The 45,009-nt window shown below is 71.9% G+C and carries 40 protein-coding genes and 2 pseudogenes; 21 read left to right on the top strand and 21 right to left on the bottom strand.

What is annotated here, in order from left to right; all coding sequences use genetic code 11:
* Nucleotides 1–91: 91 nt before the first annotated feature.
* Nucleotides 92–1,183: a mechanosensitive ion channel family protein gene (locus ACIRR9_RS51875; RefSeq protein ID WP_365344946.1), complete on the bottom strand. Its 1,092-nt coding sequence runs from the start codon at nucleotides 1,181–1,183 to the stop codon at nucleotides 92–94.
* Nucleotides 1,184–1,375: 192 nt separating this feature from the next.
* On the opposite strand from ACIRR9_RS51875, the gene ACIRR9_RS51870 reads away from it, so the two are divergent.
* On the top strand, nucleotides 1,376–2,506 hold the full coding sequence (locus ACIRR9_RS51870) for a cation:proton antiporter (RefSeq protein WP_403767774.1): 1,131 nt from the start codon (nucleotides 1,376–1,378) through the stop codon (nucleotides 2,504–2,506).
* 140 nt (nucleotides 2,507–2,646) lie between these two features.
* Nucleotides 2,647–3,525: pseudogene (locus ACIRR9_RS51865) on the top strand (NAD(P)/FAD-dependent oxidoreductase); the annotation flags it as partial.
* 1 nt (nucleotide 3,526) lies between these two features.
* On the opposite strand, the gene ACIRR9_RS51860 reads toward ACIRR9_RS51865, so the two are convergent.
* Nucleotides 3,527–4,291 carry a crotonase/enoyl-CoA hydratase family protein gene (locus ACIRR9_RS51860; RefSeq protein WP_403767771.1) on the bottom strand — a complete coding sequence of 255 codons (765 nt, stop codon included), beginning with the start codon at nucleotides 4,289–4,291 and terminating at the stop codon, nucleotides 3,527–3,529.
* Between the two features lie 31 nt (nucleotides 4,292–4,322).
* On the bottom strand, nucleotides 4,323–5,306 hold the full coding sequence (locus ACIRR9_RS51855) for a YbhN family protein (protein ID WP_403767769.1): 984 nt from the start codon (nucleotides 5,304–5,306) through the stop codon (nucleotides 4,323–4,325).
* A gap of 213 nt (nucleotides 5,307–5,519) precedes the next feature.
* Between ACIRR9_RS51855 and ACIRR9_RS51850 the strand changes: the two genes are divergently transcribed.
* The 4 genes from ACIRR9_RS51850 to ACIRR9_RS51835 all read left to right on the top strand — a co-directional run bounded on the left by ACIRR9_RS51850 (nucleotide 5,520) and on the right by ACIRR9_RS51835 (nucleotide 12,395).
* Nucleotides 5,520–7,385: an ABC transporter ATP-binding protein gene (locus tag ACIRR9_RS51850; RefSeq protein WP_403767778.1), complete on the top strand. Its 1,866-nt coding sequence runs from the start codon at nucleotides 5,520–5,522 to the stop codon at nucleotides 7,383–7,385.
* A gap of 196 nt (nucleotides 7,386–7,581) precedes the next feature.
* Nucleotides 7,582–8,943: a lectin gene (locus ACIRR9_RS51845; protein WP_403767766.1), complete on the top strand. Its 1,362-nt coding sequence runs from the start codon at nucleotides 7,582–7,584 to the stop codon at nucleotides 8,941–8,943.
* A 49-nt stretch (nucleotides 8,944–8,992) separates the two neighbouring features.
* Nucleotides 8,993–11,179 carry an RICIN domain-containing protein gene (locus tag ACIRR9_RS51840; protein ID WP_403767763.1) on the top strand — a complete coding sequence of 729 codons (2,187 nt, stop codon included), beginning with the start codon at nucleotides 8,993–8,995 and terminating at the stop codon, nucleotides 11,177–11,179.
* Between the two features lie 220 nt (nucleotides 11,180–11,399).
* On the top strand, nucleotides 11,400–12,395 hold the full coding sequence (locus ACIRR9_RS51835) for an FAD binding domain-containing protein (protein ID WP_403767760.1): 996 nt from the start codon (nucleotides 11,400–11,402) through the stop codon (nucleotides 12,393–12,395).
* Nucleotides 12,396–12,485: 90 nt separating this feature from the next.
* Here the strand turns inward: ACIRR9_RS51835 and ACIRR9_RS51830 are convergent, their stop codons facing one another.
* The 3 genes from ACIRR9_RS51830 to ACIRR9_RS51820 all read right to left on the bottom strand — a co-directional run bounded on the left by ACIRR9_RS51830 (nucleotide 12,486) and on the right by ACIRR9_RS51820 (nucleotide 16,254).
* On the bottom strand, nucleotides 12,486–14,123 hold the full coding sequence (locus ACIRR9_RS51830; RefSeq protein WP_403254718.1) for an MFS transporter: 1,638 nt from the start codon (nucleotides 14,121–14,123) through the stop codon (nucleotides 12,486–12,488).
* 116 nt (nucleotides 14,124–14,239) lie between these two features.
* Nucleotides 14,240–14,704 carry a MarR family winged helix-turn-helix transcriptional regulator gene (locus tag ACIRR9_RS51825; protein WP_403767757.1) on the bottom strand — a complete coding sequence of 155 codons (465 nt, stop codon included), beginning with the start codon at nucleotides 14,702–14,704 and terminating at the stop codon, nucleotides 14,240–14,242.
* A gap of 464 nt (nucleotides 14,705–15,168) precedes the next feature.
* The gene (locus ACIRR9_RS51820; RefSeq protein WP_403767754.1) at nucleotides 15,169–16,254 is read right to left on the bottom strand and encodes a WD40/YVTN/BNR-like repeat-containing protein; all 1,086 of its coding nucleotides are present in this window, start codon (nucleotides 16,252–16,254) and stop codon (nucleotides 15,169–15,171) included.
* A 272-nt stretch (nucleotides 16,255–16,526) separates the two neighbouring features.
* Here ACIRR9_RS51820 and ACIRR9_RS51815 point away from each other — a divergent pair, with 272 nt between their 5' ends.
* Complete coding sequence (locus ACIRR9_RS51815; protein ID WP_403767751.1) at nucleotides 16,527–17,120, top strand: hypothetical protein; 594 nt, start codon at nucleotides 16,527–16,529, stop codon at nucleotides 17,118–17,120.
* A gap of 35 nt (nucleotides 17,121–17,155) precedes the next feature.
* Here the strand turns inward: ACIRR9_RS51815 and ACIRR9_RS51810 are convergent, their stop codons facing one another.
* Both ACIRR9_RS51810 and ACIRR9_RS51805 read right to left on the bottom strand, forming a co-directional pair.
* Nucleotides 17,156–19,135, bottom strand: a complete 1,980-nt coding sequence (locus tag ACIRR9_RS51810) for a HEAT repeat domain-containing protein (RefSeq protein WP_403767748.1) — start codon at nucleotides 19,133–19,135, stop codon at nucleotides 17,156–17,158.
* A 127-nt stretch (nucleotides 19,136–19,262) separates the two neighbouring features.
* A complete protein-coding gene (locus ACIRR9_RS51805) occupies nucleotides 19,263–20,924 on the bottom strand; it encodes an acyl-CoA dehydrogenase family protein (RefSeq protein WP_403767745.1) in 1,662 nt (553 codons plus the stop codon).
* Between the two features lie 72 nt (nucleotides 20,925–20,996).
* On the opposite strand from ACIRR9_RS51805, the gene ACIRR9_RS51800 reads away from it, so the two are divergent.
* Nucleotides 20,997–21,743: a PaaX family transcriptional regulator C-terminal domain-containing protein gene (locus tag ACIRR9_RS51800; RefSeq protein WP_403767743.1), complete on the top strand. Its 747-nt coding sequence runs from the start codon at nucleotides 20,997–20,999 to the stop codon at nucleotides 21,741–21,743.
* Between the two features lie 52 nt (nucleotides 21,744–21,795).
* On the opposite strand, the gene ACIRR9_RS51795 is transcribed toward ACIRR9_RS51800, so the two are convergent.
* Together ACIRR9_RS51795 and ACIRR9_RS51790 are read right to left on the bottom strand one after the other, a co-directional pair.
* Nucleotides 21,796–22,332 (bottom strand): hypothetical protein, encoded by a 537-nt coding sequence (locus ACIRR9_RS51795; protein ID WP_403767740.1) that lies wholly within the window; start codon nucleotides 22,330–22,332, stop codon nucleotides 21,796–21,798.
* A 180-nt stretch (nucleotides 22,333–22,512) separates the two neighbouring features.
* A complete protein-coding gene (locus tag ACIRR9_RS51790) occupies nucleotides 22,513–23,334 on the bottom strand; it encodes a pectate lyase (RefSeq protein WP_403767737.1) in 822 nt (273 codons plus the stop codon).
* 288 nt (nucleotides 23,335–23,622) lie between these two features.
* Between ACIRR9_RS51790 and ACIRR9_RS51785 the strand changes: the two genes are divergently transcribed.
* The gene (locus ACIRR9_RS51785; protein WP_403767734.1) at nucleotides 23,623–24,945 is read left to right on the top strand and encodes an SGNH/GDSL hydrolase family protein; all 1,323 of its coding nucleotides are present in this window, start codon (nucleotides 23,623–23,625) and stop codon (nucleotides 24,943–24,945) included.
* Between the two features lie 39 nt (nucleotides 24,946–24,984).
* Here ACIRR9_RS51785 and ACIRR9_RS51780 read toward each other — a convergent pair whose 3' ends face one another.
* From ACIRR9_RS51780 to ACIRR9_RS51750, 7 genes are all read right to left on the bottom strand, one after another.
* Complete coding sequence (locus tag ACIRR9_RS51780; protein WP_384567612.1) at nucleotides 24,985–26,337, bottom strand: nucleobase:cation symporter-2 family protein; 1,353 nt, start codon at nucleotides 26,335–26,337, stop codon at nucleotides 24,985–24,987.
* Nucleotides 26,338–26,477: 140 nt separating this feature from the next.
* Nucleotides 26,478–27,824, bottom strand: coding sequence for an FAD-dependent oxidoreductase (locus ACIRR9_RS51775; RefSeq protein ID WP_403767731.1), 1,347 nt, complete (start codon nucleotides 27,822–27,824; stop codon nucleotides 26,478–26,480).
* Nucleotides 27,825–28,017: 193 nt separating this feature from the next.
* Nucleotides 28,018–28,686, bottom strand: a complete 669-nt coding sequence (locus tag ACIRR9_RS51770) for a TetR/AcrR family transcriptional regulator (RefSeq protein ID WP_403767729.1) — start codon at nucleotides 28,684–28,686, stop codon at nucleotides 28,018–28,020.
* Between the two features lie 136 nt (nucleotides 28,687–28,822).
* The gene (locus ACIRR9_RS51765) at nucleotides 28,823–29,545 is read right to left on the bottom strand and encodes an HAD family hydrolase (protein ID WP_403767726.1); all 723 of its coding nucleotides are present in this window, start codon (nucleotides 29,543–29,545) and stop codon (nucleotides 28,823–28,825) included.
* Between the two features lie 36 nt (nucleotides 29,546–29,581).
* Nucleotides 29,582–30,253 carry a phosphatase PAP2 family protein gene (locus tag ACIRR9_RS51760; protein ID WP_403767723.1) on the bottom strand — a complete coding sequence of 224 codons (672 nt, stop codon included), beginning with the start codon at nucleotides 30,251–30,253 and terminating at the stop codon, nucleotides 29,582–29,584.
* A 57-nt stretch (nucleotides 30,254–30,310) separates the two neighbouring features.
* Nucleotides 30,311–31,246 carry a M56 family metallopeptidase gene (locus ACIRR9_RS51755; RefSeq protein ID WP_384567598.1) on the bottom strand — a complete coding sequence of 312 codons (936 nt, stop codon included), beginning with the start codon at nucleotides 31,244–31,246 and terminating at the stop codon, nucleotides 30,311–30,313.
* 95 nt (nucleotides 31,247–31,341) lie between these two features.
* Entirely contained in the window at nucleotides 31,342–31,887 is a 546-nt protein-coding gene (locus tag ACIRR9_RS51750; RefSeq protein ID WP_384567595.1) for a DUF5134 domain-containing protein, read from the bottom strand.
* A 164-nt stretch (nucleotides 31,888–32,051) separates the two neighbouring features.
* On the opposite strand from ACIRR9_RS51750, the gene ACIRR9_RS51745 reads away from it, so the two are divergent.
* Both ACIRR9_RS51745 and ACIRR9_RS51740 read left to right on the top strand, forming a co-directional pair.
* Nucleotides 32,052–33,710, top strand: coding sequence for an FUSC family protein (locus ACIRR9_RS51745; protein ID WP_403767719.1), 1,659 nt, complete (start codon nucleotides 32,052–32,054; stop codon nucleotides 33,708–33,710).
* Nucleotides 33,707–34,279 carry a MarR family winged helix-turn-helix transcriptional regulator gene (locus tag ACIRR9_RS51740; protein ID WP_403767717.1) on the top strand — a complete coding sequence of 191 codons (573 nt, stop codon included), beginning with the start codon at nucleotides 33,707–33,709 and terminating at the stop codon, nucleotides 34,277–34,279. Before ACIRR9_RS51745 ends, ACIRR9_RS51740 begins: the two co-directional genes overlap by 4 nt.
* Nucleotides 34,280–34,474: 195 nt before the next feature.
* Here ACIRR9_RS51740 and ACIRR9_RS51735 read toward each other — a convergent pair whose 3' ends face one another.
* Nucleotides 34,475–34,867, bottom strand: coding sequence for a VOC family protein (locus ACIRR9_RS51735; protein ID WP_316766660.1), 393 nt, complete (start codon nucleotides 34,865–34,867; stop codon nucleotides 34,475–34,477).
* Nucleotides 34,868–34,984: 117 nt separating this feature from the next.
* Here ACIRR9_RS51735 and ACIRR9_RS51730 point away from each other — a divergent pair, with 117 nt between their 5' ends.
* Nucleotides 34,985–35,524, top strand: a complete 540-nt coding sequence (locus ACIRR9_RS51730) for a GNAT family N-acetyltransferase (RefSeq protein ID WP_403767713.1) — start codon at nucleotides 34,985–34,987, stop codon at nucleotides 35,522–35,524.
* Between the two features lie 15 nt (nucleotides 35,525–35,539).
* Here ACIRR9_RS51730 and ACIRR9_RS51725 read toward each other — a convergent pair whose 3' ends face one another.
* A complete protein-coding gene (locus ACIRR9_RS51725) occupies nucleotides 35,540–36,223 on the bottom strand; it encodes a glycerophosphodiester phosphodiesterase (protein ID WP_403767710.1) in 684 nt (227 codons plus the stop codon).
* Nucleotides 36,224–36,637: 414 nt separating this feature from the next.
* On the opposite strand from ACIRR9_RS51725, the gene ACIRR9_RS51720 reads away from it, so the two are divergent.
* From ACIRR9_RS51720 to ACIRR9_RS51700, 5 genes are all read left to right on the top strand, one after another.
* A complete protein-coding gene (locus ACIRR9_RS51720) occupies nucleotides 36,638–38,035 on the top strand; it encodes a DUF6421 family protein (protein ID WP_403767707.1) in 1,398 nt (465 codons plus the stop codon).
* A 41-nt stretch (nucleotides 38,036–38,076) separates the two neighbouring features.
* Entirely contained in the window at nucleotides 38,077–38,823 is a 747-nt protein-coding gene (locus ACIRR9_RS51715; protein ID WP_365345038.1) for an SDR family NAD(P)-dependent oxidoreductase, read from the top strand.
* Complete coding sequence (locus tag ACIRR9_RS51710) at nucleotides 38,820–39,890, top strand: threonine aldolase family protein (RefSeq protein WP_403767704.1); 1,071 nt, start codon at nucleotides 38,820–38,822, stop codon at nucleotides 39,888–39,890. The genes ACIRR9_RS51715 and ACIRR9_RS51710 overlap by 4 nt, the downstream gene beginning before the upstream one ends.
* A 78-nt stretch (nucleotides 39,891–39,968) precedes the next feature.
* Complete coding sequence (locus ACIRR9_RS51705) at nucleotides 39,969–40,562, top strand: transglutaminase domain-containing protein (RefSeq protein ID WP_403767702.1); 594 nt, start codon at nucleotides 39,969–39,971, stop codon at nucleotides 40,560–40,562.
* Nucleotides 40,563–40,571: 9 nt separating this feature from the next.
* Entirely contained in the window at nucleotides 40,572–41,273 is a 702-nt protein-coding gene (locus ACIRR9_RS51700; protein WP_403767700.1) for a B3/4 domain-containing protein, read from the top strand.
* A 15-nt stretch (nucleotides 41,274–41,288) separates the two neighbouring features.
* On the opposite strand, the gene ACIRR9_RS51695 is transcribed toward ACIRR9_RS51700, so the two are convergent.
* Together ACIRR9_RS51695 and ACIRR9_RS51690 are read right to left on the bottom strand one after the other, a co-directional pair.
* A complete protein-coding gene (locus ACIRR9_RS51695; RefSeq protein WP_403767698.1) occupies nucleotides 41,289–42,017 on the bottom strand; it encodes a lysophospholipid acyltransferase family protein in 729 nt (242 codons plus the stop codon).
* Nucleotides 42,018–42,204: 187 nt separating this feature from the next.
* Nucleotides 42,205–42,621 carry a DUF4395 domain-containing protein gene (locus ACIRR9_RS51690; RefSeq protein WP_403767696.1) on the bottom strand — a complete coding sequence of 139 codons (417 nt, stop codon included), beginning with the start codon at nucleotides 42,619–42,621 and terminating at the stop codon, nucleotides 42,205–42,207.
* A 106-nt stretch (nucleotides 42,622–42,727) separates the two neighbouring features.
* Between ACIRR9_RS51690 and ACIRR9_RS51685 the strand changes: the two genes are divergently transcribed.
* The 4 genes and pseudogenes from ACIRR9_RS51685 to ACIRR9_RS51670 form a co-directional block, all read left to right on the top strand.
* Nucleotides 42,728–43,141 carry a TlpA family protein disulfide reductase gene (locus tag ACIRR9_RS51685; RefSeq protein ID WP_403767694.1) on the top strand — a complete coding sequence of 138 codons (414 nt, stop codon included), beginning with the start codon at nucleotides 42,728–42,730 and terminating at the stop codon, nucleotides 43,139–43,141.
* A 208-nt stretch (nucleotides 43,142–43,349) separates the two neighbouring features.
* Nucleotides 43,350–43,859, top strand: coding sequence for a flavin reductase family protein (locus tag ACIRR9_RS51680; protein WP_403767692.1), 510 nt, complete (start codon nucleotides 43,350–43,352; stop codon nucleotides 43,857–43,859).
* A gap of 218 nt (nucleotides 43,860–44,077) precedes the next feature.
* Nucleotides 44,078–44,866, top strand: coding sequence for an electron transfer flavoprotein subunit beta/FixA family protein (locus ACIRR9_RS51675; protein WP_365345024.1), 789 nt, complete (start codon nucleotides 44,078–44,080; stop codon nucleotides 44,864–44,866).
* Nucleotides 44,867–44,918: 52 nt separating this feature from the next.
* A pseudogene (locus ACIRR9_RS51670) lies at nucleotides 44,919–45,009 on the top strand (electron transfer flavoprotein subunit alpha/FixB family protein); the annotation flags it as partial.

The raw sequence follows: 45,009 nt of genomic DNA, 5'->3' as shown, positions 1-45,009 counted from the left end.
CAACTTCGCCCGAGCACGGTTCACTTCATGTGCGTCCACGCCTCCAGCATGCCCCCGAACAGTGCCGCGAGACAGACCTAACGGAGTCCTACTAGTCGGTGCGCGGCAGGCCGGACGGCACGTCGTCCGGCACACGCTGCTGCGGGATCACCACGGCCCCCTGCTGGAGCGCCACCGTACGGGCCGGCGCCGGGATGCGGATGCCCTCGTCGCGGTAGCGGCGGTGCAGGCGCTTGATGAACTCGTGCTTGATCCGGAACTGGTCGCTGAACTCGCCGACGCCCAGGATCACCGTGAAGCCGATCCGGGAGTCGCCGAAGGTGTGGAAGCGGATGGCCGGATCGTGGTCCGGGACCGCGCCGGTGATCTCCTTCATCGTCTCGGCGATGACCTCGGTCGTGACCCGCTCGACGTGGTCCAGGTCGCTGTCGTAACTGACACCCACCTGCACCAGGACCGTCAACCGCTGCTCCGGACGCGTGTAGTTGGTCATGTTGGTCTTCGCGAGCTGGCCGTTGGGGATGACCACCAGGTTGTTGGAGAGCTGGCGGACCGTCGTCTGCCGCCAGTTGATGTCCACGACATAGCCCTCCTCGCCGCTGCTCAGCTGGATGTAGTCACCCGGCTGGACGGTCTTGGACGCGAGGATGTGGATGCCCGCGAAGAGGTTCGCCAGGGTGTCCTGGAGGGCGAGCGCGACCGCCAGACCGCCCACGCCCAGGGCGGTGAGCATGGGCGCTATGGAGATGCCCAGCGTCTGCAGCACCACCAGGAAACCGATCGCCATGACCAGTACCCGGGTGATGTTCACGAAGATCGTGGCCGAGCCGGCGACCCCGGAGCGGGACTGGGTGACCGACTGCACCAGGCCGGCGATCACCCGCGCCGCCGACACCGTCACCGCGAAGATCAGCACCACCTGGAGGCACTGGTTGGTGTGGTGCTGGACCGTCTTGGTCAGCGGCAGCACAGCCGCGGCCGCGGCCGCGCCGGCCGTGATCGCCGCCCACGGGACCACCGTGCGCAGCGCGTCCACGATGACGTCGTCACCGCTCCAACGGGTCCGCTTCGCGTGCTTGGCCAGCCAGCGCAGCATCCCGCGCGACAGAAAGGCCAGCAACAGACCCGCCGCCAGCGCGATTCCGGCCAGTACCAGGTCATCGACGGTGAGACCTCGGTTCACCGTTACCTCCATTCGATTGTGCAACCGCTCATCCTGCCGTATCCGCACGGAGGTTCGTACCGGGCGCCGGACCGCCCGCACTGTGCTGAATCTGTCAACTTGCTGCGCCAGGGCCTGTGCCGCGCTACTTCGCCGCCGCGCCCGGCGGTTCGTCCCCGTCCGTCGTCGGCAGCCGGTGAGGAGAACACCCCCATGACACCCGTGGAGCCCGCTCCTCGCTTCTTCGCCGCTGTCGTCGTGATCCTGCTGGTCTGCCGTCTGGTCGTGGTGATCGCAGGCCGTTTCGGCCAGCCTCCCGTCGTGGGCGAGATGATCGCAGGCGTCCTGCTCGGACCGTCCCTGTTCGGGCTGGTCGCCCCGGGCGCGTCCGACGCGGTCTTCCCGGCCGAGCTGAAACCGGTGCTGTACGTGGCCGGGCAGATCGGCCTGGTGGCCCTGATGTTCCACGCCGGATACGAGTTCCGGGCGCACGCGGGCCGCGGCCCGGCCGGCACGGCGGTGGCCGTCTCGGGGGCCGGGATCGCGATCCCCCTGGCCCTCGGCGTGAGTCTGGCGCTGGTCGCCCACGGACACGTGGACATCTTCGTCGACGGCGTCCCGGTCTGGATCACGGCGTCCTTCGTCGGTGTCGCCCTGGCGATCACCGCCTTCCCGATGCTGGCCCGCATCATCACCGAACGCGGACTGGCCGGCTCCCGCTTCGGCACTCTCTCGCTGGCCTCGGGCGCCACCGACGACGCCGTCGCCTGGATCATGCTGGCCGCGGTCCTGAGCGCGGCCTCGGGCGACCCGGGCCGGGTACTTACCACCGTCGGCGGTGCGCTGCTGTTCGGGGCGGTGCTGTACTTCGCGGGGCGCCCCCTGCTGGCCTCGATCGTGAACCGGCCCGGACCGCGCGACGACACCCGGCTCCTCGGCACCGTCGCGGTGCTGTTCTGCGCCGCCTGGTTCACCGACGTCATCGACCTGTACGCGGTGTTCGGGGCGTTCTGCGTGGGCATGGCCATGCCTCGGGGTGAGGCGGCCGAACGCCTGGTGCGCACGACCCAGTCGGTGACCCAGGTGGTCTTCGTCCCGATGTTCTTCACCTACTCCGGCCTCAACACCCGCTTCGACGTGTTCGCCGACCCCGCCGTGCTGGCGTTCGGCATGGCGGCCGTGGTCCTGGCCGTGGCCGGCAAGTTCGGCGGCTGCTGGGCGGCGGCCCGCCTGAAGGGCGAACCGCCGTCGGTGGCGGTCCGCGTCGGCGCGCTGATGAACGCCCGCGGGCTCATGCAGCTCATCGCCCTGAACGTCGGCCTGGCCGCCGGGACCGGGGGATGACGGCCGAAGGCCGGGACCACGCGTCGAGCGCCGACCGCAGTCGGGATCGCACGCCGAGCGCCGAAGGCGCGGATCACGCGCCGAGCGCCGACCGCCGGGAGCACACGGCTACCGCCGAACGCCGCGTCGACGTCCTCGTCGTGGGTGCCGGGCCCGCCGGGCTCGCGGCTGCCGCCCGGCTCGCCGTCGCCGGAGCCGGCCGGGTGGAGGTGCTGGAGCGCGAACAGCAGGCCGGGGGAGTGCCACGGCACTGCGTCCACCGCGGATTCGGCACCTCCACCCGGCCGTTGACCGGACCCGCGTACGCCCGGCTGCTCGTGGAGGCGGCCGGGCGCGCGGGAGCGGTGGTCCGTACCGGGGTCACCGTCGTGGACTGGGCCGGCCCGCTCTCCCTCGCCACCGTCGGCGAGCGGGGCCCGGAGACCCTCACCGCGCGGGCGGTGGTGCTCGCCACCGGCGCCCGCGAACGCCCCCGCGCCGCACGGCTGATCCCGGGCACCCGGCCCGCCGGGGTCCGCACCGGCGGAGAGCTGCAGCAGGCGGTGCACCGCTACCGGCAGCCGATCGGCACCCGGGCGGTGGTGGTCGGCGCCGAGGACGTCTCGTACGCGGCCGCCGCGACCGCGCGGGCCGGGGGCGCCGAGGTCGTCGCGATGGTCACCGACCGGCCGCGCGCCACCTCGGCCGCAACAGCTCTGGACGCCCGGCTCCGTTCCCGTATCCCGCTGCTCACCCGTACGACGGTCACCGAGATCCTCGGCCACGGCCGGCTGTCCGGTGTCCGGATCCGGCACGAGGACGGGCGTACGGGGGTGCTCGCCTGCGACACGGTCGTCTTCACCGGGGACTTCGTCGCCGAGGACGAACTCGCCCGCCGGGCCCGGATCGCGTGCACCCAGGGGTCGTACACCGACCGCCCGGGTGTCTTCGCCGCCGGCGGTCTGCGGCAGCCCGGTCAGGACGCCCGGACGGCGACCCGGGAGGGCGCCCGGGCCGGGCGGGCGGTGCTGGAGTGGCTGATCAGCCGCCCGTGAAGGAGCCGTGCCGCCCCGCGCCCGCGGCGAATCGCGCCGCGCCTTCCAGGCCTTGCGCCAGCACGCCCATGCCATGACGGATCTCGGCGCCCATCGCCGCCGGCTCGTCGAGCCCCTCCTGGTCCAGCACCGACGCCCGGTCACTGCGCAGACAGGCCTGCGGGAAACCCGCGACGGACTCGGCCAGTTCCTCCGCCGCCTCGCGGGAACGGCCGGTCGGGACGACCCGGTTGGCCAGGCCCATCTCGTACGCCTCGGCGGCCGGGACCGGGCGGCCGGTGAGGATCATGTCCATGGCCCGGCTGGTGCCGATCAGCCGGGGGAGCCGTACCGTGCCCCCGTCGATCAGCGGTACGCCCCAGCGGCGGCAGAAGACGCCGAAGACCGCGTCCTCCTCGGCGACCCGCAGATCGCACCACAGGGCCAGCTCCAGGCCCCCCGCCACGGCGTGCCCGGCGACCGCGGCGATCACCGGTTTGGACAGCCGCAGCCGGGTCGGACCCATCGGGCCGTCACCGTCCTCGGCCACCCGGTTGCGGTGCTCGCCGCCCATCGCCTTGAGGTCCGCGCCCGCGCAGAACGTGCCGCCCTCGCCCCACAGCACCGCCACCCGGGCCTCGTCGTCCGCCTCGAACTCCCGGAAGGCGGCGACCAGTCCGGCCGCCGTCGGCCCGTCCACCGCGTTGCGCACCTCGGGCCGGGAGAGGACGACGGTCGTGACATGACCCTTGCGTTCCAGACGGACCGGCATGGGCTTCCTTCCGTAGGAAGGCCACCCCGCGTCAGATGACCTTCAGCCGCACCAACGCCCCCAGTGTCAGCGCTCCCGGCAGCAACGGCACCCACACGGTGATGATCCGGTACGCGAGGACGACGGCCGTGGCCACCGCCACCGGGGCGCCCGCGGCCACCAGCGCCACGATCAGCGCCGCCTCCACGGAACCCAGACCGCCCGGCGTGGGGATCAGGGCGACGGCGACCGTGGCCGCCAGGTACGCCAGCGCCATGTGCGTGGGCGGCACCGACAGGCCCAGCGCCTGCCCCACCGCCACCAGACCGAGGGCCTGGAGCGCGGGGAAGGCCAGCGAGCCGCCCCACAGCGCCAGCGCCCGGGACGGACGGGTGTGCACCGAGCGGGCCTCGCTCAGGGCGGTGCGCACGAACCGGAACACGGGCTCGCGCACCCGTCGTACGAGAAACAGCACGGCCACCGCCACGGCCGCCAGCGCGCCCACGACGGCCAGGAGCGGTCCCACGTCCCCCTGGGGCAGCAGGCCGTCGAGCCGCAGCGCGTCGGGGAAGGCGAAGAACAGCACGGCCATCAGGCTCACCCGGGCCACCGACTCGGCCAGCAGGTACAGGGCGAGCGCGGCCGAGGAGGTGGCGAGCGGCACCCCGCACACGGTCATGAACCGCAGGTTGACCGCGCCCGAGCCCAGCCCCGTCGGCAGCAGGTGGTTGGCCGAGCCCGCCGCGAGCTGGGTCGCCAGCAGCCGCCAGCGGGGCAGCTGCTGGACCACCGCGCCCTGCCGGGTGAAGGCCGCGGCCACCCAGGTCAGACAGGTGGCGCCGCCCGCCGCCAGCAGCCAGGGCCAGGAGGCGGCGCGCAGATGCCCGAAGCCCTCGACGAGAACCTGCCGGTGCTGCACCGCGATGACCGCGACCAGCACGAGTGGGATCAGGGTGAGCAGGTGCCGCACGGGGACACGGCGGGCGAGCCGGGGGAGTCGGCTCTCACGGAAGTCGGGGATTCTTACCGCTGTCACATCGGGAGAGGTTTTCCGCGCAGACCCAACGGCGGGTGGCGGAAGAGGAGACACGGGATGACGGCCTGGAAGCGGCTGAGGGGGGAGCCCCAGCTGGGCTTTCACGGGGCTTGGCGGGGCCTTCGGACGGTTCATCGGGTCCTTCGTACGGGCGGCCGGCGCGCGGACATTGACCTCAACGAACCTTGAGGTTCTAGGTTCTCCCTCATGAGTATGGAGACCACCGCCTGGATGCAGCTGCACAGCGTGATGACCGCCCAGCAGGAGCGGCGCCCCTTCGACCGGGCCACGCTGCGCCGCATCGCCGCCTTCGCCCGCCCGCACCGCGCGGGCATAATCCGTTTCGTCCTGCTCGGGGTGGCCACCGCCCTGCTCGCCGTCGCCACCCCCGTCCTCGCCGGCCATGTCGTCGACGCGATCGTGTCGGGGCACGACACCGGCACGGTCGTACGGCTTTCGCTGCTGATCGCGCTCGTCGCGGTCGCGGAGGCGGCGCTCGGGGTGCTCGGGCGGCGGCTCTCGGCGACGCTCGGGGAGGGACTCATCCTCGACCTGCGAACGGCTGTGTTCGATCATGTGCAGCGCATGCCCGTCGCGTTCTTCACACGCACTCGTACGGGAGCGCTGGTCAGTCGTCTCAACAACGACGTCATCGGCGCCCAGCGCGCCTTCGCGGGCACCCTGTCCGGCGTGGTGAGCAACCTGGTCACGCTGGTGCTCACCCTCGCGGTGATGCTCACCCTGTCCTGGCAGATCACCCTCCTCGCGCTGGTGCTGCTGCCGGTGTTCGTGGTGCCCGCCCGCCGGATGGGCGGCCGGATGGCTCGCATGCAACGCGAGGCCGCCGCGCTCAACGCCGACATGGGCACCCGCATGACCGAGCGGTTCTCCGCCCCCGGCGCCACCCTGATCAAGCTCTTCGGCCGCCCCGAGGAGGAGTCGGCGGAGTTCACGGCACGCGCCGCCCGGGTCCGGGACATCGGTGTGCGCACCGCCACCGCGCAGTCGGTGTTCATGACCGCGCTGACCCTGGTCTCCTCGCTGGCCCTCGCCCTGGTCTACGGCCTCGGCGGCTGGTTCGCCCTGCGCGGCACCCTGGCGGCGGGCGCCGTCGTCTCCCTCGCCCTGCTGCTGACCCGCCTGTACGCCCCGCTCACCGCGCTCGCCGGGGCCCGCGTCGAGGTGATGAGCGCTCTGGTCAGCTTCGAGCGGGTCTTCGAAGTGCTCGACCTGAAACCGCTGATCGAGGAGAAGCCGGACGCCCGCGAGGTCCCCGAAGGTCCGGTGGCCGTCGAGTTCGAGGACGTCCGCTTCGCCTACCCGGCCGCCGACCAGGTCTCCCTCGCCTCCCTGGAGGAAGTCGCGGTCCTCGACTCGCGCGGCGGCGCCGAGGTCCTGCACGGCATCTCCTTCCGCGCCGAACCCGGCCAGACCGTCGCCCTGGTGGGCTCCTCCGGCGCCGGCAAGTCCACCATCGCGCAACTGCTGCCGCGGCTGTACGACGTGGACGAGGGCGCCGTCCGTATCGGTGGCGTCGACGTCCGTGACCTGACCGCAGGCTCGCTGCGCGCCACCCTCGGCATGGTGACCCAGGACGGCCACCTCTTCCACGACACCGTCCGCGCCAACCTGCTCCTCGCCCGGCCGGCCGCCACGGACGAGGAGCTGTGGGAGGCCCTCGGCCGCGCCCGCCTCGGCGAGGTCGTACGGTCGCTGCCCGACGGACTGGACACGGTCGTCGGCGAGCGCGGCTACCGGCTGTCCGGCGGCGAGCGCCAGCGGATGACCATCGCCCGGCTGCTGCTGGCCCGCCAGCGGGTGGTCATCCTCGACGAGGCCACCGCCCATCTCGACAACACCTCGGAGGCGGCCGTCCAGGAAGCCCTGGCCGAGGCGCTGGAGGGGCGTACGGCGGTGGTCATCGCCCACCGGCTCTCCACCGTCCGGGCCGCCGACCAGATCCTGGTGGTCGAGGCCGGACAGATCGTGGAACACGGCACCCACGAGGAACTCCTCGCGGCGGACGGCCGGTACGCCGAACTGCACCGCACCCAGTTCACGACGGTGGCGACACCCTGACCGGGGAGTTCATGCAGGCGTCACATTTTTCTGTGATTCCGCACGGGGAACGCTCCCCCACTTGACGGCAGTGGTCCGGACCTTTAGCTTCACGCCTTAAACAAAGCCTCACGGATGCGCTCAACGCCCGGTGACAACACGGGCGTTGAGTACATACCGAGTGGCATCCCCCCGCGTGAAAGGCCACCCCCCCGCAATGGCCAGACCTCTCCCCACGGCTGTAGCCATAGCCGCCCTGACCGTATCGGCCGGTCTGCTCACCGCCGTTCCCGCGCAGGCCGACACCGGCACCATCACCGGTCTCGCCGGCAAGTGCCTCGACGTCGCAGGCGCCAACTCCGCCGACGGCACCGCCGTCCAGCTCTACGACTGCAACGGCACCTCGGCCCAGCAGTGGACCGTCGGCAGCGACGGCACCATCCGTGCCCTCGGCAAGTGCCTCGACGTGACCGGCAATTCGACCGCCGACGGCGCCAAGCTGCAGCTGTGGAGCTGTAGCGGCGGCGCCAACCAGCAGTGGACGGTCACCTCCGCGCACGACATCGTCAACCCCCAGGCGAACAAGTGCATGGACGTCACGGACAACAACTCCGCGAACGCCACTCGGATTCAGATCTGGAGCTGCAGCGGCGGCGCCAACCAGAAGTGGACCGCGCCCGCGGCCGGCGGCGGGACCACCCCGTCCTCGCCGATGGCCGTGGCGCCGTACCTGTACAACGGCTGGGGCGACCCGCCGAGCCCGACCACCATCACCAACGCGACCGGCGTGAAGTACTACACGCTCGCGTTCGTCCTCAGCAACGGCTACTGCAACCCGCAGTGGGACGGCAGCCGGGCGCTGACCGGCGGCGTCGACCAGAGCACCATCAACACCGTGCGTGCCAACGGCGGTGATGTCATCCCGTCGTTCGGCGGCTACAGCGGCAACAAGCTGGAGAGCTCCTGCTCCAGCGCGGGCGAGCTGGCGGCGGCCTACCAGAAGGTCATCAACGCCTATGGCGGGCTCAGAGCCATAGACATCGACCTGGAGGCCGACGCCTACAGCAGCGCCACCGTGCAGCAGCGGGTCGTGGACGCGCTGAAGACCGTGAAGGCCAACAACTCCGGCCTGAAGGTGTACATCACCATCGGCACCGGCCAGAGCGGCCCCGACAGCAGCCTGATCAACCGGGCCGCGTCCTCCGGACTGAGCGTCGACGCCTGGGCCATCATGCCGTTCGACTTCGGCGGCGCGGGCCAGAACATGGGCAACCTCACCACCCAGGCGGCCGAGGGGCTCAAGAACGCGCTGAAGAACGCGTACGGCTACAGCGACGACACGGCCTACCGGGACATGGGCATCTCGTCCATGAACGGCATCACCGACAACAACGAGACCGTCACGGTCGCCGACTTCCGGACCATCCTCGCCTACGCCCAGCAGCACCACCTGGCCCGCCTCACCTTCTGGTCCGCCAACCGCGACCGGCCCTGCACCGGCGGTTCCGCCGACAGCTGCTCCGGCGTGAGCCAGTCCAACTGGGACTACACGCGCGTCTTCGCCGGGTACACGGGCTGACCCCGCACCCCGCTCGCACTCCTCGTACTTCTCGTCCTTAGGAGAACCAGTGCTTCGCCTTCCCCGGCGGCGCAGACCAACGGCCGCCGCTGCGGTGGCCGTTGTCGCCGCCTCCCTGCTGACCGCGGCGGGCGCCTCCTCGCCCGCGTCCGCCGCCACGCTGCCCACCGGCAACGTCACGCTGCTCAACGCGGCGAGCGGCAAGTGCGTGGACGCCAAGGCGGCCGCCACCGCCGACGGCACCGTCGTCCAGCAGTACACCTGCAACAACACCACCGCCCAGCAGTGGAGTTTCACCTCCACCAGCGACGGCTACGTCCGGATCAACAACGGCAACAACGCGAACGAGGTCCTGGACGTCACCGGCGTCTCCACGGCCGACAGCGCGACCGTGCAGCTGTGGACCTACGGCGGCGGCAACAACCAGCAGTGGCTGCCGGTCGACGACGGTGGCGGCGCCTACCACTTCGTCAACCGCAACAGCGGCAAGTGCCTCGACGACCCGAGCGCCTCGACCGCCGACAGCGTGCAGTTCGTGCAGTACACCTGCAACGGCACCAACGCCCAGCGTTTCCAGGTCGTCCCGGTCACCCAGTCCGGCAACCCGGACCTCGGCTCCAATGTGGTCGTCTTCGACCCGTCGATGTCGGCCTCGACGATCCAGAGCAAGCTGGACTCGATCTTCTCGCAGCAGGAGACGAACCAGTTCGGCTCCCAGCGCTACGCCGTGATGTTCAAGCCCGGCGCCTACAGCGCCGACGTCAACGTCGGCTTCTACACCCAGGTGCTGGGCCTCGGTCTCTCGCCCGACGCGGTCTCCATCAACGGCGCGGTGCACGCGGAGGCCGACTGGTTCCAGGGCAACGCCACCCAGAACTTCTGGCGCGGCGCGGAGAACCTCTCCGTCAACCCCACCGGCGGCAGCGACCGTTGGGCGGTCTCGCAGGCATCGGCCTACCGCCGGATGCATCTGCGGGGCGGCCTCGCCCTGGACGACGGCGGCTGGTCCAGCGGCGGTCTGATCGCCGACAGCCAGATCAACGGGCAGGTCAACTCCGGCACCCAGCAGCAGTGGCTGACCCGCAACTCACAGCTCGGCAGCTGGACCGGCTCCAACTGGAACATGGTCTTCGTCGGCAGCACGGGCGTCCCGTCCACCAGCTTCCCCAGCCCGCCGTACACCACGGTGGCGCAGAGTCCGGTGACCCGTGAGAAGCCGTTCCTGTACGTCGACGGCTCCGGCAACTACCAGGTGTTCGTACCGTCGGCGCGCTCCAACTCCACCGGCACCAGCTGGAGTTCGGGTTCCGCCGCCGGCACCTCGCTCTCCCTGGACAGCTTCTACGTCGTGAAGCCGGGCGCCACCGCCTCCCAGATCAACGCGGCCCTCACGGCGGGCAGGAACCTCCTGGTCACCCCCGGTGTCTACCACCTCGACCAGACCCTGCAGATCAACCGCGCCGACACCGTGGTCCTCGGCCTCGGCCTCGCCACCTTCGTCCCGGACAACGGCATCACCGCCATGAAGGTCGCCGACGTCGACGGCGTCCAGATCGCGGGCCTGCTCTTCGACGCCGGCACCACCAACTCCTCGACCCTGGTGGAGGTCGGCCCCAGCGGCTCCTCGGCCTCGCACGCGGCCGACCCGACCTCGCTGCACGACGTGTACTTCCGCGTCGGCGGCGCGGGCGTCGGCAAGGCCACCACCAGCCTGGTCGTCAACAGCGACAACGTCATCGGCGACCACATGTGGATCTGGCGCGCCGACCACGGCAGCGGAGTCGGCTGGACCAGCAACACCGCCGACACCGGCCTGGTCGTCAACGGCGACAACGTCACCATGTACGGCCTGTTCGTGGAGCACTTCCAGAAGTACCAGACGATCTGGAACGGCAACGGCGGCCGCACGTACTTCTACCAGAACGAGATGCCGTACGACCCGCCCAACCAGGCGGCCTGGATGAACGGCTCGACCCAGGGCTACGCGGCCTACAAGGTCGCCGACTCGGTCACCAGCCACCAGGCGTACGGCCTCGGCAGCTACTGCTACTTCAACGTCAACCCGAGCGTGGTCGCCGCGCACGCCATCGAGGCACCGAACAACTCGAACGTGCGCTTCACCGACATGGTGACGGTCTCCCTCGGCGGCACCGGCACCATCACCCACGTCATCAACAACTCCGGAGGCCCCTCGAACTCGTCGACCAACGTGGCGGACCTGACGTCCTACCCGTGACCGGACGCGGGTGGCCCGGCGGACACGCCGGGTCACCCACGGCCGCTCGCGGTGACCACAGGTGTGGGACGGCGTGACCCGGGTATCCGGAGAGACATCGGTACGGGCCCTCCGGAAGTCAGGCACGTCATGGGCAGCGACATCCAGCGCCCCGGAACCACCCTCCGGGCCGACGGCGAACCCCCCGCCGCATCATCGAGGCGGCGGGGGACGTGATCCCGTGAGCCCCTTCGACCACGTCCGTGCCCGCACCGTCGAGGAGGCCGTCCAGGCCTTCACCGCCCGCCCCGGCGCCCGCTACCTGGCCGGCGGCACCGACCTCGTCGACCTGATGAGGCTCGGCGTCGAACGGCCCACCGCGCTGATCGACATCAGCCGCCTCCCGCTGGACCGGCTGCAGCAGCTGCCCGACGGCTCGCTGCGCATCGGCGCCACCGTCCGCAACAGCGACCTCGCCGCCCACCCCCTCGTCCGCCGCCGCTACCCCGTGCTGTCCCAGGCCCTCCGCGCCGGCGCCTCCGGCCGGCCCGGCGACGCCGCGACGACCGGCGGCAACCTCCTCCAGCGCACCCGCTGCACCTACTTCCACGATCCGGGCAAGCCCTGCAACAAGCGCGAGCCGGGCAGCGGCTGCGGTGCCCTCGACGGCGTCCACCGCGACCACGCCGTCCTCGGCCACTCCCCGCACTGCATCGCCACCCACCCCTCCGACATGGCCGTGGCCCTCGCCGCCCTGGACGCCCGCGTCGAGCTGTACGGCCCCGAAGGCGCCCGGACCGTGGACCTCACCGACTTCCACCGGCTGCCCGAGGACCATCCGGAGCGGGACACCGACCTCCGGGCCGGCGAGCTGGTCACCGGGGTGGTGCTGCCCGCCGCCACGGCCGGAGCGCCCTCGGCCTACCGCAAGGTCCGCGACCGGGCGTCGTACGCCTTCGCGCTCGCCTCCGTCGCCGTGGTCCTGCGGGTCGGCGACGGGCTGGTCACCCAGGTCGGCCTGGCCTTCGGCGCGCTCGCGCACCGCCCCTGGCGGGCCCGGGTGGCGGAGGCGGCCCTGCTCGGCGAGGCGGCCACCCCGGCGGTCTTCGCCAGCGCCGTCGACCTGGAACTCGCCGCCGCCCGCCCGCTGCCCGACACCGCCTACAAGGTGCCGCTCGCCCGCGACCTCGCCCTGGACGTCCTGACCCGGCTCGCCCCGGCGCCCGCCCCGCTCTGAGCCGCGGGACCCCCGCCGCCCTCGGCGACGCCGTCCAGCACGCGACCGGCGTCCGCCTCCGCATACGGCCGCGGGCCCCGGACCGGGTCCTCACCGCTTCGAACGCACGGTGACCTTCGCGGCGGGGGAGCGGTGTTCGTCGACGGCACGGTGACCGCCGCGCAGCGCGGAGGCCACGGCGGAGACCAGGGCCATGCCCGCGGCCACGCCGAAGACGATGCCCAGGCCGTGGTGGAAGGGACCGGAGACCAGCTGGGGGAAGAAGGTGTGGCCGGTCAGGACGGACCGCTGGGCGCCGCTCACCCGGCCGAGGACGCCCTCGGAGGCGAGCAGGTGCTCGACGGGGTTGTTGCCGAGGAACGTCGCGAACAGCGTGCTGACCGGCGGCAGCGACGCGGCGTGCGCGGCGGACTGGGCCGGCACGCCGTGCGCCACGAGCCCGTTCTTCAGGGTCTCCGGGAGGGAGGACGCGAGCCCGGAGACCATCAGCGAGAAGAACACCCCGATGGACAGGGCCGTACCGGAGTTCTGGAAGGTCGAGCGCATGCCCGAGGCGACGCCCCGGTACTCGGCCGGCACGCTGCCCATGATGGAGGACGTGTTCGGCGCGGAGAACATGCCCTGGCCCAGGCCGTTGAGCAGCAGCAGCGCCGCGAACAGCCCGTAGTCGAAGTCGACGGGCAGCGCCAGCAGCCCCAGGAAGGACGCCATGACCACGACCAGCCCCGCCGTGGAGAAGAACCGGGCGCCGAACCGGTCCGACAGATAGCCGGAGACCGGACCCGCGACGAGGAAACCGAGGGTGAGCGGCAGCATGAAGATGCCGGCCCACAGCGGGGTGTCCGCGAAGTCGTAGCCGTGCAGCGGGAGCCAGATGCCCTGCAGCCAGATGATGAGCATGAACTGCAGCCCGCCGCGCGCGATCGCGGTCAGCAGGGCGGCCACATTGCCGGCCGCGAACGCCCGGTTCCTGAAGAGGGCCAGGTCGAACATGGGCTCGGCGACCCGGGTCTCGATGACACAGAAGGCCAGCAGCAGGACGACACCGCCGATCAGGCCGGCGAGCACCCACGGGTTGCCCCAGCCGGTGGCGCTGCCGCCGTAGGGCTGGATGCCGTAGGTGATGCCGGCCAGCAGGATCCCGGCGCCCGCCGCGAAGGTGAGGTTGCCCAGCCAGTCGATCCGGCCGGGCCGGCCCGTCGAGGTCTCCCGCAGGCTCAGGTACGACCACACGGTCCCGGTGATGCTGACCGGGACGCTCACCCAGAACACCGCCCGCCAGTCGACGGCGGCGAGCAGACCGCCCGCGAGCAGACCGAGGAACTGGCCGGCCAGCGCCGTGATCTGGTTGATGCCCAGCGCCATGCCGCGCTGCCGGGCCGGGAACGCGTCGGTGAGGATCGCAGCCGAGTTGGCGGTGAGCATGGACCCGCCGAAGGCCTGCACGATCCGCCAGAGGATCAGCCACAGGGCACCCGCCCCCGCCCGGAACGGATCGAGCGACAGCGCGACCGAGGCACACGCGAAGATCAGGAAGCCCAGGTTGTAGATCTTCACCCGCCCGAACATGTCGCCGAGCCGCCCGAGGACGACGACCAGCACGGCGGAGACCAGCAGGTACCCCAGGATCATCCAGAGCAGATAGCCGATGTTGCCGGGCGCGAGCGGATCGAGGCCGATGCCGCGGAAGATCGCCGGCAGCGAGATGATCACGATCGACGCGTCCATCGTGGCGATCAGCACGCCGAGGGTGGTGTTCGACAGCGCGACCCACTTGTAGCCCGGCCCCACCGGGGCGTCCTGGCGGCGGGCCGAGAGCGGGGAGCCGGGCCGCTGGCGCGCGCTCACAGCCGTTCCGCCAACCGGTCGAGGAGCGGAAGGGCCGCCGCGAGCGTCGCGCGCTCCTCGGCGGAGAACTCGTCGAGGGCGGCCGCGAGCCGCTGGACCGATTCGGTGCGCCGCTCGGCGAGCATGGCCCGCCCGTCCTCGGTGACGGCCACGATGCTCCGCCGCCCGTCCCTGGCATCGCGGGTGCGCCGGACCAGCCCGCGCTGTCCGAGCCCGGCGAGGGTGCTCGCCATGGCCTGCGGCCGTACCCGCTCCATCTCGGCGAGGGATGTCGGGGAGTCGGGCCCGTCGGCGGCGAGCCGCGCGAGCACGGACACCGCCGAGAGCGACACGTCCCCCACGGCGTGTGCCTGCCGCAGCCGCCGCGTCATACGGCCCACCGCGAGCCGGAGATCGGACGCGAGCCGGGTGACGCCGCTCAGACCACTGGTGCCGCCGTCGGCGGCTATGTCTGTCCTCACATCTACTAACACTAGATTTATCAGTCTGAACTGCTCAACCGATCATTAGTAAATACTTCAGATCTGGGGCGCGCCACAGGGCCGAGGACACGCCGGACGGCTCCTCCGTCCCCTGGCCCCGGCTGCCCCAGGATCGCCGCACCATGGTCAACATCTGCGTCCTCGGCCCCCTGAAGGTCGAGGTGGAAGGGCAGGCGGCGAACCTCGGGAGCCGGCTGGCGCGTGCGACTCTCGCCCAACTGCTGATCGCACGCCCTGCGGCCCGTGGCGCAGTCCCTCGGGGAACTCGCCGCGCTCCTCGGCCGCGGGAACGAGGCCCGGGAGCACTTCCAACGGGCCGAGCGCGTGGCCGGCCTGTGGAACTCCCGGCACTGGGCCGACACCGCCCGAGCCTCCCTGGCCGCCCTCCGGGACGCACCCGTGGGCGCCGGCGACGGAAACCCCCTCCCTCCGGGACCCGGACCTCAGGCGACGACCGCCGCGCGGACGCACAGCACGTCTGGCAGATGGGAGGCCAGCTGACGCCAGCTGTCGCCGTCGTCCGCCGAGGCGAACACCTCGCCGTTGCGATTGCCGAAGTACACCCCGGCCGGGTCCGCGTCGTCCGTGCAGAGCGCGTCGCGCAGCACCGTGCCGTAGTGGTCCTCCGGCGGCAGCCCCGCCGACAGCGGATCCCAGGTACGGCCCGCGTCGGCCGTGCGGAACACCCGGCACCGGCGCTGGGCGGGCACCCGGTCCGCGTCCGCGTTGATCGGGAAGACGTACGCCGTCCCCGCGCGGTGCGGATGGGCGGCCGCCGCGAAACCGAACGTGGACGGCAGGCCGGCGCCGATGTCGGTCCAGTGCGCGCCCGCGTCGTCGCTCCGGTACACCCCCCAGTGGTTCTGCAGATACAGCCGGTCCGGACTGCCCGCGTCCTGGGCGATCTTGTGCACGCACTGGCCGAACTCCGGGTTCGGGTCCGGCAGGAAGACCGCGGAGACACCGCGATTGGACGGTGCCCAGCTCGCGCCGCCGTCGGTGGTGCGGAACACGCCGGCCGTCGACACGGCCACCGTCACCGCCCTGGGGTCGCGCCGGTCGGTGACGACGGTGTGCAGCCCCTCACCGCCGCCGCCCGGCACCCACTTGTCGCGCGTGGGGTGCTCCCACAGCGGCCGGACCAGGCCGAAGCTCTCCCCGCGGTCCTCGGAGCGGTACAGCGCGGCCGGTTCCGTGCCCGCGTACACGACGTCCGGTTCGGCGGCGGCCGGGTGCAGCTGCCAGACCCGCTCCAGCGAGGCACGGGTGTCCTTGGGGAACTTGACGGCGGGCCGGGCCGGTTCGGTCCAGGTGCGGCCCAGGTCGTCGGAGTGGAACACCGACGGCCCCCAGTGCGCGCTGTCGCCGCCCGCCAACAACCGGGGCCGCTCGCCCCGGGTGTCGACGGCCACCGAGTAGATCGCCTGCGCGTTGAAGCAGGGACTCTCGTCGAACTCCCAGGCGCCACCTCGCCGCCGCCCCAGGAACAGACCTTTTCGGGTCCCCACGGCGAGCAGTACCTCGGTCATGCCGATCACCTCCATGACGTCTTCGTCACAGCCGTCGCTCCGATGTCGGCCAGTCTGCACCCCGCCACTGACAGCCACCCCCGTGATCGCGTCGGCGCAGGTCGCAGCCGCCGTGTCGGCCGGTCGAACGAGGGGGCGGAACGCGTTCCGGAAGACGCCTGCGCGAGCGGGGTCAGTCGTGCGACCGTCGACTCGGAGGTTCGCCGTGAGCAACGGGGCGGCCTCTCCCGTATGGGAGGGCGGTCCGGGCTGTCCGTGCGCGCGTGAGGAGGATGCCTTTGAAGGCGTTCCGTGGTCCGAAGGTCTGGTTGTGGCGCTGGCGGAGCAACCCGCTGAAGCGCCGAGCCGACACGGTGGAGGCCTGGGTGCTGCTCGGCGCCTGGCTGTTCACCTTCCTGGCCGGGGTGCTCGCCGGGCTCGCGGCGGCCCGGTCGGTCGAGGACGGACTGGCCCGCGAGCGCGTCGAATGGCACCCCGTCGTGGCCCATGTCGTGGACAAGGCACCGGGGGTGTCCGGGGCGCACTCCCAATCCCCCGGTGGTGAGCGGGTCTGGGCGAGGGTGGGCTGGACCGTCGCCGACGGCTCCGCGCACAGCGGCCAGGCCCGGGTCGCGGCCGGCAGCAAGGCCGGTACCCCGGTCACCGTCTGGACGGACCCGCAGGGCCACCTCGTCACCCGGCCGGCCACCGCCTCCGAGGCCCACCTCAGGTCCGCGCTCATCGGCGGCCTGGTCGGGCTGAGCGCGGCCGCCGTCCCGCTCGTCGCCGGGCTCGTCGTGCGCGGCCGGCTGGAGCGGCGGCGGATGGACCGCTGGGACGCGGAGTGGGCACGGCTCGGTCCGCAGTGGGGCCGGATGACCGGCTGACGACCGGGCGAGGGCGGCGCCGCCCGGATCGACGGTCACCGACTCGCCAGCGCCGTCCGGCAGTCGGCGAGCAGCTGCTCGTCCTGGGCGATGTCGTGGCTGCCGTACCCGCCCGGCCGCGCCGTGTGCCGTCGGGTGCCGGCGAGTTCGGCCGTCACCAGGTCGTGCAGCGCAGCGCCCGCCGGGCCCAGCGCGGCCAGGCAGCCGGCGATCGTGCCGCGCGTGTACGGGTTCTGCGACCAGGCGGACCGGAACACCGGCAGCACGGGCTCCGGATCGCCGTCGATCCGCCACAACGCCTGTGCCGCCGCGACCCGTTCCCACACCCTGCCCGATCCGGCCAGCCCGTGCAGCGCGGGCAGCGCGTCCCGCGCGGCGGCTCCCAGCCGCCCCAGCTGCTCGGCCGCCGTCCGGGCACTGCGGCTGCGGCCGAGGGTCAACTCCCGTATCAGCACCGGCAGTACGACGTCCACATCGCCCCCCGCCGACCACAGGGCCCCCGCCGCCACGGCCGCGTGCCGGGTGTCCAGGAGCCGGCGCAGGACCGGCGCCGCCGCCCGGGCGGCCGTCCCCAGCGCGTCGAGCGTGCGCACCGCCTGCCCGACGAGGGCGTCCCGGGCGCCCAGCCCGTCCGGTGCGCCGCGCAGCAGCCGCAGCACCTCGGGCACCGCCGCGGTGTCCTGGAGGGCGGTGAGCGCCGCCAGCAGCGGAGCGGCGAGTTCGGCGGCCTCCGGCGAGTCCAGCGGGACCCGGCCGAGCCGATGCCGCAGCGCGGGGGCGAGCGGGGCGGCCGCCCGGCCCAGCCTGACCACCTCGAAGCCCAGGCCGCCGGGCATCACCGACCCCGCCAGCAACTGGGCCAGGACCGGCACCGCGCGCCGGTCACCGCTTCTGGCCAGCGCCTTGAGCGGGCCGCCCAGCGAGGGTCTGCCGCGCTCCCAGGCGTGCACCCACAGATCGGGCCGGGCGATCACCAGCGCGTGCAACTCGTCGGCGGCGGGCGCGGCCACCCCGAACAGCTCCGCGAGCACCGAGACCGCCGCGTCGCGCAACCGGTCCTCTTCGCAGCACAGTTGAGCGCCGATCAGGGCGACGGGCGCGCTGAAGTCCGCCCGCCACCCACGGAACAGCCCCGCCGACATCCACACCGCGTTGCAGCGGTCCATCGCGTCCGGGCTGTTCAACTGGCCCACGAGCAGGGCGATCCGGTCGGTCACCCGGTCGTCCAGCGCTCGGTGCAGGGTGCGCAGCAGATACGCCCCTTCCTCGTCCGACGGCCGCAGCCGCCGTATCCGGCCGACGAGGGTGTCCGCGCCGGTCCGGTCCGGACCCGCGGCGCGCCGCCCGGACCGGTCCCTGAGCAGCCGGACCGCCGTCGGCACCAGATCGGCGGGCAGCCGCTCCGGCGCACAGAGGGCCAGCTGACCGAGCGCGGCGAGCCGGATCCCCGGGGCGTACGGCGGCTCGCTCTGCGCGGCCAGCAGGTCCACCGCCCCCGCCGCCTGAGCCGGACGGTCCCTTACGAAAAGGCCGAGGGCCGCGGTCAGGGCGGGCAGCACCCGATCGTCACGCTCGACCGCGATGCGCCGGCGCAACACCTCCAGCACGCGGGCCGGTTCGTCGAGGAACCGGACCAGCGCCCCGGCCGCCGCCCGCCGCACCCCGGGGCACGCGTCGTCGGCCAGCGGCACGAACGCCTCGGCACCCGCGCGAACGGCGGCCCGCGCCAGGGGACCCGCGCTCTCCGCGCCGATGCTGACCAGCAGTTCGACCACGGCGGCCCGGTCCTCCACCTCGGTACGGGACGCCAGCGCGAACAGGAACGGGACGCAGGCCAGTGTCGAGTCGTACACATTCCCCTGGTGGTGCACCGAGCCGTACAACCCGTCGAGCGCGACCTCCCGTTCGGCCGCGTCCGCCGAAGCGAGTCCCCGCAGCAGACCGGGCACGTCCGCCGCGCTGCCGTGAGCGTGCCGCAGCGAGGCCCAGTCGACCTCGTCGATCCCCGTGAACACGTTGTCCTCCCCAGGCGAGTACCACCTGTTCGGGAGTCTTCACCACGGCACTGACAACAATGCGGAATCGGACGGCGACCGTGTGCGATCCGCCGGCGGTCACCGGCGGGCGCGGCCCCGGGAGGGATCAATTCCCGCCAGGCAGCGCCCGCTCCAGGATCGCGTCGAGCCCGGTACCGGCGGGCAGCGTGCCGAACGCGTGCCCCCAGTCGCCGCCGAGCCGGGTCGCGCAGAAGGCGTCGGCGACGGCGGCCGGGGCGTACCGGACCAGCAGCGAGGCCTGGAGCGCCAGCGCCATCCGCTCGACCAGCCGCCGGGCGCTCACCTGGTCGGTCTCGGCCAGCTCGCTCCTGAGCCCGGTCACGGTGGCGTCCAGCCGGGCGTCCGCCCCGCGCGCGAGCGCGAGTTCGCCGAACAGGGCGTCGGCGGCGCCGGGTTCCCGGGCGAGCGCACGCAGCACATCGAGGGCGTTGACGTTCCCGGAGCCCTCCCAGATCGACAGCAGCGGCGCCTCACGGTAGTGGCGGGGCATACCGGAGTCCTCGACGTACCCGTTGCCGCCCAGGCACTCCAGGGCCTCCGCGGTGAAGGCGGGCCCGCGCTTGGTGACCCAGTACTTGCCCACCGCGGTCGCGATCCGCCTGAAGGCCCGCTCCTGCTCGTCCCCGCGTACCGCGCGGTCGGCCGCCCCGGCCAGCCGCAGTGTGAGCGTGGTCGCGGCCTCCGACTCCAGCGCGAGATCGGCCAGGACGTTGCGCATCAGCGGCTGGTCGACCAGCCGGGCGCCGAACGCGCTGCGATGGCGCACATGATGACCGGCCTCGACCAGCGTCTTGCGCATCAGGGTCGCCGAGTTCATCACACAGTCCAGCCGGGTGCAGTTGACCATCTCGATGATGGTCTTCACACCCCGCCCCTCCGGGCCGACCAGCCAGGCCACGGTCCCGTCGAACTCGGGCTCGGAGGACGCGTTCGACCGGTTGCCGAGCTTGTCCTTCAGCCGCTGGATGCGGAACGCGTTACGGCTGCCGTCCGGCAGCACACGCGGGACGAGGAAGCACGACAGCCCGCCCGGAGCCTGCGCGAGCACCAGGAAGACATCGCACATCGGCGCCGAGGTGAACCACTTGTGCCCGCGCAGGGTGTAGACGCCGGGCTCGGCGGTGGGCGTGGCGGCCGTCGTGTTCGTCCGCACGTCCGAACCGCCCTGCTTCTCGGTCATGCCCATCCCGGCGAGCAGCCCGGGCTTGTCGGCCGGAACCCGCAACCCGGGCTCGTAGACCCTGCTGGTCAGCAGCGGTTCGTACACCTTGGCGAGCTCCGGCTGGGCGCGCAGCGCGGGGACGGCCGCGTACGTCATCGACGTGGGGCAGCCATGGCCGGATTCGGTGTGTCCCCACACCAGCCCGCCCGCCGTCCGCGCGACATGGGCACCGGGCCTGCCGTCCGCCCAGGGCGCCCCCGCCAGCCCCTCGGCGACCGCCACCCGCATCAGATGGTGCCAGCTGGGGTGGAAGTCGACCTCGTCGACCCGGTTGCCGTACCGGTCGTGCGTCCGCAGCTCGGGCTCGTGCCGGTTGGCCAGCTCGCCCCACTCCTGCGCCTCCGCGCTCCCGGCCCGCGCCCCGAGCCGCCGGATGCCCTCCTCGGCCCACTCGGCCCCCTCCCGGCGCAGCCCTTCGAGCAGGGCCGGGTCGTCGGAGGCGTCGTAGGGGGTGAGCGGCGGCGCCTGATTGGTGACCTCGTGGGTGGCGTACTGCGGCTGCGGAAGCGCGACGGTGGAGTCCATGGCTCCCATGTTGCACTCTTCGTGCGGCCGCAGCAATACTGCAATACCGACCCGCACGTACAGTACGTGACCATGCGCATGAACGTGTCCGCCGAGCCCGCCGACGTCGACCTGCGGCCACTGTCCGCCCGGTCGGTCGTGCTGAGCCTGCTGCTGGGCACGCATCCGCCGCAGCTCCCGGTGAAGGACCTGATCCGGCTCGTCGAGCCCTTCGGGGTCGGCGGCTCCACGCTCCGGGCCGCGCTCAGCCGTATGACGGCGTCCGGCGACCTCCGCCGCACCGACGACGCCGTCTACGGCCTCAGCGACCGGCTGCTGGCCCGCCAGCGCCGCCAGGACGAGGCGGTACGACCGCGTACCCGCACATGGCACGGCGACTGGGAGATGCTGGTCATCACGGCGACGGGCCGCGGCCCCGCCGAACGGGCCGACCTGCGCGCCCGGTTGACCGCCCTCCGCCTCGCCGAACTCCGCGAAGGCGTCTGGCTCCGCCCGGCGAACCTGACCCGGCCCCTCCCCGCCGGCCTGGCGGACCTCGCCCAGTCCTACACGGCCCGCCCGGACCGCCCCGCACCCGAACTGGCCGCCACCCTCTGGCCGTTGACCGCCTGGTCCGCCACCGCCCGCGCCCTGCTGACCCGGGCGGCCGGATCCCGCCTCCCGGCCGACCGCCTCACCGTCTTCGCGGCCGCCGTACGCCATCTGCTGGCCGACCCCGTCCTGCCCCCGGAACTCCTGCCGCCGCATTGGCCGGGCGACGAACTGCGCACCGCGTACGCGGGTTACCGGGCGCAACTGGGTGCGGCCGGAGAGGGATGAGCGCCTGTCTCCCGGGAACAAGGGCGCCGGACCTCGTCGGAGCCTTGCGGCGTCACATGTCCTTGCAGGCCTTGGCCTTGAACTCAGCCATGGGGAGGGTCACTTCGGCGTCGCCGTTGTCGGTGACCCTGTCGTAGCGGACCTTCCCCGGGGTGAGCCGGTCCCGGTCGCTCAAGGTGAAGGAGACCTCGACCGACGACCACGAGTCGTCCTTGGTCCAGCCGTACAGGGTGTACGTGGTCCCGGCCTTGAGCGGAGTGAGGGACTCGGTCGTGCTCCAGCCGGACGTGGGGGAGTCGAGGGTCCAGGTCGCGAGACCGGTCTTGAGCGAGTGGTCGGCGGTCCATGAACCGACGTCCGCCGTCTTGTCCGGGTTGTCGTTGTAGACGTAAAGGGTCGCGCCGTCGATCCGGTGTCCGCAGACCAGCATGACCCCGAGCAGATGGCCGTCGGCGGTCACGGAGATGCCGGCGACGGCATCGATCGGAACCGTGCACCCAGAGGTCGTGCCCAGGGCCACGACGGCCGCGGCGGCGCCGGCGAGGCGCCGGAACGACGGCCGTGAAGTGAGTGAAGCGATCGACCACATGCTCAGCCCCCGTCCGGGCACGCATGTGCCCCCACCCCGGATGCTAGGGACGGAGGGCGCGGGGCGGCGGCTCCGCCGCCCACCCGTTGTGGGCTCGTTGCCGCCTCGTAGCGGGTTGGCCGAGCGGGACGGTGGCGGGGCCGCCACCCCGCAGGAGGCGACGGTCCCGCCGTTCCCGGCTCACTTGTAAGTGATGTCCGAGCTGGAGTACTTGCAGTAAGTCCCGTCCGCGCCGGAGCCGTTCGTCGTGGGCTCCGCCCCCGTGTTGTTGCCGATGTACTTCTGGCACGGCACGATCTTCTTGCTGCTGTCCCCGACGATCGTGATGTTCCTCAGCGTCGCGCTGTCGCCGTAGTTGGTGTTGATGCCGACCAGCGCGCTGCCCTTGTAGGTCGCCTCGATGGTGTTGAGGTTGATCGTGCGCTTGTACTGCGTCTTGCAGTTGCCGCACGAGCGGACCAGCTTGCCGAAGGTCTGCACCGCGAAGTCGGACACGTTGAGCGTGCCGGCGCCGTTGAACTGGAAGACCTTGTCGCTGGCCTCCTTCGCGCCGCCGCCGGAGACGGTGTACACGTTGGACGACGAGGAGCCCTTGAACGTCGCCGCGTCCTCGCCGACGTCCTCCCACCACACGTTCTGCAGGGTGCAGCTGCCCTCGCAGTGGATACCGTCCGCGGCGGGGGCGCCGATGATGACGTTCTTCAGGACCGTGCCGGCCGCCAGGTCGAGGATCGGGTCCTGGTTCTCGCTCTGGCCGCTGGTGCCCAGGTCGCCGCTGCCGTACAGGCGCAGCATCCCGTAGTCCTTGGTGCCCGACAGTTTGATGGTCGCGGTGACGGCCCGGCTGCCGCTGGCGGTCGGCCAGGTGGCCGCGTCCGCCGGAGCTCCATTGGTCATGATCATGCCAATCGAAAGCCCCAGGGCGGCCAGTCCGCCCATCAGTGCTCGTGAAGTCATGTCCCGTATGCCTTCTTTCGAGTGGGGGGTCGTTCCGGCGTCCATTGGCTGGTCGAGTACGTGAAGAAGAGGCAGCCATATGAACGCCTGGTGCGAGCACCTGCCTGAATGGGCCCACCTTCGAGCCCGTCGGTCACGGTGCTGAACGGAACGTAGGGTGAAAGCGCTTTCTAGTCAATGTCCCGCACGGGATCCGTTCCGGCCGCCGACTGGGGCTCCACGGGGCTGTCGAAGCGCTGTGGGAGCGCTTCCATGCAAGCCATGTCCATGCCACGATGAACCCCGGCCGGCGCCCGACCACGACTCCGCCGCCGCCCCTTGTCAGGAGGCCCCGTGAAGCCGCAGCCCAGCCGAACGCCGCTCGCCACGCTCCTCGGCACCTGTGTCCTCGTCCTCACCCTGGTGGTGACCGCGACGGCCCTCACCGCGCTGGTCCGCGGTCCGGGGCAGGGCACCGCACGCACCGCCCAGAGCCGTCACTGGGTGAACACCTGGACCGGAATGCCCCAGCTCACCGAGGCCGGCAATCTGCCGCCCGCACCCTTCACGGGGGACAAGTCGGTCCTGGCCGACACCACGCTGCGGCAGACCGTCCGGGTGACCACCGGCGGTCACCGCCTGAGGGTGCGATTCTCCAACGCCTACGGCGACACCCCGCTCCCGCTCACCTCGGTGACCGTGGCGCTCCCGGAGGGCGGACGGGCGGGCACCGGCGCGATCGTCACCGACAGCCTGCAGCGGGTGACGTTCTCGGAGAGGGCCGCGACCGTCGTCCCCGTCGGTGCCCAGGTCGTCTCCGATCCCGTGGACTTCGAGCTGGCCTCCGGCTCCGACCTCACCGTCACGGCGTACACCGCCCAGGGCCAGCCCGATCTGGCGCTCACCTCGCACCCGGGCTCACGCACCACGTCGTATCTCGTCAACGGCGACCACACCGAGGATCCCGACCTCACGGGCGCCACCCATGTCGACCACTGGTACCTGCTGAGCGACGTCGAGGTGCTCGCCCCGGCCGCGACCCGGGCCGTGGCCGTGCTCGGCGACTCCCTCACCGACGGCCGGGGTTCCACGACCAACGGCAACGACCGCTGGCCCGACCAGTTCTTCGACCGTCTGCAGTCCCGCCGGGCCACCTCCGGCATCGCGGTCCTCAACCAGGCGGCCGGCGGCAACCGGGTCCTCAACGACGGTCTCGGACCCAACGTCCTGGCCCGCCTCGACCGGGACGTCCTCTCCCGCAGCGGAGTCTCCTGGCTGATCGTCTTCGAGGGCGTCAACGAAATCGGCACCGCCGCCGCCACCCCGGACGCCCAGCGCGCCGTCGCCGACGACCTGACGGCCGCCTACCAGCAGATCGTCGTCCGCGCCCACGCCCAGGGCATCCGCGTCTACGGCGCCACCCTGCTGCCCTTCGGCGGCAACGCCTACGACGACGGCGCGGGCGTGCGGGAGGCGGCCCGGCAGCGGGTCAACGCCTGGATCCGCGGGCCCGGCCGCTTCGACGCGGTGATCGACTTCGACCGGGCGGTACGGGATCCGGCCGATCCGAGCCGGCTGCGGGCCGAACTCCAGGTGGGGGACTGGCTGCACCTCAACCCGACCGGGTACGGGGCGCTGGCGGCGGCGGTACCGACGGACCTGTTCGGAGCGAAGTGAGCGAAGCTGGAGAAGTGCGAGAAGCGGGCCAGGCGTGGGCTAGGCGGGCTCGGCTCCGGTCGGCACGCTCTCCGGGGTCGGACCCGCCTTCGCGGGGAAGTGGTTGAAGAGCAGGTTCAGCACGACGGCCGTCAGACAGCCCGCGCTGATCCCGCTGTTCATCACCGTCTGGAACCAGTCCGGGAACTTCGCGTAGACCGTCGGCACGCCCACCGGCAGCACACCGATCGCCACCGAGACGGCCACCACCGTCAGGTTGTTGTTGCCCTTGAAGTCGACGGTCGCGAGCGTGCGCAGGCCGCTCGCCGCGACCGTTCCGAACATCACCAGGCCCGCGCCGCCCAGCACCGGAGCCGGGACCGCCGCGACCACCGCGCCCAGCTTGGGCAGCAGGCCCAGGAGCACGAGGATGCCGCCGGCGGTCGCGACCACCCAGCGGCTGCGCACCCGGGTCATGCCGACCAGGCCCACGTTCTGCGCGTACGCCGTGTACGGGAAGGTGTTGAAGACGCCTCCCAGGACGGTCGAGAGGCCGTCGGCGCGCAGGCCGTCGGAGAGGGAGCGCGGCTCGATCTTCCGGCCGGTCATCTCGCCGACCGCGATCAGGTCACCCGTCGTCTCGGTCATCGTCACCAGCGCCACCACCAGCATGGACACGATCGCCGACGCCCTGAACGTCGGCGTCCCGAAGTGGAACGGCGTGCTGACGCCCAGCCAGTCGGCATCCCCGACCCCGCTGAAGTCGGTGAACCCGAAGGGCACCGCGACCGCGAGGCCCACCGCGATACCGATCAGGACCGCGATCCGGGCGAGGTAGGCGGGCGCGAACCGCTGCACGCCGATCACCACCGCCAGCACGAAGGCGGCCAGCGCCAGGTTCTTCGGCTCCCCGAAGTCCTTCGAACCGACCCCGCCCGCCGCCCAGTTGCCCGCGACCGGCAGCAGCGAGACCCCGATGATCAGGATCACCGTGCCGGTGACCAGGGGCGGGAAGAAGCGCAGCAGCCTGCCGAAGACGGGCGCGAGCAGCATGATCGCCAGTCCGGCGACGATCACCGAGCCGTAGATCGCGGGCAGTCCGCCGCCCGTCGTACCGATGAGGACCATCGGCGACACCGCCGCGAACGTACAGCCCTGCATGATCGGCAGCCGGACGCCGAAGCGCCAGAAGCCGACGCACTGGATCAGCGTCGCGATGCCGCACACCAGCAGGTCGGCGGTGATCAGATACGCCAGGTCGGCCGGCGACAGCTTCATCGCGCCGCCCACGATCAGCGGGACGGCGACGGCACCCGCGTACATCGCGAGCACGTGCTGCAGACCGAAGGCGGCCAACTGCCGTACGGGTGGGACCTCGTCGACGGGATGGACGGGGGCGGTGGTCGTGGCCATGGGTACTCCAGAGCGGGGACGACATCCGGACAGCACGAGACCGTAAGCGGCTTGAACAGTTTGTTGATTTCCACGGTGTTGCCGACTGGTGTCATGCCCATCCGGTGGCGGACGACTCCGCTACGGCCCGGTCCGTTCCGCTACGACACCGTCCGTGCCGCCTCCAGCAGGGAGTCCCAGTCGGCCAGTTTGACCACGCTCCGGCCGAGCCGGGCGCCCAGTGCGGCCTCGGCCCGCTCGATCGCCTGCCACCCCGTCCACTGCACCGGCTCGATGCCCGCCGCGCGCAGTTCGGCGACCGGATCCTGCGGCACCTGCCTGCGCAGCAGTACGGGTGCGTCCTCCAGGAGGGAGAGCACCGTCTCCTTGGCGTCAGGCCGGTTGGAGCCGATGACGCCGGTCGGGCCGCGCTTGATCCAGCCGGCCACGTACTCGCCGGGCGCGCTGAAGCAGCCCTCCACGATCCGGCCCGCCGCGTGCGGCACGGTGCCGGTCTCCTCGTCGAACGGGAGCCCGTCCAGCGGAACTCCGCGATAGCCCACCGAACGCAGCACCAACTGCGCCTCGACGGTCTCGTACCGCCCGGTGCCGCGCACCCCGCCCCGTCCGTCCGGCTCCGTCCGCTCGAAGAGCACCGCGCCCACCCGCCCGCCGTCGTCGAGGAGTTCGACCGGGCGCAGGAAGAAGCGCAACCAGATGCTGCGGCCGGTGCCCCGGCCGCCGGCGCCGCCCCAGCCGCGCAGCACCTCGACGTTGCGGCGCTGGACGGCGGGCAGCGCGGACGGGTCGGCATAGCCCGGGTCGAGCGCCAACTCGTCCGGATCCAGCAGGACTTCGGTGTCCGGCAGGCCGCCCAGCTCGCGCAGCTCCTTGGTGGTGAATCGGGCCTGGGAGGGGCCGCGCCGGCCCACCACGTGCACATCTCTTATCCCGCTCGCGGCGAGCGCGGCCAGGGCCGCCTGCGGCATGTCGGTCGGGCTCAGCTCCGCCGCGCCCCGGGCCAGCATCCGGGCCACGTCCACCGCCACATTGCCGACGCCGATGACCACGGCCGAGCGGGCGTCGCGCACGAACCCGGCGTCGACGGCGTCCGGATGCGCGCTGTACCAGGCCACGAAATCGGTCGCCGACCAGCAGCCCGGCAGTTCCTCGCCCGGAATGCCGAGACGCCGGTCGCTCGCGGCGCCGAAGCAGTACACCACCGCGTGGTACAGCTGCCGCAGCCGCTCCACGGGGAGTTCGCCCGGACCGCTGCCGACCCTGACCCCGCCGAGGAACCGCACCCGCTCGTGCTCCAGGACCGTGCGCAGATTCCCCTGCAGCGATTTGATCTTCTCGTGGTCCGGGGCGACTCCGTACCGCACCAGTCCGTACGGGCACGGCAACCGGTCCAGGACGTCCACGGACACCGTGGGGTCGAGCTGGACCAGGTTCTGGGCGGTGTAGCACCCGCTCGGCCCGGAGCCGACGACGGCGACACGCAACACGGGGGACTCCTTGCCCGAGGGGCTGGTGGCTCCAGCATCCCACCGGCACGGCCGCGTCGACAGGGGCCGCAGGGGTGACGCGGACATGTGCCCGCTCATACGTATGGTGATCGTTCGATGACTGTACGTATCAGCCGCGAGTGCGCTCCTGCGTGACCGGGCACCGCTGACGCCACGTCAGACACGCTGCCGGCTAAGGCCGTTCGGACTCGGTGCGGTCCTCGGTGGCGAAGAAGCGTGACAGGTCCTTGCGCTCGGTCACGGGCGCGGACTCCGGCGGCACGCCCAGCTCCCAGTCGAGCCCGTAACGCTCGAACAACTCCGCCCGCAGCACCGGGACCGGCATCGGCACACCCGGCACCAGCGCCGCGTACACCGCCCCCATCAGCAGGGCGCGCAGCATCGGGTAGTCGGCCGTGACCTCGTGCGAGCCGTACCGGGCGACGGTGTCGCCCAGCAGCTCGGCGAGCCGGCGCTGCTCCGGGCACTGCACGAAGCCCTCCGCCTGGAGCAGCCCGGCCATGTGCTGGCGCATCAGCACCGGCCGCTCCCGGGCGAGCCCCAGGATCGAGTCGATGGCCCGGGCCAGCCGCTCCCGGCCGTCCTCGGTGCGCGGCTCCTGCTCCAGCGCCTCCTGCAGCGTGCTCCACATCAGCCGGTGCACGGCGGACTGGACCAGCTGGCGCTTGCCCGGGAAGTAGTACGAGACGAGCCCGCGCGCCGAACCCGCCCGGTCGGCGATGGCGCCCAGCGTGGTGGCCTCGAAGCCGTGCTCGTCGACCAGCTCGACCGCGGCCTGGAGGAGCCGTTCCCGGGAACGCCTGCGCAACTCTTCATTGACCGATGCGCTGCGCGGGGACATGCTGGAACTCCTGCGTTGACTGGCTGCCAGCCAACTATAATCGACGCAGCGGGCACCGCCCTGCGCGGGGCCTGTTCAGGGCTGCCGTCCGTCCGGGGCGACACGGGGGAGCGTCTCGGGCGGACGGCGCGGCAGATCAGACCTGCGTGGGCGTGGCCGGTCGGCGGGCCACGCCCACCAGGTCCAGCACCGGCAGCAGCGCGTCCGGCCGCTCGGTCACCGGCAGATGGTCGACGAAGTGGACCCGGCAGCCGAGCGCCGCCGCCCCGCCGTCGGCGGGCCTGCTGTCCCCGACCATCACCGTCTCGGCCGGCTCCGCCCCGAGCGCCTCCAGGGCGACCGTGAAGAGCCGCGGGTCCGGCTTCTGGACACCGTGTTCGTAGGACAGGACGTACGCGTCCACATAGGCGTCGAGCCCGTGCTCGCGGAAGACCGGGCGCAGGTCCCAGCCGATGTTGCTGACCACTCCGATCCCGATCCCGTGCGCACGCAGCGTGCGCAGCACCTCGGCGGCGTCCGGGTACGGCGTCCAGGCCCCCGGGGCCATGTGCCGCTCGTACAGCGCGTCGTGCAGTGCCGCGTCCGGCAGCGGCACCCGCCGGGACAGCCCGGTGTACGCGGCCCGGTGCAGTTCCGCGCTCTCGTCCCGCACCGCCCACACCCCTGCGAGTTCCTCGGGCACCTCGACCGGGTTCGCCCCGCCGGGCTGCGCCCCGGCCGCCTCCAGCGCCCGCGCGACCTCGGCCGACTCCGCCTCCGGGAGCCTCGCTCCGGACTCGGCGAGCACCGCCCGCAGCCAGGAATCGGTGGACTCGATGCGGAAGAGGGTCCCGGAGAAGTCGAAGAGCACAGTAGCCATGCGCCGGACTCTACCGACGGCCGCGTCGGGCACTGGCTACGAGTGAGGACGTTCCCGGCCGTCGAGCTCCCACTCGTACACCAGCACCGCCAGCGCCACCACCAGGGCCCCGAGCAGCCAGCCGCCGAGCACGTCCGAGGGCCAGTGGACGCCGAGCCAGATCCGGGTCAGACCGACTCCTATGACCGACACCGCGGCCGCGATCAGGGCCGTACGCCACAGCGCGCGCCCGGTCCCGCAGCGGTGCAGGAGCCACAGCAGCAGGCCGCAGACCACGGTCGCCGTCATGGCGTGCCCGGAGGGGAAGGCGGCGTACCCGGCGGAGTCGACCGGGTCGGACCAGACCGGGCGGGGGCGGTCCACGGCCACCTTGAGGGACTGCTGGGCGACCGTGCCCAGCGCACAGGTCAGGGCCAGCCACAGGGCGGTCCACCACGCCGAGTGCCGCCACACCAGCCACACCGCGACCGCCGCACACAGCAGCCGCATGGTCAGCGGGTCCCAGACCCGGTCCGTCAGGATGCGCAGGACATGGGTGGTGTCGTGGTCCGCCACGGCCCAGCGATGGGCGGTGCCGGCGATGCCCTCGTCCAGCGCCACCAGAGGAGGCCACTCGCCCGCGACGAGAGCGAGCAGCAGCGCCGAGGACAGGGCGAGGACGGCGGTCGCGAGGAGCGGGGCGGAGCGGTCGCTGGGTGGGGGGCGCATGGCGTGATCTTTGCCGAATCATTGCTCGGAGGGCAATTCCTCATGACGGGTGAGGCTTCACCCGAGTGCGCGCAGGCCGGGTACGAGCGCCACCAGCACCGGGATCACCGGGACCAGGGCGGCGGTGGCGGTCAGGCGCAGCCGGTGCCGTGCGGGCAGCCGGTCCGGGGCGGTGAGCAACCGGTCGACGCGTTGCGGGACATGGGCGTGCGGGGTCGGGCCGGGGCCGAACACGCCCCGGTCCTCGTTGAGTTCGACCAGGGCGAGTGCGGTGGTGAGGCGGCCGTGGCGCCGGGAGGCCATGTCGTCGGCGGCCAGTTCGACCAGCCGGTGCATCTCGTCGCGGAACGCGGCGAACACCGGGATCTGCGGGAACCCGCCGGCCAGCGCGGCCGAGCAGTGCAGCAGCCAGTCGTGCCGGGCCTGCGCGTGCCCCTGCTCATGGGCGAGCACCGCGTCCAGCTGACGCCCTTTCAGACGGCGCAACGCGGCTGTGGTCACGACGAGTCGAGGAGCCGATCCGGACAGCCACCAGGCGTCGGCGCGCTCGCCCTCAAGGACGACGAGACGGCCGTTCGCCGGTTCCTCGCCGGGCAACAGCGGTGCACGGACCAGGAGTTCGGCCCTGCGCTGCCGTCGTCCGGACCGGGCGCGCAGGATCTCGCGCACCAACATCGCCCCGCTCCACAGCCCGGCGCCGGCGAGGACCACCGCGGTCGTCGCCGCCCACGGACCGGGCGTACCGAGCCCGTAGGCGTCCATCACCCCGCTCGGAGCGGTCGCGAACACATGCCCCCGCACCGCCTGCCAGGCCGCCGCCGCGCTCAGTGTCATCGACAGCGCGCAGCACAGCAGCACGGTCGCCACCACGCACTGCCATGCCCACAGGGCGACCACCGGCTCCCGGTCCGTCCAGTCGGCCCGGGCGAGAAACCGGGGGCCGACCACTGCGGTCAAGGCGCCGAGCAGCAACAGTGCCACAGGGACCATCATGGCCAGCACCCTATGAGCGGCGGACCGCCCAGGGGTACAGCCCATTGCGCCAAAGTGACGCAGGCAACGTTTGCGCCGCGAGTGACGTCACTTCGTCACAGCGCCAGCAGCATCGTCACCATGCCGATGCCCATCGACAGCCTGCACGCCCGCGCCAGTTCGGGCCGGTCGCCCCACCGGACCGCGCCGGTCCCCGCGGCCGTCACCGCGGCCGGAACCAGCCGTGCGCCGGACACGAGGACATAGCCGGCGAAGTAGAGGACCAACGGGCCGGTCACCAGCGGGACTCCGGCGCCGCCGTGGTGGTGGGCGCCGGGCGAGGCGGCCATCACCACCGCCATGTAGACCATCGCCGCCGCCCCCACCAGATGGTGCAGATGGTGCGGGCTGCTGCGGGCGCTCCACAGCGCACGCAGCGCGGCCCCGCCGAACACCGCCGCGTAGAGCGGCCATGCCCACACCGGCGGTGTGAAGACGGTCGCGGGCACGGCCATCGCGGCCATGCCGAACCCCATCAGCGCCTCGCCGCCCGCGGCGCGCCGCTGTTCCTCGACGCTGCTGCGCATCCGCAGCAGGCAGTAGGCCCCGGTCGCCGCGCACAGCGCGACCAGCAGCCAGCCGGGCGAAGCCGGTCCGTGCACGCGCACCTCCCCGCTCGACGTCGTATCGATGGATGCGATGCCCCGGCCGTACGGCGCGCACGCGAGCGCAAGGATGTACACGGGGAGCACTCGGCGGAGCACAGCCTGTGAGCAGGACTGTTCGAGAATGTTTTACGAGTAAAATACATGCTAAATTAGTGGGTATGAGCACCGCACCCGCCACGACCACCCGACGTCTGCCCCTCGCCGGTCTGCTGCGCCTGGGCCGGCCCTCCGACATCTGGTTCAAGCCCGCGCTCAGCGTGGTCGCCGCGGTCGCCCCGCCCAACCTGACCCTGCTGGCCCTCGGCCGCCTCGACCTGGCGACGTACACGATGGCCGGATCGCTGTGCGCCCTCTACGGCCACAACCGCCCCTACCCGGCCCGCGCCCGCACGCTGGCCGGCGTGATCATCGGCATGGTCGCCGGACTCGCCCTCGCCCTGACCGTCGCCTCGCTCACCACGAACGCGGTCGTCCTGGTCACCGTCGGCGCCCTCATGGCCGCCGTGCAGAAGGCGCTCTGCGACGCCACCCGCGTCGGCCCGCCCGGGAACGTGGTCCTCGCCTTCATCAGCTCCGCCTCCCTGTTCGTCCCGCAGACCCTCGGCCAGGTCCCCGGCCATGTCGCACTGGCGCTGGCGGCGGGCGCCTGGGCCTGGCTGGTCGGCATGGCACCCGGACTGCTGCGCCCGCACGGCCCCGAACGCCGGGCCACCGCCCATGCCCTGAGGGCCACCGCCGCCCACGTCGACACCCGCGGTACCGCGGACGGGCAGGCCCGCACCCGTGCCACCGCGGCCGCCGCCGTACAGGCCGCCTGGCAGTCCCTGCTCGCCACCGGCGCCCGCACCGACCGCACCCGCCGGGCCCTCGAACACCTCGTCGTCCGGGCCGAGGTCGCCCTCGCCGCCCCCGCCGACGCGGACCCGGCACTGCTGCGCGGCTGGGCCCGCGCCCTGCACGGCACCGGACGCGTCCCGCGGGTGGCCGGCGCCGCCGACGAACTCCTCGGCATCGACGCCGAACTCGCCGTGGCACAGCGCCCGTTGTGGCACCGGCTCGGCCCGCTCGCGCCACTCGCCGCCCGCACCGCGCTCGGCTGCGCCCTCGCCGGATACGCCTCCCTCGCCCTCGGTGTCGGCCGCCCGTACTGGGCGCTGGTCACCGCCGCCTCCCTCTACCAGGCCAATGTCACCCTCACCTGGAGCCGGGGCGTCCAGCGCGTCGTCGGCAACCTCCTCGGCGTCCTCGTCTTCGCCGCCGTCGTACCCCTCGCGCATCTGCACCCGGCCGCCCTGGTGTTGTGCTGCCTCGCCTTCAACTTCGGCGCCGAGGCGCTGATCGGCCGCAACTACTGGCTCGGCAGCGTCTGCGTCACCCCGATGGCCCTGCTCGTCACCGAGTTCGCCCGTACCCAGGACGCCGGGCAGCTGGTCACCGAGCGGGTCGTGGACACCCTGGTCGGCGCACTCGTCGGCTTCGCCACCGCCGTCGTCGTCACCAACCGCCGGGCCGGCGACCGCATCGAACACTCCCTGACCGCCGTCGAACGGGCCCGCGAACAGGCGGCCCGAGTGCTCGCCGGGCCGCAGCCGGACCCGCGCGCCCTGGAGTCCGCCCGCCGCACCCTGGCCGCCGCCCTCGCCGAACTGCGCGCCACGGCCGACGCCGCGTCCGGCGAGTGGTGGCAACGCGCGCTGCCCCAGGAGCGGGTCGTGCTCGCCGAGCAGTCCGGACACCGTACGCTCGCCGCGACGGTACGACGCCAGGGACCGCACACCTGGGACCACGCGAGGACAACGGAGGACGTACGGCCATGACGGCGACCAACGGACGACCGGCGGCCGGCAGCTACGCGGAGCAAGACGCGGGCAAAGGAGCGGGCAGGGACGACACGGTCGCCGCCGTCGTCCGGCAGTGGCGGACCGTCCATCCCGACCTGGACACCGGGCCCATGGAGGTCATCGGCCGGATCAACCGCTGCGCCGCCCTGCTCCAGCAGGCCGAGGACGCCCCGCTGCGCCGGGCCGGCCTCAGCCGCCCCGAGTTCGACCTGCTGGGCGCGTTGCGCCGCACCGGCCATGAGCTGACCCCGAGCGAGCTCGCCAAGGAGACCTTCTCCTCCGGCGCCGCCGTCACCAAGCGCCTCAAACAGCTCACCGAGCGGGGCCTGGTCGAACGCCGCGGCGACGCCCGCGACCGGCGCGTCGCCCACCTCCGCCTCACCGAAGCGGGCCGGGACCTCGTCGACGGCATCCTGCCCGAGCAACTCGCCTACGAGACGTCCGTACTGTCCGTGCTGGCCCCCCAGGGACAGGGCGAACTGGCGGGTCTGCTGGCCGAGTTGCTGGGCCGGCTGGAGGGCAGGATGGGCGCGCTGCGGGCCTGAGGCCCCTACGTGGTGGGTCCGCTCAGCTCTCGCCGTCCGCCCAGGATCCACCGAACACCGCAGCCCGCGGGCCGACCGGTACGGCGGTGCGCGATCCGCCCGGCACCCGCATCGGCACGCACCGTTCCTCGCGAGGGATCTCTCCTGCGAACACCGGACCCGCCACTGCCGACGGCCACCGGGAAGCCCACGGCGCTAGATCCCCGGCCGGTACCGGATCGGGTGGTCGGCCGGCACCTCCACCAGGACGATCCTGGTCCCGTCCGGATCGGCGATCCACATCTCGACCAGCCCCCAGGGCTCCTTCACCGGCGCCCGCACGATCTCGACGCCCTTCGCGAGCAGCTCCTCGTGCGCCGCCGCGACGTCCGCGACCTGCAGCCAGAGCTGGACGGCCGGTGAGGCGGGAGTCTCCGAGCGCCCGGAGACCTCCAGGAAGCCGCCGCCGAGGAAGTAGACCGTCCCGCGCTCGGCACCGGTACCGAACTCGCGGTAGACGGCGAGGCCGAGCCGTTCGCCGTAGAAGGCGCGGGAGCGCTCGGGGTCGGTGGGGTGGAGAAGGGTCCGGCTGCTCAGTACGTGCACCATGCAACCGGAGCGTAGTGCCAGGCGGGCCGGTGTGCCCGGCACCCGGAACGGGAGGGCTGCGCGCGGCGTTAGGCTCGTCCCCGGCTCATGCAGTGCCCCAGATCGGAGAACCCGCACATGGAGAACGCCGCCGCCTCGCTGACCTTCCGGGACGCCATCGACGCCGACGTGGACGTGCTCGTCGCGCTGGTCGAGTCGGCGTACCGGGGCGACTCCAGCCGGGTCGGCTGGACCACAGAGGCGGACATCCTGGAGGGGCAGCGGACCGACCCGGACGGTGTCCTCGAAGTGATCAAGGCGCCGGACGGCACCCTGCTGACCGTCGAGCGGGACGGCCGGGTCGTCGCCTGCTGCCAGCTCGAACACCGCGGCACCCACGCCTACTTCGGCATGTTCGCGGTCAGCCCCGCCCTGCAGGGCGCCGGCCTCGGCAAGGCCGTCATCGCCGAGGCGGAGCGCCGGGCGCGGGAGGACTGGGGCGCCACCGAGATGCACATGACCGTGATCTCGGTGCGGGAGGACCTGATCGCCTGGTACGAGCGGCGCGGTTACCGCCGTACGGGAAGGATGACCCCGTTCCCGTACGGCGAGGAGCGCTTCGGCATCCCGCAGCGGGCCGACCTGCAGTTCGAGTTGCTGGTCAAGCCGCTGGTGTGATGTTCGCGCCTGCGGTCACGCGGTGAAGCGGGCGGTGCGTTTGATCTCCGGGTAGTCGGTCGTCGCGCCGTCCAGCTGCAGGGCGCGCACCAGCCGCAGCTGGTCCTGGGTGTTCACCACCCAGCCGAGGACCCGCAGATCGGCCTTGCGGGCCTGCTCGACGACCTCCAGGGTGAGCCGCCGGATGTTGAGGCAGAGGGTCGCCGCCCCCGCCTCCTGGGCCCGCTCGACCACGTCGGGGCCGTACCTGCTGGCGATCAGCGCGGTGCGCACGCCCGGCACCAGCCGGGCGATCTCGGTGACGGCCTCGTCGTGGAACGAGGACACCTCCACCCGGGACACCAGGTCCCGGCGCTGCATCACCTCGGCCAGCGCGCGGGCCGCCGCCACGTCCTTGATCTCGGCCTGGAGGGGTGTCTTCACCGCGTCCAGGACTTCCTCGAACACCGGCACCCGCTCACCGCGGCCCGCGTCCAGGGTGCGCAGCTCCTCCAGGGTCTTCTCGGCGATCGGGCCGGTGCCGTCGGTCGTGCGGTCCACCTCCGCGTCGTGCATGACGACCAGGGCGCCGTCCTTGCTGAGGTGCAGATCGAGTTCGATCAGGTCGAGGCCGGCCTGCTGGGCGGCGACGAAGGAACGGAGGGTGTTCTCGGGCTCGACGCCCATGACTCCGCGGTGACCGATGGTAAGGAAGTTCAAGATTCAACTCGCTTCCGTCGACGGCGGCGGTGGGGGGCACGCGCGCGGACCGTGCGACGGACGTCGCTGTCCACGCGGCTGGGCGCAGCCTAATGGCCGTCCGTCGTGATGAACCCGTACGTACACGGGGGGATTGGTGTGCCGGGCGCGCGGTGGCTGGCCCGTGCCCCGGTCGGCGGTCACCCGGGGGTGGGCGCGTCCTGCCGCGCATTGACCGGCCGGATCCGTGCGGTCCCCGAGACCTGACGCCCCATCACCGGCCGTAGTGGATGTGAGCGCATTCACGGTTTCACACAGGAAAAAGCGCGGTGAAGTGGGGATGCCGCAGGATAATTTCCTGAGGTCCCCCTTGCTGGGAGAAAGCTCGTATGCATACGGTGTCCTTACGGAAGCAACTCCCGTGGAGGATGGGTCATGACGGAAATTCTTGTGCAGGTGGGTTCGGAGGAGCAGGTTCCTCCCGTGACCAGGGTGGTCGAGCACCCGGCGTGGCCCGTGCTCAAGGAATCCGTGGAGCGGATCCGGCCATGGCAGTCCAAGGACGGGTCGATCGACTTCGACGCCGCGGACGCCCCCGCTCGCGCCGACGCCGCGCGTGCCGTCGACGCCGTGATCGGTGCCGTCGAGACGCTGGCCCCGCTGCTCCCGCACGATGCCGACTACCACCGGGCGCTCGTCGCCGACCTGCGGCGCTGGGCCGACACCGGCTTCCAGGTGCCCGACTTCCTCGACTCGCTGCTGGCCTTCCAGCCCGCCGCGGGCCGCGCGGACGGCCTCCAGCACCTGGTCGTCTTCCCGATGTACACCCAGAACGGCAACCCGGACCGCAATCTGGAGGCGGTCGTGCTGCGCATGGTCTGGCCGGAGTGGCTGGCCGAGCTGGAGCGCACCCGCTACGACAACCCGCTGTTCTGCGGCATCAAGTTCGAGGACTTCACGGCCGGGTACGACACCAACTCCGCCGTCCTCTTCCCGGAGACCATCGCCGTTCGCGAGGCGCCGGAACGATTCTCCTGGGGCGGTATCTTCTGCGACCGCGAGGCCGCCCGCTTCCGCCGGGTCACCGACGCGGCCGTCGGCATACTGGGCCTGAACCTGCCCGAGGACATCGCCGCGATGGTCCACGACCAGAAGCGCTGCGAGGAGGCCTTCGTGCTGTGGGACATGGTCCACGACCGCACCCACAGCCACGGCGACCTGCCGTTCGACCCGTTCATGATCAAGCAGCGCCAGCCGTTCTGGATGTACGGCCTGGAGGAGCTGCGCTGCGACCTCACCGCCTTCAAGGAGGCCGTGAAGCTCCAGGCGGACGGCGTCCCGCAGGCCCGTGACGTGCAGTACGCGGTGCTCTTCGACCGCATGTTCCGCTTCCCGGTCACCGGCGACCGCGTCCGCAACTACGACGGGCTCGGCGGCCAGCTGCTCTTCGCCTACCTGCACAAGCACGACGTGGTCCGCTGGACCGACAACAAGCTCGCCATCGACTGGGAGCGCGCCCCGCAGGTCACCAACGAGCTGTGCGCCGAGATCGAGAAGCTCTACAAGGACGGCATCGACCGCCCGAAGCTCGTCCACTGGTTCGCCGGGTACGAGCTGGTCGCGACCTACCTCGCCCCGCACCCCGGCTCCAAGTGGGCCAAGGGCCCCGACGCCCTCGACCTGGCCCTGCCGCCGCGCAAGCTCGTGGACGACGTGCTTCCGGACGAGTTTCCGCTCAGCATGTTCTACGAGGCCCTGTCCAAGAAACTGAAGAACGTGATCGCCGAGACCAAGGGCATCACTGCGGACAGCGCCGAGCCGGTCGCGGCGTGAGCGACCGGCACCGGAACACGGCTCAAGAGGGGAACGACATGGTGGGCAACGGGGCTCTCAGCGGTGCGGTGATCGCGGTGGCCGGCGCGGGCGGACCCGCGGGGCGTGCCACGCTGATGCGGCTGGCCGAGGCCGGCGCGACCGTCGTCGGGGCGGACAACGACCCGCAGCGCCTGTCCGAGGCCGTCGACGCGGCCCGCTACGCCTCCGGCGGCGCCAGCGTCACGGGCGACACGGTGGATCTGCTCGACCTGCAGTCCACCCGGGACTGGGCCACCCACGTCGAGAAGGACTTCGGCCGCGTCGACGGTCTCGTCCACCTCGTCGGCGGCTGGCGCGGCAGCGAGACCTTCACCAAGACCAGCCTGGACGACTGGGACTTCCTGGAGCTGCTGCTGGTCAAGACCGTGCAGCACACCTCCCTCGCCTTCCACGAGGCGCTGCAGCGCAGCGAGCGCGGCCGGTACGTCCTGATCAGCGCCTCCGCCGCGAGCAAGCCCACCGCGGGCAACGCCGCGTACGCCGCGGGCAAGGCCGCCGCCGAGGCGTGGACGCTCGCCCTGGCGGACTACTTCCGCAAGGCCGGGGGCCCCGAGGGCCCGACCTCCGCCGCTGCCATCCTGGTGGTCAAGGCGTTGGTCCACGACGCGATGCGCGCCGAGCGGCCCAACGCGAAGTTCGCGGGCTTCACCGACGTCAAGGACCTGGCCGAGGCCATCGAGGGCGTCTGGAGCAAGTCCGCCGCCGAAGTGAACGGAAACCGTCTGTGGCTGACCGAGAAGCCGTGAACCCTCCGAAGACCGACGCGCGTCGCCACCACGACCCGCAGGTCCGCGGTTTCGCCAGTGACAACTACGCCGGAGCCCACCCCGAGGTGCTCGCCGCCCTGGCCCTCGCCAACGGCGGCCACCAGGTGGCCTACGGCGAGGACGAGTACACCGAGAACCTCCAGCGGATCGTCCGCGGCCACTTCGGGGCGAGCGCGGAGGCCTTTCCGGTCTTCAACGGCACCGGGGCGAACGTCGTCGCGCTCCAGGCGGTCACCGACCGCTGGGGCGCGGTGATCTGCGCCGAGAGCGCGCACATCAATGTCGACGAGGGCGGCGCCCCCGAACGCATGGGCGGCCTCAAGCTGCTCACCGTGCCCACTCCGGACGGCAAGCTCACCCCGGAGCTGATCGACCGGCAGGCGTACGGCTGGGACGACGAGCACCGCGCGATGCCGCAGGTGGTGTCCATCACCCAGAGCACCGAGCTGGGCACCCTCTACACGCCGGACGAGATCCGCGCGATCTGCGAGCACGCCCACGCGCACGGCATGAAGGTGCACCTGGACGGCTCCCGGATAGCCAACGCGGCGGCCTCCCTGGACGTGCCGATGCGCACCTTCACCAACGCCGTCGGCGTCGACATCCTCTCCCTGGGCGGCACCAAGAACGGCGCCGTCTTCGGTGAGGCGGTCGTGGTGATCAACCAGGACGCCGTCAGCCATATGAAGCACCTGCGCAAGCTGTCCATGCAGCTCGCCTCCAAGATGCGCTTCGTCTCGGTGCAGCTGGAGGCCCTGCTGGCCAAGGACCTGTGGCTGCGCAACGCCAGGCATGCCAACGAGATGGCCCAGCGGCTCGCCGAGGGCGTCCGGGCCGTGCACGGCGTCGAGATCCTCCATCCGGTGCAGGCCAACGGCGTCTTCGCCCGCCTCCCGCACGACGTGAGCCTGCGCCTGCAGAAGCGCTTCCGGTTCTACTTCTGGGACGAGGCCGCCGGGGACGTGCGCTGGATGTGCGCCTTCGACACGACCGAGGAGGACGTGGACGCGTTCGTGGCGGCGCTCAAGGAGGAGATGGCGCGCTAGCCTCCTTCGATGCATAGATATGCGGTCACCTGAAAAGTCATTGACTCTCGGGTGATCGCATTCCTATGCTCTGCGGGCATGGAGCCGATCCAGAACACCGCCGACCTGTCCGCCTATCTGGCCGCCGACGAGGCCATCGACCATCACCATCCCGTGGTCCGGGAGGCGGCCGCCCGGCTGGCCGCGGAGGTCGCGGACTCGTATGCCTATGCGCAGGCCGCCTATGAATTCGTGCGGGACGTCATCCCGCACTCCCAGGACTCCGGCGACCTGCGCGTCACCTGGCGCGCCTCGGACGTGCTGGAGCGGCGCACCGGCATCTGCTACGCCAAGGCCCACGCCCTCGCCGCCCTGCTGCGCGCCGAGGACATCCCCACCGCCCTGTGCTACCAGCGGCTGCTGCACGACGACGGCGGCGGCCACGCGGTGCACGGCCTGGTCGCCGTCCGCTTCAACGGCTCCTGGCGCCGGCAGGACCCGCGCGGCAACAAACCGGGTGTCGACGCCCGGTTCTCCCTCGACGGCGAGCGGCTGGCCTTCGTCCCCGATCCGGAGTCCAGTGAGATGGACTATCCGGTCCTGTACGCTGAACCTCACCCGGTCGTGCTCGGCGTGTTGAAAGCGGCGCCCGACCGTCCGTACCTCTGGAAGACGCTCCCCACCGCACTCTGAGGCAGACAGATGACTCTCACGCTCACCGTGTCCGACGAGGTGCGCGCCCTCGTCCCCGGCTTCACGCATGTCGCGATCGAGGCCCATGGACTGGTCAACGGGCCCAGCACCGAGGAGAGTTCGGCGCTCCTCGACGACGTGGCGCGCCGGCTCGCGGTACGCCTCGACGGGCGCGCCCCGCACGAGGACCCGCACATGGCCGCCTGGCGTGCCGCCTACACGGCCTTCGGTTCCAAGCCGTCCCGTACCCGCAACTCGGCCGAGGCGCTGGCCAAGCGGGCTCTCGCGGACGGCGGTCTGCCCCGTATCAACCTGCTCGTGGACCTCTACAACGCCATCAGTGTCGCCCACCTGATCCCCGTCGGGGGCGAGGACCTCGGCCTCATCCAGGGTGGGATGCGCCTGGTCCGGGCCACGGGGGAGGAGGACTTCGTGACCGTGGCCGGCGGCGAGGAGAGCGTCGAGCACCCGGACGCCGGCGAGATCGTGTGGTGCGACGACGCCGGAGTCACCTGCCGACGCTGGAACTGGCGCCAGGGCCCCCGTACCCGCCTCACCGAGGACACGACCTCGGCCGTCTTCCTGCTGGAGAGCCTCGCCCCGATGCCGGTCGCGGAGGTCGAGGCGGCGGGCGCCGAACTCGCCGAACTCCTGGAGAAGTTCAGCCCGGGCGCTCGCATCGACGTGCGCGCACCCGAGACCGCGAGCTGAGGCCGGGGCCGGGGCTCAGATCGCCTCGGCCGCCTTCAGCTGCTCCTGCGTGGGCGCCGTACCGCCCAGGTGGGCGGGCAGCCACCAGGTGTCGGTCGTGTCCTTCGGGCGGGCCGGGTAGGCGCGCTGGGCGGTGTCCAGGAGGTCCTGCACCCGCTCGCGCAGCCGGCGGGTGATGGCTCCCGCGTACTGGTCGCGGGGTGCCTCGACCGGCTCGCCGACCCGGATGGTGATGGGGAGGTGGTTGCGCTTGAAGTTGCGCGGCTGGCCCTTGGTCCAGATGCGCTGGGTGCCCCACAGTGCCATCGGGATCAGCGGGACGCCGGCCTCCTGGGCGAGGCGCGCGGCGCCCGACTTGAAGCTCTTCAGCGTGAACGACTGGGAGATCGTGGCCTCCGGGAAGACGCCCACGATCTCACCGGACCTCAGCGAGTCCAGCGCGTGCTGGTACGCCGTCTCGCCCTGCGCACGGTCCACCGGGATGTGCTTCATCCCGCGCATCAGCGGACCGGAGATGCGGTGCCGGAACACCGACTCCTTCGCCATGAACCGCACCAGGCGCTTCTGCGGAAGCGCCGCCAGACCGTCGAAGACGAAGTCCAGGTAGCTGATGTGATTGCTCACCAGCACGGCACCGCCCGAGCGGGGGATGTTCTCCGACCCCTGGCAGTCGATCTTCAGGTCCCAGACCTTGAACAGTGTCCTGGCGAAACCGATGACGGGACGGTAGACCAACTCGGCCATGGGCGGGGCGGACCCTTTCTGCTCTGCCTGGGAAAGGGGCTCCCGGCGGGAAAGTTACGCAGCCGTAGGTTTACGGCGTCTCGCAGATCGTGCCCGAAGAACGGACGGGGAGCCAGCCCTGGTGCCCCGGTGTGGCGAGATCCTCGTCACGTCGCCCCATGATCCACCTCGGATTTTTAACCCACCTTTACTCCGCGCGTACCGCCAGTCGCCGCAGCAGCAGAAACATCTCGCACCCCAGGCAGTACCCGAACGCGGAGTTGAGGAACGCCGCGGCGAGCGCGAGCCCGGTCGCCGTGAGGCCCAGCCACCCGGGACCCAGCGTGAACCCGACCAGTCCCAGTCCCGCGAACACCAGTCCCACGGCCTGGGCGAACCGCGGGGGTTCCGGTGGCTCGAACTCCGTCGGGGGAGCGAGGCGGGGGCGTACGGCGGTCCGGAACAGCCAGCCGTACGGCGAACGGCCGACGCCCGCGGCCGCGCCGAACGCGAACACGAGCGTCTGCCAGGCGAGGAGCCAGGGGCTCCGGGTGATGAGCGCGGCGGCCAGTACGGCCGTCGTCACGGCCGCCGCGAACCGCGGCCCACGTGCGTCGATGTCCATGAACCAAGGATTCCGCCCCGAAGCCCGGCAGGGGAGTCGGGAATCTTTGCAGTCTCGTGAACGCTTGCCGGGGTGGCGGGCGGCCTCATGGAAGCTTGTGCGGGTGATGACCGGACTGGTGGTGTGCGTGGCGGTGCTCGCGGCGGCGAGCGTCTACGGAGTGCTGCACAAGCGGCGGAGCGGGAGGGTGCGGGTGCGCGGGCGGGACGACGGCAAGCGGCTCGGGGCGGCCGAACTCGGCGGCGAACTGGGCGAACGGGCCACACTGGTGCAGTTCTCCAGCGCCTTCTGCGCGCCCTGCCGGGCCACCCGGCGGGTACTGGCCGAGGTCGCCGGGATGGTCCCCGGGGTGACCCATGTCGAGATCGACGCGGAGGCCCGTCTGGAGCTCGTCCGCGAACTGGAGATCCTCAAGACGCCCACCGTGCTGGTGCTCGACGCCGACGGCCGGGTGGTGCGCCGTGCCACCGGGCAGCCCCGCAGGGCGGACGTCATCGCGGCGCTGGGGGAGGCGGTTTGACGGCTGTGTCAACGACGGTGAGGCATCTCCCATATGCCGGAACGTACTTGACTGGGCGCACCACCTATCGTCAGCCTGACCGTATGCCTCATGAACTCCTTCTCTTCGGGCGGGTCCACGTGGACCTGGCCCGCACCGCGAGCGCGCGCTGTCCGGGTCGCTGAGCAGCCCCGGACCCGAAGACCGCCTCCCGCAGAAGGACAACTCCATGACGGCCACGCCCGACCTCGGCACCACTCAGCTCGCCTCTGCCGAACTGCTCCGCTCCGCCTTCCGGCGGCACGCGGCCGGCGTCGCGGTGATCACCGCGCGCGGTGCCGACGGCCCGGTCGGCTTCACCGCCACCTCTTTGACCTCCGTCTCCGCCGAGCCCCCGATGCTCTCCTTCGGCGTCGGTACGGGTGCCTCCAGCTGGCCCGCGATATCGACCGCCGAGCACATCGGCGTGCACATCCTCGGCGAGCACCAGGCGGAGCTCGCGGCCACCTTCGCGCGCAGCGGCGCCGACCGCTTCGGGGCCCCCACCGACTGGCGGGAGGGCCATGCGGGTGTCCCGGTCCTCGACGACGTGCTGGTCTGGCTGGTGTGCCGGGTCGTCGCACGCGTCCCCGCCGGGGACCACCGCATCGTGCTGGCCGAGGTCGTCCTCGGCGACCCCTCCGGCACCGGTCGGCCACTCCTCTACCACCAGGGCGGGTTCAACGGCCTGCGGGATTGATCACGCGCTCCTCGTTCTGCGAACGCGTCGAGTTCCGGTTACGCTGCGTTGCGAAGGTCACAGTTCAAAGCGCTTGCTTAGCGGGCATGAACTGGCTGTACTGGTGAGTAATATTTCGTTCGGAGCGCGCGGCCGCCCCGACCGGGATGAGCCGCTTGAGGCGCCTATGCTGCCTGCAAGAGGCAGCCCAGAAAAGACGATGCAGTAGGAGAGCCGGCGTGAGCCTGAGGATCGTTGTCACTGTGAAGTACGTGCCCGACGCCACTGGCGACCGGCACTTCGCCGATGACCTGACCGTCGACCGTGACGACGTGGACGGTCTGCTCTCCGAGCTGGACGAGTACGCGGTCGAACAGGCGCTGCAGATCTCCGAGAACTCGGACGACGACGTCGAGGTCACCGTGCTGACCGTCGGTCCCGAGGACGCCAAGGACGCGCTGCGCAAGGCGCTGTCGATGGGTGCGGACAAGGCGATCCACGTCGAGGACGACGACCTGCACGGCACCGACGCGATCGGCACCTCGCTGGTGCTGGCGAAGGCGATCGAGAAGGCCGGCTTCGACCTGGTGGTCTCCGGCATGGCCTCCACCGACGGCACCGCCGGTGTGGTCCCGGCCCTGCTGGCCGAGCGTCTGGGTGTCCCGCAGGTCACCCTGCTCTCCGAGGTCTCGGTCGAGGACGGCACCGTCAAGGGCCGCCGTGACGGCGACGCCGCCAGCGAGCAGCTGGAGGCCTCCCTGCCGGCCGTGGTCTCGGTGACCGACCAGTCGGGTGAGGCGCGTTACCCGTCCTTCAAGGGCATCATGGCGGCGAAGAAAAAGCCGGTGGAGTCCTGGGACCTGTCCGACCTCGACATCGAGGCGGAGGAGGTCGGCCTGGAGGGCGCCTGGACCAAGGTCGAGGACGCCACCGCGCGTCCGGCCCGTACGGCCGGCACGATCGTCAAGGACGAGGGCGAGGGCGGCAAGCAGCTCGCTGAGTTCCTCGCGGGCCAGAAGTTCATCTGAGCCCAGCACTCGCTGACCGCCCCTCAACTTCTTTTCGCAGGAGAGCAATCCCATGGCTGAAGTCCTCGTCTACGTCGATCACGTGGACGGTGCCGTCCGCAAGCCCACCCTGGAGCTGCTGACCCTGGCCCGCCGCATCGGCG

This window comes from Streptomyces sp. NPDC101234 (assembly GCF_044767525.1).
Taxonomy (GTDB): Bacteria; Actinomycetota; Actinomycetes; order Streptomycetales; family Streptomycetaceae; genus Streptomyces; species Streptomyces sasae.
Note: the sequence above shows the minus strand (reverse complement) of the source record. Positions and strands in the feature narration are given on the sequence as shown.

What these genes read in the sequence shown, in the direction of transcription:
- ACIRR9_RS51860 (WP_403767771.1), bottom strand. Translation starts at nt 4,291, where the DNA reads ATGCCGGTCCGTCTGGAACGCAAGGGTCATGTCACGACCGTCGTCCTC.
- ACIRR9_RS51820 (WP_403767754.1), bottom strand. Translation starts at nt 16,254, where the DNA reads ATGACCGAGGTACTGCTCGCCGTGGGGACCCGAAAAGGTCTGTTCCTG.
- ACIRR9_RS51790 (WP_403767737.1), bottom strand. Translation starts at nt 23,334, where the DNA reads ATGGACGCCGGAACGACCCCCCACTCGAAAGAAGGCATACGGGACATG.
- ACIRR9_RS51695 (WP_403767698.1), bottom strand. Translation starts at nt 42,017, where the DNA reads ATGGCCGAGTTGGTCTACCGTCCCGTCATCGGTTTCGCCAGGACACTG.
- ACIRR9_RS51685 (WP_403767694.1), top strand. Translation starts at nt 42,728, where the DNA reads ATGACCGGACTGGTGGTGTGCGTGGCGGTGCTCGCGGCGGCGAGCGTC.
- ACIRR9_RS51720 (WP_403767707.1), top strand. Translation starts at nt 36,638, where the DNA reads ATGACGGAAATTCTTGTGCAGGTGGGTTCGGAGGAGCAGGTTCCTCCC.
- ACIRR9_RS51815 (WP_403767751.1), top strand. Translation starts at nt 16,527, where the DNA reads ATGCCTTTGAAGGCGTTCCGTGGTCCGAAGGTCTGGTTGTGGCGCTGG.
- ACIRR9_RS51730 (WP_403767713.1), top strand. Translation starts at nt 34,985, where the DNA reads ATGGAGAACGCCGCCGCCTCGCTGACCTTCCGGGACGCCATCGACGCC.
- ACIRR9_RS51740 (WP_403767717.1), top strand. Translation starts at nt 33,707, where the DNA reads ATGACGGCGACCAACGGACGACCGGCGGCCGGCAGCTACGCGGAGCAA.
- ACIRR9_RS51770 (WP_403767729.1), bottom strand. Translation starts at nt 28,686, where the DNA reads ATGTCCCCGCGCAGCGCATCGGTCAATGAAGAGTTGCGCAGGCGTTCC.
- ACIRR9_RS51800 (WP_403767743.1), top strand. Translation starts at nt 20,997, where the DNA reads ATGCGCATGAACGTGTCCGCCGAGCCCGCCGACGTCGACCTGCGGCCA.
- ACIRR9_RS51850 (WP_403767778.1), top strand. Translation starts at nt 5,520, where the DNA reads ATGGAGACCACCGCCTGGATGCAGCTGCACAGCGTGATGACCGCCCAG.
- ACIRR9_RS51680 (WP_403767692.1), top strand. Translation starts at nt 43,350, where the DNA reads ATGACGGCCACGCCCGACCTCGGCACCACTCAGCTCGCCTCTGCCGAA.
- ACIRR9_RS51745 (WP_403767719.1), top strand. Translation starts at nt 32,052, where the DNA reads ATGAGCACCGCACCCGCCACGACCACCCGACGTCTGCCCCTCGCCGGT.
- ACIRR9_RS51780 (WP_384567612.1), bottom strand. Translation starts at nt 26,337, where the DNA reads ATGGCCACGACCACCGCCCCCGTCCATCCCGTCGACGAGGTCCCACCC.
- ACIRR9_RS51700 (WP_403767700.1), top strand. Translation starts at nt 40,572, where the DNA reads ATGACTCTCACGCTCACCGTGTCCGACGAGGTGCGCGCCCTCGTCCCC.
- ACIRR9_RS51805 (WP_403767745.1), bottom strand. Translation starts at nt 20,924, where the DNA reads ATGGACTCCACCGTCGCGCTTCCGCAGCCGCAGTACGCCACCCACGAG.
- ACIRR9_RS51845 (WP_403767766.1), top strand. Translation starts at nt 7,582, where the DNA reads ATGGCCAGACCTCTCCCCACGGCTGTAGCCATAGCCGCCCTGACCGTA.
- ACIRR9_RS51690 (WP_403767696.1), bottom strand. Translation starts at nt 42,621, where the DNA reads ATGGACATCGACGCACGTGGGCCGCGGTTCGCGGCGGCCGTGACGACG.
- ACIRR9_RS51760 (WP_403767723.1), bottom strand. Translation starts at nt 30,253, where the DNA reads ATGCGCCCCCCACCCAGCGACCGCTCCGCCCCGCTCCTCGCGACCGCC.
- ACIRR9_RS51870 (WP_403767774.1), top strand. Translation starts at nt 1,376, where the DNA reads ATGACACCCGTGGAGCCCGCTCCTCGCTTCTTCGCCGCTGTCGTCGTG.
- ACIRR9_RS51755 (WP_384567598.1), bottom strand. Translation starts at nt 31,246, where the DNA reads ATGATGGTCCCTGTGGCACTGTTGCTGCTCGGCGCCTTGACCGCAGTG.
- ACIRR9_RS51765 (WP_403767726.1), bottom strand. Translation starts at nt 29,545, where the DNA reads ATGGCTACTGTGCTCTTCGACTTCTCCGGGACCCTCTTCCGCATCGAG.
- ACIRR9_RS51705 (WP_403767702.1), top strand. Translation starts at nt 39,969, where the DNA reads ATGGAGCCGATCCAGAACACCGCCGACCTGTCCGCCTATCTGGCCGCC.
- ACIRR9_RS51830 (WP_403254718.1), bottom strand. Translation starts at nt 14,123, where the DNA reads ATGGACGCGTCGATCGTGATCATCTCGCTGCCGGCGATCTTCCGCGGC.
- ACIRR9_RS51735 (WP_316766660.1), bottom strand. Translation starts at nt 34,867, where the DNA reads ATGGTGCACGTACTGAGCAGCCGGACCCTTCTCCACCCCACCGACCCC.
- ACIRR9_RS51795 (WP_403767740.1), bottom strand. Translation starts at nt 22,332, where the DNA reads ATGTGGTCGATCGCTTCACTCACTTCACGGCCGTCGTTCCGGCGCCTC.